56 protein-coding genes and 2 pseudogenes (2 of these 58 cut by a window edge) are annotated in these 56,295 nt (G+C 58.8%); 29 read left to right on the forward strand and 29 right to left on the reverse strand.

Going from position 1 to position 56,295, the window contains the following annotated elements:
- Positions 1-1,521: the 3' portion of a cps10C: Cps10C gene (locus USDA257_RS13915; protein ID WP_014763607.1), read on the forward strand. The gene continues 12 nt to the left of window position 1, outside the view; only the last 1,521 of its 1,533 coding nucleotides appear in the window; the start codon falls outside the window, past its left edge; its stop codon occupies positions 1,519-1,521.
- A gap of 55 nt (positions 1,522-1,576) precedes the next feature.
- Here the strand turns inward: USDA257_RS13915 and USDA257_RS33025 are convergent, their stop codons facing one another.
- Positions 1,577-2,422 (reverse strand): DUF1698 domain-containing protein, encoded by an 846-nt coding sequence (locus USDA257_RS33025; protein ID WP_048657389.1) that lies wholly within the window; start codon positions 2,420-2,422, stop codon positions 1,577-1,579.
- Positions 2,423-2,650: 228 nt separating this feature from the next.
- Between USDA257_RS33025 and USDA257_RS13925 the strand changes: the two genes are divergently transcribed.
- The 3 genes from USDA257_RS13925 to USDA257_RS13935 all read left to right on the forward strand — a co-directional run bounded on the left by USDA257_RS13925 (position 2,651) and on the right by USDA257_RS13935 (position 6,646).
- Positions 2,651-4,102: a phosphomannomutase gene (locus USDA257_RS13925; protein ID WP_014763608.1), complete on the forward strand. Its 1,452-nt coding sequence runs from the start codon at positions 2,651-2,653 to the stop codon at positions 4,100-4,102.
- Complete coding sequence (locus USDA257_RS13930; protein WP_014763609.1) at positions 4,103-5,530, forward strand: mannose-1-phosphate guanylyltransferase/mannose-6-phosphate isomerase; 1,428 nt, start codon at positions 4,103-4,105, stop codon at positions 5,528-5,530. It begins immediately after the preceding gene.
- A gap of 108 nt (positions 5,531-5,638) precedes the next feature.
- On the forward strand, positions 5,639-6,646 hold the full coding sequence (locus tag USDA257_RS13935; RefSeq protein ID WP_014763610.1) for a KpsF/GutQ family sugar-phosphate isomerase: 1,008 nt from the start codon (positions 5,639-5,641) through the stop codon (positions 6,644-6,646).
- Between the two features lie 82 nt (positions 6,647-6,728).
- On the opposite strand, the gene USDA257_RS13940 is transcribed toward USDA257_RS13935, so the two are convergent.
- The 5 genes from USDA257_RS13940 to USDA257_RS13960 form a co-directional block, all read right to left on the reverse strand.
- Complete coding sequence (locus tag USDA257_RS13940; RefSeq protein ID WP_014763611.1) at positions 6,729-8,069, reverse strand: capsule polysaccharide export inner-membrane protein KpsE; 1,341 nt, start codon at positions 8,067-8,069, stop codon at positions 6,729-6,731.
- Positions 8,070-8,729 (reverse strand): ABC transporter ATP-binding protein, encoded by a 660-nt coding sequence (locus USDA257_RS13945; protein ID WP_014763612.1) that lies wholly within the window; start codon positions 8,727-8,729, stop codon positions 8,070-8,072.
- The gene (locus USDA257_RS13950) at positions 8,726-9,496 is read right to left on the reverse strand and encodes an ABC transporter permease (protein WP_014763613.1); all 771 of its coding nucleotides are present in this window, start codon (positions 9,494-9,496) and stop codon (positions 8,726-8,728) included. Before USDA257_RS13950 ends, USDA257_RS13945 begins: the two co-directional genes overlap by 4 nt.
- 4 nt (positions 9,497-9,500) lie before the next feature.
- Entirely contained in the window at positions 9,501-10,802 is a 1,302-nt protein-coding gene (locus USDA257_RS13955; RefSeq protein WP_161623530.1) for a capsular polysaccharide biosynthesis protein, read from the reverse strand.
- A gap of 106 nt (positions 10,803-10,908) precedes the next feature.
- Positions 10,909-11,823 (reverse strand): nucleotidyltransferase and HEPN domain-containing protein, encoded by a 915-nt coding sequence (locus tag USDA257_RS13960; RefSeq protein ID WP_041415260.1) that lies wholly within the window; start codon positions 11,821-11,823, stop codon positions 10,909-10,911.
- A 503-nt stretch (positions 11,824-12,326) separates the two neighbouring features.
- Here USDA257_RS13960 and USDA257_RS33030 point away from each other — a divergent pair.
- Positions 12,327-13,955 (forward strand): calcium-binding protein, encoded by a 1,629-nt coding sequence (locus tag USDA257_RS33030; protein ID WP_048657390.1) that lies wholly within the window; start codon positions 12,327-12,329, stop codon positions 13,953-13,955.
- Between the two features lie 269 nt (positions 13,956-14,224).
- A complete protein-coding gene (locus USDA257_RS13970) occupies positions 14,225-15,517 on the forward strand; it encodes a calcium-binding protein (protein WP_014763617.1) in 1,293 nt (430 codons plus the stop codon).
- Positions 15,518-17,716: 2,199 nt separating this feature from the next.
- Here USDA257_RS13970 and USDA257_RS35500 read toward each other — a convergent pair.
- On the reverse strand, positions 17,717-19,294 hold the full coding sequence (locus USDA257_RS35500) for a calcium-binding protein (protein WP_014763620.1): 1,578 nt from the start codon (positions 19,292-19,294) through the stop codon (positions 17,717-17,719).
- A 187-nt stretch (positions 19,295-19,481) separates the two neighbouring features.
- Positions 19,482-20,642, reverse strand: a complete 1,161-nt coding sequence (locus USDA257_RS13985) for a helix-turn-helix transcriptional regulator (protein WP_014763621.1) — start codon at positions 20,640-20,642, stop codon at positions 19,482-19,484.
- A gap of 535 nt (positions 20,643-21,177) precedes the next feature.
- On the opposite strand from USDA257_RS13985, the gene USDA257_RS13990 reads away from it, so the two are divergent.
- Positions 21,178-21,786, forward strand: coding sequence for a UPF0149 family protein (locus tag USDA257_RS13990; protein WP_041415264.1), 609 nt, complete (start codon positions 21,178-21,180; stop codon positions 21,784-21,786).
- Positions 21,787-21,934: 148 nt separating this feature from the next.
- Here the strand turns inward: USDA257_RS13990 and USDA257_RS37835 are convergent, their stop codons facing one another.
- Genes USDA257_RS37835 through USDA257_RS14005 form a run of 3 tightly spaced genes read right to left on the reverse strand, consistent with a single transcriptional unit; the run spans position 21,935 to position 22,985 of the window.
- Positions 21,935-22,264 (reverse strand): AAA family ATPase, encoded by a 330-nt coding sequence (locus USDA257_RS37835; RefSeq protein WP_223843433.1) that lies wholly within the window; start codon positions 22,262-22,264, stop codon positions 21,935-21,937.
- Positions 22,265-22,275: 11 nt separating this feature from the next.
- On the reverse strand, positions 22,276-22,722 hold the full coding sequence (locus USDA257_RS14000; RefSeq protein WP_014763624.1) for a type II toxin-antitoxin system VapC family toxin: 447 nt from the start codon (positions 22,720-22,722) through the stop codon (positions 22,276-22,278).
- Positions 22,719-22,985 (reverse strand): type II toxin-antitoxin system Phd/YefM family antitoxin, encoded by a 267-nt coding sequence (locus USDA257_RS14005; RefSeq protein WP_041414216.1) that lies wholly within the window; start codon positions 22,983-22,985, stop codon positions 22,719-22,721. The genes USDA257_RS14000 and USDA257_RS14005 overlap by 4 nt, the downstream gene beginning before the upstream one ends.
- A 533-nt stretch (positions 22,986-23,518) precedes the next feature.
- Between USDA257_RS14005 and USDA257_RS14010 the strand changes: the two genes are divergently transcribed.
- Positions 23,519-24,607, forward strand: a complete 1,089-nt coding sequence (locus USDA257_RS14010; protein ID WP_014763626.1) for an IS630 family transposase — start codon at positions 23,519-23,521, stop codon at positions 24,605-24,607.
- Between the two features lie 22 nt (positions 24,608-24,629).
- Here USDA257_RS14010 and USDA257_RS14015 read toward each other — a convergent pair whose 3' ends face one another.
- The gene (locus tag USDA257_RS14015) at positions 24,630-25,436 is read right to left on the reverse strand and encodes a hypothetical protein (protein WP_014763627.1); all 807 of its coding nucleotides are present in this window, start codon (positions 25,434-25,436) and stop codon (positions 24,630-24,632) included.
- The gene (locus tag USDA257_RS14020; protein ID WP_014763628.1) at positions 25,437-25,775 is read right to left on the reverse strand and encodes a hypothetical protein; all 339 of its coding nucleotides are present in this window, start codon (positions 25,773-25,775) and stop codon (positions 25,437-25,439) included.
- A gap of 561 nt (positions 25,776-26,336) precedes the next feature.
- Between USDA257_RS14020 and USDA257_RS38800 the strand changes: the two genes are divergently transcribed.
- Positions 26,337-26,615 (forward strand): CPCC family cysteine-rich protein, encoded by a 279-nt coding sequence (locus USDA257_RS38800; RefSeq protein WP_080605594.1) that lies wholly within the window; start codon positions 26,337-26,339, stop codon positions 26,613-26,615.
- Between the two features lie 61 nt (positions 26,616-26,676).
- A pseudogene (locus USDA257_RS34090) lies at positions 26,677-26,919 on the forward strand (transposase); the annotation flags it as partial.
- Here USDA257_RS34090 and USDA257_RS14030 read toward each other — a convergent pair.
- From USDA257_RS14030 to USDA257_RS14060, 6 genes and pseudogenes are all read right to left on the reverse strand, one after another.
- Positions 26,913-27,234: pseudogene (locus USDA257_RS14030) on the reverse strand (IS66 family transposase); the annotation flags it as partial. The pseudogenes USDA257_RS34090 and USDA257_RS14030 overlap by 7 nt on opposite strands.
- A 177-nt stretch (positions 27,235-27,411) precedes the next feature.
- Positions 27,412-27,552: a hypothetical protein gene (locus USDA257_RS36615; RefSeq protein ID WP_153297029.1), complete on the reverse strand. Its 141-nt coding sequence runs from the start codon at positions 27,550-27,552 to the stop codon at positions 27,412-27,414.
- 252 nt (positions 27,553-27,804) lie between these two features.
- On the reverse strand, positions 27,805-28,170 hold the full coding sequence (locus USDA257_RS14040; RefSeq protein WP_332908276.1) for a type II toxin-antitoxin system RelE/ParE family toxin: 366 nt from the start codon (positions 28,168-28,170) through the stop codon (positions 27,805-27,807).
- The gene (locus USDA257_RS14045) at positions 28,121-28,366 is read right to left on the reverse strand and encodes a type II toxin-antitoxin system ParD family antitoxin (protein WP_014763632.1); all 246 of its coding nucleotides are present in this window, start codon (positions 28,364-28,366) and stop codon (positions 28,121-28,123) included. The genes USDA257_RS14040 and USDA257_RS14045 overlap by 50 nt, the downstream gene beginning before the upstream one ends.
- 501 nt (positions 28,367-28,867) lie before the next feature.
- Positions 28,868-29,380, reverse strand: coding sequence for a thermonuclease family protein (locus USDA257_RS14050; protein ID WP_014763634.1), 513 nt, complete (start codon positions 29,378-29,380; stop codon positions 28,868-28,870).
- A 728-nt stretch (positions 29,381-30,108) separates the two neighbouring features.
- Positions 30,109-30,339, reverse strand: coding sequence for a hypothetical protein (locus tag USDA257_RS14060; protein WP_014763635.1), 231 nt, complete (start codon positions 30,337-30,339; stop codon positions 30,109-30,111).
- A gap of 200 nt (positions 30,340-30,539) precedes the next feature.
- Here USDA257_RS14060 and USDA257_RS14065 point away from each other — a divergent pair, with 200 nt between their 5' ends.
- The gene (locus USDA257_RS14065; protein WP_041415268.1) at positions 30,540-30,854 is read left to right on the forward strand and encodes a sunset domain-containing protein; all 315 of its coding nucleotides are present in this window, start codon (positions 30,540-30,542) and stop codon (positions 30,852-30,854) included.
- 35 nt (positions 30,855-30,889) lie between these two features.
- Complete coding sequence (gene ligD, locus USDA257_RS14070; protein WP_014763636.1) at positions 30,890-31,864, forward strand: non-homologous end-joining DNA ligase; 975 nt, start codon at positions 30,890-30,892, stop codon at positions 31,862-31,864.
- 683 nt (positions 31,865-32,547) lie between these two features.
- Here the strand turns inward: ligD and USDA257_RS36930 are convergent.
- Positions 32,548-32,751: a hypothetical protein gene (locus tag USDA257_RS36930; protein WP_144051931.1), complete on the reverse strand. Its 204-nt coding sequence runs from the start codon at positions 32,749-32,751 to the stop codon at positions 32,548-32,550.
- 269 nt (positions 32,752-33,020) lie between these two features.
- On the opposite strand from USDA257_RS36930, the gene USDA257_RS14075 reads away from it, so the two are divergent.
- A complete protein-coding gene (locus USDA257_RS14075) occupies positions 33,021-33,254 on the forward strand; it encodes a DUF6429 family protein (RefSeq protein ID WP_014763638.1) in 234 nt (77 codons plus the stop codon).
- Here USDA257_RS14075 and tnpC read toward each other — a convergent pair.
- Genes tnpC through tnpA form a run of 3 tightly spaced genes read right to left on the reverse strand, consistent with a single transcriptional unit; the run spans position 33,235 to position 35,777 of the window.
- The gene (gene tnpC / locus USDA257_RS14080) at positions 33,235-34,935 is read right to left on the reverse strand and encodes an IS66 family transposase (RefSeq protein WP_014763639.1); all 1,701 of its coding nucleotides are present in this window, start codon (positions 34,933-34,935) and stop codon (positions 33,235-33,237) included. The two genes, USDA257_RS14075 and tnpC, sit on opposite strands and share 20 nt — an antisense overlap.
- A gap of 45 nt (positions 34,936-34,980) precedes the next feature.
- Complete coding sequence (tnpB, locus tag USDA257_RS14085; RefSeq protein WP_041414222.1) at positions 34,981-35,334, reverse strand: IS66 family insertion sequence element accessory protein TnpB; 354 nt, start codon at positions 35,332-35,334, stop codon at positions 34,981-34,983.
- The gene (gene tnpA, locus USDA257_RS14090; RefSeq protein WP_080579323.1) at positions 35,331-35,777 is read right to left on the reverse strand and encodes an IS66-like element accessory protein TnpA; all 447 of its coding nucleotides are present in this window, start codon (positions 35,775-35,777) and stop codon (positions 35,331-35,333) included. The genes tnpB and tnpA overlap by 4 nt, the downstream gene beginning before the upstream one ends.
- Positions 35,778-36,262: 485 nt before the next feature.
- Here tnpA and USDA257_RS14095 point away from each other — a divergent pair, with 485 nt between their 5' ends.
- Positions 36,263-36,466, forward strand: coding sequence for an ABC transporter ATP-binding protein (locus USDA257_RS14095; RefSeq protein ID WP_014763643.1), 204 nt, complete (start codon positions 36,263-36,265; stop codon positions 36,464-36,466).
- A 322-nt stretch (positions 36,467-36,788) separates the two neighbouring features.
- Here the strand turns inward: USDA257_RS14095 and USDA257_RS34105 are convergent, their stop codons facing one another.
- The 5 genes from USDA257_RS34105 to USDA257_RS14120 form a co-directional block, all read right to left on the reverse strand.
- Positions 36,789-37,052: a hypothetical protein gene (locus USDA257_RS34105; protein ID WP_014763644.1), complete on the reverse strand. Its 264-nt coding sequence runs from the start codon at positions 37,050-37,052 to the stop codon at positions 36,789-36,791.
- Positions 37,053-37,446: 394 nt separating this feature from the next.
- Positions 37,447-37,698 (reverse strand): hypothetical protein, encoded by a 252-nt coding sequence (locus tag USDA257_RS14105; RefSeq protein WP_041414224.1) that lies wholly within the window; start codon positions 37,696-37,698, stop codon positions 37,447-37,449.
- A gap of 232 nt (positions 37,699-37,930) precedes the next feature.
- The gene (locus USDA257_RS14110; RefSeq protein ID WP_223843434.1) at positions 37,931-38,290 is read right to left on the reverse strand and encodes a hypothetical protein; all 360 of its coding nucleotides are present in this window, start codon (positions 38,288-38,290) and stop codon (positions 37,931-37,933) included.
- Between the two features lie 821 nt (positions 38,291-39,111).
- Positions 39,112-40,218 carry a Fic family protein gene (locus USDA257_RS14115; RefSeq protein WP_014763648.1) on the reverse strand — a complete coding sequence of 369 codons (1,107 nt, stop codon included), beginning with the start codon at positions 40,216-40,218 and terminating at the stop codon, positions 39,112-39,114.
- Between the two features lie 302 nt (positions 40,219-40,520).
- A complete protein-coding gene (locus tag USDA257_RS14120; RefSeq protein ID WP_014763649.1) occupies positions 40,521-40,898 on the reverse strand; it encodes a MarR family transcriptional regulator in 378 nt (125 codons plus the stop codon).
- Positions 40,899-40,987: 89 nt separating this feature from the next.
- On the opposite strand from USDA257_RS14120, the gene USDA257_RS37840 reads away from it, so the two are divergent.
- From USDA257_RS37840 to USDA257_RS14190, 15 genes are all read left to right on the forward strand, one after another.
- Entirely contained in the window at positions 40,988-41,509 is a 522-nt protein-coding gene (locus USDA257_RS37840; RefSeq protein WP_080605596.1) for a hypothetical protein, read from the forward strand.
- A 2-nt stretch (positions 41,510-41,511) separates the two neighbouring features.
- A complete protein-coding gene (locus USDA257_RS14125; protein ID WP_014763650.1) occupies positions 41,512-42,183 on the forward strand; it encodes a lytic transglycosylase domain-containing protein in 672 nt (223 codons plus the stop codon).
- Positions 42,180-42,479 carry a TrbC/VirB2 family protein gene (locus USDA257_RS14130; protein ID WP_014763651.1) on the forward strand — a complete coding sequence of 100 codons (300 nt, stop codon included), beginning with the start codon at positions 42,180-42,182 and terminating at the stop codon, positions 42,477-42,479. The genes USDA257_RS14125 and USDA257_RS14130 overlap by 4 nt, the downstream gene beginning before the upstream one ends.
- A 4-nt stretch (positions 42,480-42,483) precedes the next feature.
- The gene (locus USDA257_RS14135) at positions 42,484-42,825 is read left to right on the forward strand and encodes a type IV secretion system protein VirB3 (RefSeq protein WP_014763652.1); all 342 of its coding nucleotides are present in this window, start codon (positions 42,484-42,486) and stop codon (positions 42,823-42,825) included.
- Positions 42,818-45,199, forward strand: a complete 2,382-nt coding sequence (locus USDA257_RS14140; protein WP_014763653.1) for a VirB4 family type IV secretion/conjugal transfer ATPase — start codon at positions 42,818-42,820, stop codon at positions 45,197-45,199. The genes USDA257_RS14135 and USDA257_RS14140 overlap by 8 nt, the downstream gene beginning before the upstream one ends.
- Positions 45,199-45,897, forward strand: a complete 699-nt coding sequence (gene virB5 / locus USDA257_RS14145) for a P-type DNA transfer protein VirB5 (RefSeq protein WP_014763654.1) — start codon at positions 45,199-45,201, stop codon at positions 45,895-45,897. The genes USDA257_RS14140 and virB5 overlap by 1 nt, the downstream gene beginning before the upstream one ends.
- Entirely contained in the window at positions 45,894-46,127 is a 234-nt protein-coding gene (locus USDA257_RS14150) for an EexN family lipoprotein (RefSeq protein ID WP_014763655.1), read from the forward strand. The genes virB5 and USDA257_RS14150 overlap by 4 nt, the downstream gene beginning before the upstream one ends.
- Before the next feature lie 5 nt (positions 46,128-46,132).
- The gene (locus USDA257_RS14155) at positions 46,133-47,065 is read left to right on the forward strand and encodes a type IV secretion system protein (RefSeq protein ID WP_014763656.1); all 933 of its coding nucleotides are present in this window, start codon (positions 46,133-46,135) and stop codon (positions 47,063-47,065) included.
- A 36-nt stretch (positions 47,066-47,101) separates the two neighbouring features.
- The gene (locus USDA257_RS14160) at positions 47,102-47,377 is read left to right on the forward strand and encodes a hypothetical protein (RefSeq protein WP_014763657.1); all 276 of its coding nucleotides are present in this window, start codon (positions 47,102-47,104) and stop codon (positions 47,375-47,377) included.
- A gap of 4 nt (positions 47,378-47,381) precedes the next feature.
- On the forward strand, positions 47,382-48,053 hold the full coding sequence (locus tag USDA257_RS14165; RefSeq protein ID WP_014763658.1) for a virB8 family protein: 672 nt from the start codon (positions 47,382-47,384) through the stop codon (positions 48,051-48,053).
- Entirely contained in the window at positions 48,053-48,907 is an 855-nt protein-coding gene (gene virB9, locus USDA257_RS14170) for a P-type conjugative transfer protein VirB9 (protein WP_014763659.1), read from the forward strand. Before USDA257_RS14165 ends, virB9 begins: the two co-directional genes overlap by 1 nt.
- Positions 48,908-48,915: 8 nt before the next feature.
- Positions 48,916-50,088 (forward strand): type IV secretion system protein VirB10, encoded by a 1,173-nt coding sequence (virB10, locus tag USDA257_RS14175; RefSeq protein ID WP_014763660.1) that lies wholly within the window; start codon positions 48,916-48,918, stop codon positions 50,086-50,088.
- Positions 50,089-50,097: 9 nt separating this feature from the next.
- Complete coding sequence (gene virB11 / locus USDA257_RS14180) at positions 50,098-51,090, forward strand: P-type DNA transfer ATPase VirB11 (protein ID WP_014763661.1); 993 nt, start codon at positions 50,098-50,100, stop codon at positions 51,088-51,090.
- A 560-nt stretch (positions 51,091-51,650) separates the two neighbouring features.
- A complete protein-coding gene (locus USDA257_RS14185; RefSeq protein ID WP_014763662.1) occupies positions 51,651-53,756 on the forward strand; it encodes a ParB/RepB/Spo0J family partition protein in 2,106 nt (701 codons plus the stop codon).
- 100 nt (positions 53,757-53,856) lie between these two features.
- Positions 53,857-55,047, forward strand: a complete 1,191-nt coding sequence (locus USDA257_RS14190; protein WP_014763663.1) for a hypothetical protein — start codon at positions 53,857-53,859, stop codon at positions 55,045-55,047.
- 250 nt (positions 55,048-55,297) lie between these two features.
- On the opposite strand, the gene USDA257_RS14195 is transcribed toward USDA257_RS14190, so the two are convergent.
- On the reverse strand, positions 55,298-56,295 hold the 3' portion of the coding sequence (locus USDA257_RS14195; protein WP_014763664.1) for a DUF1173 domain-containing protein. 193 nt of this gene lie beyond the right edge of the window; 998 of the gene's 1,191 nt are visible here — the last part of the coding sequence; its start codon lies beyond the right edge, outside the window; the stop codon is at positions 55,298-55,300.

Consider the following 56,295-nt stretch of genomic DNA (forward strand, 5'->3'; position numbering starts at 1 on the left):
ATTCAGTGCGGAGACTTGCTGGAGAACCAGCGCAGGATTCTTCCTTTGGCCGAATCCTTGAGAGCCTCGGGCGCAGACCCGATAATTTTGCACTACAAGCCCTCTGTGGGAGCGTTCTTTAAGGCCAGGGGGATAAGAATTTTGCATCTCGATGACTATAGAGCCCGAATGAAGAAGGGGGAAGTGTCCAAAGCCGCTATTGGCACAGCATTTTGGGATGAAAAGAAGTATTCCATCTACAACATCAAGCATGAGTTGTTACGCGCACTACCGGTGGACCGACGCCGCGATTTGTACATGCTACGGCGGGACGGTTTGGCCTTGACGCGCCTGGTGGAGGATCAGCGGATTGACTCGCTGATAGTCTGGAATGGCGTTACGGGCCATGTCGCCAACGCGATGAGAATCATTGGGGAACACAAGGGTATCACGGGCGGATTCCTTGAGCGAGGCTATCTCCGCGATAGTGTGTTCTTCGATCGCGATGGAACAAACGGAATCTCGTCGCTAGCTCGTGGCACCGCCACCATATACGATTCAGCCGACGTGGCGAACTCGGTGACGGCGCTCGGTGATTTTGTTGACTCAACGCTGCTCAGTTTTGCGGATACGCCGGCTTCTGGCCGGAAACAGATATTCGTTCCGCTGCAAGTGCAACAGGACAGTAATATTCTTCTTTATTCGCCCAGCATCAAGACTATGCGGCAGCTTGTTTTGGATGCGATCAACTTAGCGCAGGCATTGGGGCAAGAATGGAATGTGATTGTAAGAGATCACCCGGAGGAAACCCAATCTGGTCTCAACATCCCTTTTGGGGATCGAGTCTGGCGCGACAACACGTCTACACTAGAGGAGAGAATAAGTTCCAGTAGCATTGTCTTCACGGTGAACAGCACCGTGGGGCTGACGGCCGCCTTAGCCGGAAAGGTTGTCATTTGTAACGGCGAAGGGATTTATTGCAGAGAGTCATTCGTCATAAACAAATCTAATATGACGCGCGATCAGCTAGTGGATCGCGTCCGTGCGGCATTGCAGGATGGGCCAGATATTGAAGCCTTGAAGCGCTACATGTGCTTGTTGCTGGATCGTCACCAGCTTTTCGATACAGAACTGGTACTCGATGCCGGATACTCGACGCAGGCTCTTTCCCGGTTCGCTGGGGACAGTACAACACCGAGAACCGAATCGAGTCTGATAAAACGTTTACAACAACAGGTGAGCGCGGCCTATGAGCGTTATCCAAAAGGGATTGCTGTAGATTTTCAATTAGATCGCACCGATACCTTGTCGCTAACTTATCGCAAGAGTGCGGAACGGGTTACGGCGAGTTGGGTGATGCAGGCCCTGGAGAAGAATTTTCCAGGAATTACCTTTCGCCGGTCGTTGCCGGACGAACCCGTCAATCCTGCCTCGTCAGTTTGTGTGTGCTCTACGAATGTCACAACATTCGGCAAGCTACACAGCGACTATGTTGCCGTACTAGACCAATACGGAGAGCCTCATCTCCGATTTTACGATTGAATATAGGGCGAAATCGGCTGTGGCGGCTCCAGAACTCTGGAGCCGCCGTCTGTCCTCAGTATCGCCAAAGCCTGCCGGTTCGTATTCTGCTCTCGGTCTCGCGCCGAACCTCTGAGAAGTATGCATCGTCCAAGAGCTGGAAATTATCCTTATTTGCTTGAAAAAGCGGAGTCTCCGTGAAGCCAATAAATCGCTGTCGAGACTGAATTCTCGGCTTCTTCTCAGCGTATATTGTAGAGAACCCTGCGTCTCGCATCCATGACGCAACGCAAGACTCACTCGGGCCAGACCAGTTACTATCCGCTTTGTCGAGCACATCGTCTCGATAGAAGAGCGAAGATGGAACGAGAGGATCATAATTACAAATGTGCGTTTCCACGCAAATGGCCCCGCGGCATACCGCCCTTAGTCTATCGAAGGCTAGCAGTGGGTGCCTAAGATGGTAAAGGACGCCGTAAAAGAAAATAACGTCGAAAGGTCCGTCTGTTTTTGGGGAGAGTTCGTAGACCGTCAGCTTACGACGCTCTACGTTGCTATTGAAGAATTCTTTCAGCTTTGGGAAAACCCGGTTCTTTATATCGCCGTAACCGGAAAAACTCTTAGGAGGACCGGACCAACCCCAATCCTGAAGCGCTGGATCCTCGACATCGATCGCGAGTACAGATGACGCGCCCGCTTTCTCCGCATTAAATGCAGTTACGCCATCAAGAGCGCCGACATCCAGAACACTCCGTCCCGTAAGTTCGCCGGGCTTGATACCAATGTAGGAAAACTCTTGGTTGCGATCCACTCTGCCCGGTGTGCGCAAGCGGTCGTTCAACTGAACGATATGATAATGGGGCAGGTCCTGCTTTAGAAATGAACGGCAATCGTCGTCCGACCGGTCGTATCTCGATGTCAATGAACTACCCTCCTTCGATGTGAAGACCATCCCTGTAAGTATGCGCGAGCAAACCGTAAGGAAAGAACAAGCCTCAAGCAAGGTCAGAAGAGATTTGTTTTCGGGACCAAGGGGATGACTGGCGTCTCCGCGTTGAGATCATGGTAGAAGTGCCGGGCAGGCGGCGATTGCGCGAGAACGCACCGCAATGTATGAGAACCCCAATTTTGGTATGGACCGTCAAATCTTATGAAGTTTGGGACCAGCGGCCTGCGCGGCCTATCTGTTGATCTGCTTGCAGCCGGGGCTGCAATCTATGCGGATGCCTTCGGCCGGTACCTGATCGAGAGCGGCAGGTCCCAAGTGGGGGATCCCATTCTGATTGGCCGCGACTTTCGTGATTCCAGCCCTGCGATTGTTGCGATCTGCGCTCGCGCGCTCAGCGATCTTGGCTTCCGGCTCTGCGATTGCGGCACCCTCCCGACGCCAGCGCTCGCGCTTTATGGGATGAAAAGCGGTGCGGCCTGCCTAATGGTCACCGGCTCGCATATCCCGGCTGACCGGAACGGGATCAAGTTCTATACGCCGGATGGCGAGATCGACAAGGAAGATGAGGCTGCGATCACGCAATTGGCGGCGGACTGGCGGCCGGTGGATGTACGCATCGACACGCCCCCTGTCGTCGACGATCATTCGGAAAGGTGTATCGATCTCTTTTACCGACGCAGCACAGGTTTGCTCGCCGCTGATGCGCTGGCGGGCGTGAAGATCGGTGTTTACCAGCACAGCACGGTCGCTCGCGATCTCATCGGCGAGGTCCTTTCCCATTACGGCGCAGAGGTCGTGCCCCTCGGTCGTTCGATAACGTTCATACCCGTCGATACGGAAGCGATCGCCAGCCAGACGATCTCTCTCCTGGGTGATTGGACGAGTTTCCATGACCTGGACGCTATCGTCTCTGCTGATGGCGACGGCGACAGGCCGCTCGTTGCAGATGAGAGGGGCGTGCCGTTGCGCGGCGATCTTCTCGGGCTGATGGCCGCTGAGTTCCTGCGAGCCGATGCGATCGTCACGCCCGTCACGTCAAATTCCGGTATCGAGGCGCTCGGCCTCCCCGTAACGCGAACCAGGGTCGGCTCTCCCTTCGTCATCGCAGGTATGAAAAAAGCCATCGCGTCGGGCAAAGAGCGTGTCGTCGGCTTCGAGGCCAATGGAGGCTTGTTAATGGCAAGCGCCTGCAGCTTGAACGGACATGCGATCGATGCGTTGCCGACGCGAGATTGCATGCTGCCGATTTTGGTCGCCGTATCGCGGATCGCCGCCCTGAAAAGACCGCTCTCCGCGATTACTCGAACCTACAATTTACCGGTCGCCGCTTCCGATCGGTTGGAGAATTTTCCCACGGAAAAGAGTGCTGAGCTGCTGGACTATTTGCGAGCGTCGGAGAGCAATCTCACCTCCTTCCTGCAGCGGATGGGCGATGTCTCGTCGAGAGATGAAATCGATGGGCTCCGCGTGGCATTGACGGATCGGCGCGTCATTCATTTTCGTCCATCCGGCAACGCGCCGGAAATACGGTGCTATGTGGAGGCCGCGACGGAAACGGCCGCAGCGGAACTGCTCGAAGCCGGCCTCGATCAATTGAGGCTATGGGGAAAGACCGACAACGAAAGAAGCGACAGCCTCCAGAGGGGATTTTAAGTGATCAGGAAGATTGTTCCGGTGATCATGGCGGGCGGGAGAGGCACGCGGCTTTGGCCGCTTTCTCGTGCTGCAGCACCTAAGCAATTCATTCGCTTCATCGGTAACCGTACATTGTTCCAGAACACGCTCGAGAGGGTTTCCGATTCCAAGATTTACGAGCCGGCCATTGTCGTCACAAACGAGGAGTTCCGCTTCCTGGTGGCAGAACAGGCGCGAGAGCTCGGCAGCAATCTCAGCAGCATCGTGCTCGAACCGGTGGCGCGCAACACGGCCGCCGCAGTCGCAGCCGCGGCTGTGGTCGCGGCGGATTTGTTCGGTGAGAGCGCCACCGTCCAGGTGCTTGCTTCCGATCATGAGATCGGCGTCGACGAGGCCTATCTCAGCGCCAACGGGGCCGCACGGGCGGCGGCGGAAGGGGGCAAGCTCGTGACCTTCGGGATCACGCCGACAGAACCTGCAACTGGTTACGGGTATATCGAGGTCGGCGACATCCTTCCGAGCGGTGCCCATGCCGTCAAGCGCTTCGTTGAAAAGCCGGGATTGGAAGCTGCCGCCGAGATGCTGTCGGCGGGTGGGTACTATTGGAATTCCGGCATGTTCATGTTCGCCGTTCCGACGCTGCTTGCGGAGCTGGAGGCATTTGCCTCGGAGGTGCTGGAGGCCGCAAAACTAGCGGTTGCCAAGGCAGTCAAAGATCTCGATTTCCTTCGCCTTGACCGCGGGGCTTTCGAGAAGAGTCCAAATATCTCGATCGACTACGCTCTAATGGAAAAGACCGCGAAGGCGGCCGTAGTACCCTCGGCCTTCAAATGGTCTGACCTCGGAAGCTGGGACTCCGTCTGGAAAACCGGGTCTCAGGACGAGGACGACAATGTCAGTTCCGCAAACACGACGCTGGTTGGAACGAAAAGCTCACTCGTCATGTCGCACGGCCCGCACCTCGTCGTCAGCGGGCTCGAGAATGTCGTCGTCGTCGCCAGCGAGGATGCAGTTTATGTCGGCCGGATGGAGGACAGCCAGGATGTCGGCAAAGTCGTCAAGCGCCTCTTAGCTGCGCCCGCGACGTCGAAGCTCGCGGAAATACATCCGACGTGCTATCGCCCCTGGGGCGGATACACATCCGTGCTTGTCGGCGATCGGTTCCAGGTGAAGCGCATCTTCGTTTTGCCAGGAAGGAAACTGTCGCTTCAAAAGCACCATCATCGCTCGGAGCATTGGATCGTCGTCAAGGGAACTGCGGAGATCACCGTCGGAGAAAAGGTCGAGATCCTGCGGGAGAACGAATCTTCCTACATTCCGCTCGGTGAAATCCACCGGCTCGCCAATCCGGGCAAGATCATGCTCGAACTGATCGAGGTGCAGACCGGCTCCTATCTCGGCGAGGACGACATTATCCGCATCGCTGACGAATTTGGACGCAGCTGAGATACCATCCTTTGGTGGAACGGATGCGCGAGCGGATATTTGTATATATCAGGGGCACCTGCGAAACGACGGCCCTCAGGGGCAGTCGACGCTTAGGAGAGATATAAAGTGGCATTAACCAACGTAAGGCTTGCAAACTTCGATAACACTGCGCTCGATTCGATCAGTCGGACGATAAATACGGCGACCAACGGCATCGAGGCGCTCGCCGAACAACTGGCGACGGACACAACTTTCGCGCAGAGCCTCATCGATGCCGTCGAACTGATCGGCGACGGGCACGGCCGCGTCGTGGTTTCCGGCGTCGGCAAGAGCGGGCATATCGGCCGCAAGATCGCCGCGACCTTGGCTTCCACCGGCACCTCCGCCTATTTCGTTCACCCGACCGAGGCGAGCCACGGCGATCTCGGCATGGTCACTTCCGATGACGTGCTGATCCTGCTCTCCTGGTCCGGCGAGACGGCGGAACTCGCCAACATGCTGACCTACGCCAAGCGCTTCAAGGTGCCGATCGTGTCGATCTCATCGAACCGCGACAGCATCCTGGCGCGCAATTCCGAAATCGCCCTGGTGCTTCCGAAGGTACCGGAGGCCTGTCCGCACGGTCTGGCACCGACGACCTCGGCTATGCTGCAGCTCGCTGTCGGCGATGCGCTGGCGATCGCGCTTCTGGAACGGCGCGGTTTTTCCGCCGAGGACTTCAAGACTTTCCACCCCGGCGGCAAGCTTGGCGCGCAATTGCGCCTGGTACACGAACTCGCGCATCTGGACGACCAGATGCCGCTGCTCGCCGTCGGCCGGCCGATGAGCGAAGCTGTCATCGAAATGTCGGCGAAGGGCTTCGGCGTCATCGGTATCGTCGACGAAGCCGGTTTGCTCGTCGGCGTCATCACCGATGGCGACTTGCGCCGGCACATGGCCGGCGACCTGCTCAGCCAGCCGGTCGAAGAGGTCATGTCGCATCATCCGAAGGTGGTGCAAAAAGACCTGCTTGCAAGCGCCGCCATGGAGTTCATGGAGGAGCACAAGGTCACGGTGCTGTTCCTCGTCGATGAGGCGGGGATGCCAGAAGGCATCCTGCATATTCACGATCTGCTGCGCGCCGGCGTCGCTTGACCGTAAAAAAAGCTGCCCAAAATGTGCGAGCGGCGACGGGGAGCCTGTCGCCGCTCAAATGAACTGAATTCATGGGCGGGATCTAGGCACGATCCCGAATATTATAGTAGCTCATCACCCCGATCCCCCAGGTGAAGAGAAGCCCGAGGATCACAAGCAGGGAATTCAACAGCCGGGCCGGATACTGCGCCATTTCGGAGAGCGTCGGCTCGATGAAGAGCGCCAGATAGCGTTGGCGGTTGTTCGCTTCAACGCGTGCTTTCTCGAGAGCGCCCAAAGCCGCCGTATAGGCGCGCTCGGCAAATTCGCGCTCGGTTTCCAGCTCTTCGAACTCGGCAATGCGACCGGCGACGTCAGGAGCGTTGGGGTCCTCCGCGGCGGAAGTCTTCTCGCCCGTGCCTAGCCGCTGCCGCTCGACGGCGATTTGCTGCTCCAGGCTTTCGATGCGCGTTTTGATCACGCGGATTCGCGGCGTGTCATCGCCCATCTGGCTTTTTGCCGTGGCTAGATCTGCATTGAGTTGCGTCAGCTGCTGCTCCAGCGAGCCGATGAGTTGGACGGCGAGCTTTGCGCCTTCTTCGGGACTGATTTCCTGCGATTTGTCGCGATAGACCCGCAGCCCCGCGCGGGCCTTTGAGAGCCGCGCCTCGCCCGCCAGCACCTCGTCCTGCGCGGCGCGCAGCACGTCGTTGCGCGCCGAAAGCGAAAGGCTGTTCACGAGATTGTCGCTCTGGTCGACGATGAACTGGGCGATCTCCCGCGCCTGCTTCGGCTCGAATGCCTTGACGGTCACCTGCATAATGCCGGAGGCGTGGTCGAAGTTGACGTTCACCATGTCTCGCCAGTAGGCGAGCTTGTCCTCGATCGGCAGGTCGGAGCCGATGCTGTAGAAATAATCCAGCCCGCGCGTGGCGTAGACATCCTCAAGTTTGAACTTGCGATCGGCATCCGCAGCCATGCGCTCGCTGAGGATATAGTCCATGAGGATATAGCTGTCCGACACCGTGCTGCCGCCGGAGGCCTGGGTGAACATGCCGAGGATATCGCTCGACATGCCGCCCTCAATGCTGCGCACGGCGAAGGAGGTCGTGCTGTGATATTGGTCGGCGGCGATGAAGACCATGTAGAGGGAGGCGAGCGTCGCCGGCACCGCGACGAGTCCGAGGAAAGAGGCGCCGACTATGGCGTGGCGCCAGCGGAGTTTCTTCAACCACGATTTCTTGCCGACCTTTTTGGCGGGTTCCAGCTTGTTGCGCCCGGGGAGTGGAATGACGGGTGCGCTCTCCTTGCCGAGCAGGCCTTCGAGCACGGCGAGGCCCTTCCTTTTGGGATCGCCCTTGGCGGCTGGGGAGGTGATGGCTGGTTTATCGGCGGCCTGGACGGGGTCCGGCTTGTTCGCTGCCGCGTCTTTGCTAGCCGCCATTCAACTTTCCTTCATGTTTATGTCGTGCGCACGGATCGCGTCCTCGACATCTTCATAATAAGTCAGCTTGCCTTTTTCCAGCACGACTCCGCAATCGCAATAGGTGCGGATTGTACCGGTGCTGTGCGAAACCATGATCAAATCGGAATTCTGAAGCTTGGTCTCGAAGACAGCTTGGCACTTTTTCTTAAAATTTGAGTCACCAACCGCGGTGATTTCGTCGACGAGATAATAGTCGAAGTTGACGCCCATGCTCAAGCCGAAGGCGAGCCGCGCCTTCATGCCGGAGGAATAGGTGCCGACCGGTGCCTTGTAGAAAGGGCCGAGCTCGGCGAAATCCTCGACATAGGTGATGAGTTCTTCGGTGTTTACACCGTAGATGCGGGCGACAAAACGTACATTCTGTTCGCCCGTCAATGAACTCTGGAAGCTACCCTGGAATCCAAGCGGCCAGGAGATCTTGCCGCGGCGGATGATTCGCCCCTTGTCGAGCCTGATCGCGCCGGCGATTAGCCGGAGCAACGTCGACTTGCCGGCGCCGTTGCGGCCGAGCAGACCGACGCTCTTGCCACGATTGATCGTCAGCGATGCATCCTCGATGATCGGCTTCTTGATGCCCTTGGTGCGGGCGTATTTCGTCGCCTGCTCGAACCGGATCATTCGTTTCTCAGCGTTTTTCTGGAAAGGGTGAACACCAGCATCCCGGCAAACAATGTCAGAAATGCGATTCCATAGAGATAGGTCATGTCGAGGCCGATCGCTCGGTATTCGGGGTAGAAGCCCTTTCGAAAGCCCATGATGATGTGGACAAGCGGATTGATGAGCACGAGATCGCGGTAGGGCGCCGGGATAGAATCCGGCAGGAAGAACACGCCGGAAATCAGGAAGAGCGGCCGGTTGACGATGCTGAAGACCTGCTCGTAGAGCGGATATTTGAGAAACAGGACGGCATTGATCATTGCTATGCCGAGGCCGAACAGGCAGGCCATCGCGATGGCCTCCAGGATTGCCGGCCAGTGCAGATTGGTCTCGACCCGCATGGTCGCGACGATCGTGCCGAGCACGATGAAGGCCACCAGCGTCGTCGTGCAGACCTGAAGGACGAAACGCGCAACGATGGTATCGATGGGCGCGACGTTCGGATAGCTGAGCAACGCCTTGTTGGCGCGAACCGCGCTGTTCAGATAGCTGGTCATCGCCTGGTAGAACTGGAAGGCGATATAGCCGGTGGCGAAGAACAGCGCGAAACTGGTGCCGAGCGCCGGCGCGCGGGCGATCGCCTGGAAAATCATGGTCAACAGCAGGATATGGGCGGCCGGATCGAGCAGCGCCCAGATGTAGCCTCCCGGCTTCGAGCCGAAGCGCGTCGCCATCTCACGCACGAGGAGGGCGCCGACGACGCGGATATGGGTGGAGAGATAGCTCACAGGGTCACCCGAACGGATAGAGAATGCGCCCGACCAGCCGCAGCCGCCGGTCGGAGAGACCGCGGAAGAAGCCGATCGGATCGGCCCGGAAATCTTCGACGTCGCGGTCGTTGCCGGCACGGCGGATGGCAGGCGCTACGATCGCGGTCAGCAGATGTCGCCAGCCGAGAACGCCGTAGGGACCCCACGGTCGCCAGGTCGGACGGGAAAGGCGCCTCACATCCGGCTCTTCGAGTTGCCGCTTTATCGCGGCGACGGTCGCTTCGAATGATGTTTGTTCTCCGGTGACGGGATCGAAGTAGCGAGGATAGAGGAGATAGGCGCCGGCGAAAAGCGCTTCGAGCGAAAGCCTCCTGCCGCGGCGCGGGTGCGGCTGCCTGTCATCGGTCAGCCCCCAGCCGGAATAGAAGGGTGAACCTGCCGTCGTCACCCGGATGCCACGCAGGAGCGCCTCGATGCCGGCCAGCGACGTGATCGTATAGACATGATCGACCGTGCGCAGCGCCTCGGCGAGCGGCAAGCTCTCGGTGATCACCTCGCAGAGATGCGCAACTTTGGCCGGATCGGACCGCGCCGGTCGAACCCGGCTAAGTACATCCGGGTGGGGCTTATAGAGAATCTGTGCCTCCGGCTGCTCGGCCGCGGCAAGCCGCACGAGGTCATTGTTGGTCATCGGACTTGGGCAGCCGTATTGGATCGAGGCATCGTCCTCGACCTGGCCGACGACCAGTATGCGCTTGCGCGTCTTTGCCCCATACATCTCTTCCGCCGTCCGCTGAGGCCCGCCATTATATTTGCTGATGCCGCTGTCCAGGAGAAGCGCGATTCCGGCGCGAGCGCGCTCCATCAGCGCCGCATCCGCCTTAAAGTCATTGGTCGAAAACAGCACTTCGAGATCGGACGGCTGGCGGCAGTCGAAATAGGGCGTCCTGCTATCGAGCGCCAGGGAGAGGGGAGAGGTGCGGCTGGCGCTCGGGCGGGCCGAACGAAGGAAGCCGTCCTCGACGAACCAGACAGGGATGTCTTGCTTCGTCGCAATTGCGGCCAGTGCCGGCGACCACGCGGCGCCCCACACGAAGAACTCGCATGGTCCCGCAGCGAGAATGCGAGGTTTCCAGGTCCTCTCCAAATCCTTGGTGCTCAGGTTCTTCGGCAGAAAGTGAAAGCGCCTGTCGGGAAATGAGCGCTTCAGGAAAACCCTCTTCCACTCGGTCACATGGACGGCAAAAGTCGAAATCTGCCCTGCCGTTCCGACGCGAACGGTGTTGTGCGACTCGCTTTTGGCTTCTACCGTGTTCGTGTTCATCTCGTGCACAAGCTGCGTTAGTATGACGATCACGCTGGATGTACGTGTTTCGCCGCTTATCCGCCAGTCTCTAGTGACATCCAAGTGCTTTCTCTCACCCGTAGTCTCATCTGCCGTCGCGCGTCGCCCGCTCTAACTCTGACAATCGCTCCTTGCAGAGCAACGTGACCATTCGGTGGAGGTGTTCGGTGCGCTCGAGAAGCCACGCGAGCGCTTCCTCGGTGATCTCGAAGTGCTTGGAGTAGCGCGCCTTTACATAGGCCTCGTTGAGGATGTTATACCAGGCGGTGGAGCGATGCTGATCGCGCGGCCAGGCCTCGACTAGGCGCTGGTCCCTATCCTCAGCGAGCCCGCGGAGGAATTTGAGGTTGTGCGACGCGGGGCTGTAATTCGTCAGAACCAGCAGCAGTGCTGCATAGGCCTGCTCGATCGACTGATGCAGCAAAAACGCTGCTTCCTTGAGCCTCCCCCGACTGGCAAAAAACTGGGCGCCTTCAGCAAACGTCTTGGCCTGGGGAAGGCGATCCTCGAAGTAGCCCACTGCAATCCGGTAAGCATCCGCCGGTGTTCGCGCCCTCGGCTCCGCCAGCGGCCGGTCGTCGAGTTCGTAAAGGACAATGCCCTCGCGCAGGATGTCGACGAAGAAATACTGCCCATCGGCCAGGAAGTTGTTCACTTCCCGTGCCCCATGGACAATTAGTCCGACCGGCGTCGAGACTCCCTTGTCCCACATCAGCCGGTCGGTCGCCTTGTCCCAATATTCCGGTTCGGCAAGTTTCTTCGAATTGACTATAACAAGGATGTCGTAGTCGGAGCGGTAGCCCTTCATCGTGTGCGGCTCGTCGACGAAGGTGCCGCGGGCGTAAGAGCCGAACAGGATGATCTTCAGGATCCGGCCGCGCTTCTTGAAGGCGGCAGAGCTGCCCTCGAGCGCATCGGAAAACTCCTCATGGATGATCTCGACCACGCGGGCAAGCTCGCGCTGCTTTTTCTCCGGCAGATGTTCGAGGCTCGATCTCATATGCAATCGATAGGGCAAACATGACTCGTCGTCCACCGTCTGTTTCCATTGGGTTTTGAGCTGATGACGTGTGCGGGCCGGGGAGGCATGCATGGACGGATTTCTCGGTCGATCAGTCACAATTTCCGCATTGTCCAACAAGAACCCTCCACTTCGCAGGACCTCTTCATCAGTCGTGCTTCGTGCTCCTCGTGGCGCTTGCACGGCGCTAGTTTACTGACTTCACGCACCCCTTCCGAAACACCGGATTGCCCAGCTCAGCGCCCGCTGCTGGAACGAAGGCATTTGGAACGATCCGGCAGATGGCAACCGCGTGAAGTTCGTTCCATGACCGCAGCGGCGCTCGTTGACAGCGCCGGCGGTTAATTACGAAGGTGTCATCGCGTGCGGCATAGCCGCATGCGAGCTCACCCGGTGTAGCTACTCACACCCTAAATTTGTAGTTGATCCAGCGACGAGAAGCTTTTAACCCTGAAGCATACTAATCGCTTTTCGGTGGGGGTGTGGGCGTTACAGTTTCGGTTTCTGATGATTTTGGCCTAGACATGCGAGATTTTGATTTCAGCTCGCTTCTCTATGGTGATTCCTATTCTCGCAGCTCGACGTCGTTAACCGTCTATTACGGCAGCTGGGCCGATCAGTTCCGCGGCACTGGTTTCAAATACGATAGCAACGGCTTTCCGACGGCAGGGACGGTAACGAGCTATGCCATTCTCTACAACGGCATCCGCATGGCAATTGTCTCCGGCGCATCGATCGCCGCTACCAAGATTGCTGCAGCGGCCAAGACGAGTTCGCTTTCGGATGACATTGCTATCATCAGCACTGCCCTCGCAGGCGATGATGTGATCGACGGTGGAGAAGAAGGAAACTATCTCAGGGGCCATGCGGGTAATGATGTCATTTCCGGCGGAAGTTCTTCGGATGACTTGTATGGCGACGATGGTAGTGACACACTTTATGGGAAATCGAGCGTCGATTACCTCTACGGTGGAAATGGGAATGACAAGCTAAATGGCGGAGCGTCCTACGATTACGTGTATGGCGGTGCTGGCTCTGACACTGCCACTTACGCCGGTGCGTCTGCAGGTGTGACTGCTAGTCTAGCCGATCCGAGCTCCAACACGGCCGACGCCCAGTGGGATAGCTATTCCTCCATCGAGAATTTGGAAGGCTCCAGCTATGCGGATCGTCTCGAGGGAGACGCAAATGCAAATACTCTTACTGGCGGCGCGGGCAGTGACGAACTGGTAGGAGGGGCCGGCAACGACACCCTCATCGGAGGCATGGGCGCGGACGAGCTCTTTGGCGAGTCCGGATTTGATACTGCCTCCTATGCAACCGCGACTGTGGGCGTGACTGCAAGCCTAGCTAATGCATCAGCGAACACGAATGAAGCCGCTGGAGATGTCTACAGCTCCATCGAGGTCCTTGTCGGCTCGAAATTTAACGACACTCTGTTTGGCAATGCCGGTGCCAACAACCTCTTCGGCGGCGATGGGAATGACACCTTGATTGGTGGGGCAGGCGCCGACGTCCATTACGGAGCCAATGGCATCGATACCGTGTCATACGCCGGCGCGACCTTGGGTGTGATCGCCAATATGGGCGATATCAGCGTGAATACCAACGACGCCACCGGCGACAAATACGACTCAATTGAGAATCTCGTGGGGTCAAATTACGCCGACAAGCTCTACGGGACTACTGGAGCAAACAATATTACCGGCGGCAATGGCAATGACCTTCTGCATGGATATTCCGGAAACGACGTGATCTATGGCGGTGCTGGCGCCGACCAGCTCTATGGCGGCTATGGGGCAGACAAGTTCATCTTCCGAGCGCTCTCCGATTCCAGTGCGGTCTCGTCTGATACGGTCTTCGACTTCCTACTCAGCGAGCAGGACAGGATCGATCTCTCCGCGATCGACGCGAATTCGAGCGTGGCGGGCAACCAGGCATTCAGCTTCATCGGCGTGGCAGCGTTTAGCGGCTCCGCCGGACAGTTGCGTGTCGTGAAGCAGACCTCTGATACCTACATCTACGGCGACTTGAACGGGGACAAAGTTGCCGACCTGAAGATCCATTTGGACGATGCCGTGACGCTGACGAAGGACTATTTTATGGCGTAGTCGGTCCCTCGGCCATCGAAACGATTGAATTAAAGCCTGCGGAAACGCGGGCCTTTTTCTTTCGCTCGTGACTAACGCTGCCTCCCTCGCGTGCCGCTGAAATCGTCGACAAGAGTGTGCTTCCGCCGATTAGATACGCTCAGACGCTCAGACGCTCAGACCATCCTGCTGCAAAATAGAAAAAGTTGATTGTTCTTTTGCGGCTATCTCTGGCACTCTGCAGCCGCGGGTTGAATTGAGGGGGGATGGTACCACGCAAGGAGGTTAAGATGGCCATTTTAACTGGAACGAGTGGAAACGATTCTCTCACAGGCACCGAGAACGAGACGAACTACATATCTGCGTTGGAGGGCGACGATACAGTAAGCGGTAGAAGTCTCCGCGATCAAATCTTCGGTGGAGACGGAACTGATGGTCTGTACGGCTACGATGGTTCAGACGACCTTTGGGGCGAAGCCGGAGATGATTCCATTTTCGGCGGCGAGGGTGATGACCAGATCTTGTCGGGAACCGGCAGCGATTCGGTTTTCGGCGAGGAAGGCGACGATTCAATCTATCTCTATGAAGCGTTGACCGGCGATGTGAAAACCGTGACCGCGGGCGCCGGCGACGACTACATTTATGCTGGAGTAAGCGCGGACTCACTGGACGGTGGCCGTGGTCAGGACGCGCTGGACTACGGCTCATCTGCATCCGGAGTGACAGTAAATCTTCTGACGGGCCAAGGCTCAGGCGGCTGGGCCACAGGAGATACATACCGGTCAATAGAAGATGTTTCCGGAACCGGATCTGACGACACTCTTACCGGTAACGGTAACTACAATGAGCTTCTGGGAACTTTTGGCAATGACCTTATCGAGGGCGGCGCTGGAGGTGATTACCTCGATGGTGGCGAGGACGTTGATATTCTCTCCTACCGCGGCTCTGACTCGGGAGTATACGTTGATCTCACGACCCAAACAGCATCGGGCGGCGACGCGCAGGGCGACACGATTCTGAATTTCGAAACGATCAATGCCAGCGATTTCAATGACGTGCTAGTTGGAGGGGATGATAGCAGCACTGTCAGGGCCTCCGGCGGTAACGACTCGATCTCCGGACGTGGCGGCATTGATCACCTCTTCGGCGATGCTGGCAACGATAGTTTTTATGGTGGTGCCGACGTCGACTTGCTGGACGCTGGATCCGGGAACGACCTGCTCAGAGGGGACTTAGGAGCTGACCAGCTAACTGGTGGCGATGGTGCCGACAGCTTTATGTTTCGCTGGGTATCGGACACAACTGCCGACATCTCCGGGCAGGATATCATCAGGGATTTCAGCCGAGGGCAGGGCGACTTGATCGATCTGGCCTATATCGATCCCAGCATCTCGACACCCGCGAACCAAGGCTTCTCATTCGTTGGAACAGCGGCATTTAGTGGCGGCATCGGAGAGCTACGTTACGAGGTTAGCGGCAGCGACACCTACATCTACGCTGACATCGACGGAGATCTTAGCGCGGACATGTCGATCATGATCGACAGCGTCATCGCTCTGCAAAACAGCGATTTCGTCCTTTAGCTGTGCCGTAGATCGCACCTCCGGCCCGCACTCTGCGGGCCATTTTTTTTTCCAAAGGGCAGAGACTTTCAGACTTTCCCAACAGCAACAAGGTGAACCGTGAACCAATGGGCAAACCGTGCCTTCCGGCGCGGCGAACCTCCTTAACTTGATCCGTGATGACAGAAGTCGGGCGCCTTTAGCCTTTAGTGTTTATGCCGGCGTCCGATGAAGATAGGTGGCGAGGGGCGGCATAAGAAATACGTGATTTTATCGCAAGGCGGCAGGGATCGACCTGCGCATGTGATGCGCCCCAACCATCAATCGGACCAATTTTTTCTTTGGAAAGCCGTCGCTTTTCTTGGCATGGCCCAATCAAGGCAGATATAGACGCACCCATGATCAGCTGCGAGTGGTGTGAATTCAGGCGGTGGAATGGCTACTTCAATTTTCAGAAAACTCAAAATTAATCTCGGATTTCGTCGAAGGCCACCAAAGAAAGCAGGATCTACAATTTGCCTATTTGGCACATCAAACGGCGTGGTAAAGAACGGATACGCTGATGTATTCAGCAAATCGCGGTATGATGTGCGACACTTTAAGAATTTTTCGCTTGGAGCGTGCACTAGCTCGTACGTTTTCTATTACGCGGATAAAGTAGACTTTTCGAAGATTGATTTCTGTATCCTTGATTTATGTGTCAATGACGGCCGATGGATCGAGAACAAGCAAGTATCCCCAGACACTTGGACAAAGGTCTTACGAGACTTTTGTAGCCGCGTAATGTCGGCTGGGTGCCTCCCGATCATTCTCATACTTCCTTCTCCTGATTTTGTGGCGAGTTCGCCAACCATCAGATCACTAGCTACCGACGTGTCTCGTGAACTACAGGTTCCTTTCTTTGACGGATATGACGTGCTCGCCAAGTCCCTTGACATAGGCGGCACCAAGCACGAGCGTTTCTTCCGCGATTCGATCCACGTCCATGAATGGTTCGGCCAGGAAATAGCGAAATTGATTGTTGCCGACCTTCCGCGAATTCGACGCGAGCGCCTTTCTCCTGGCCGCACACAACAAATCAGCGTCTCAAGGCATGAGCTTGTCACGATTGCCAGCCCACAGGGTGGGGAATCCGTGGAGCGGGGCACGTCCCTTATCAAAGAAAGATTCGTCCCGATACGCTCAGAGGATGCCGAAACAAACATCCCCGTTCCAACTGGTTCTCAGGCAGTATCGGTTTGCATCGATCTGATGTCTAGCAACGGTTATCTAGAATTGGTGGGCGACATTGCTGCACTTCAGAAGGTGACTAGCAGTTATTACTCGCCTCAGTGGAGCGAGTCTCCCAGGGCGCTCTTAGCATTTCGGCCGGTCGAAAAGGAAATACAAGCGTTGGGTAGGTGCAATAATAATCCGCGCAATTCCTGGCAAAGCCGGGAAGCCACTTGCCGGCGAAAATGCTTCTCAAGTAATGATGCACGCACTCGTGGTAAGAAAGCCAGAAACCAAAATAGACGTGCCGATAATGTATTCGGGGGATCTCGACATGGTGTCACTGATTCCATACAGTGATTTCGAAAGACTATGCGAAATGTCTTCGTCCGATCTTTCTGCGCGAACGGAAACGCGGATCATGGAGCACTGATGCCAAGCGCGGAGCAATGCGGTGTGAGCAATTGTTTAAGAAGGCAGACGCCATGAGGGGCAGATCTCGTAAGAGAGCGGAGGCTACTGTGCCGAGGATGCTAGCGCATCCAGCGATCAGCCTTGATCAAGTGTCACGGCTGCGGTCACATCGACGAGTGCATGGCAAGGTTGTCGAATTGGAACTTCTTGGAATTGATCGCGCTTGGCTCTAAACCGCCGAGGCGATACTCCGAGCGTGGGAAGGCTTGGCGCACGACGCAGCCGAGCGGGAGCAATGGCTAGAGGACTGCCCTCGAAGTTTAAGACGTGTCTATCGATTCTACTGGCGGATCACAGGACGCGAAGACGGAATATCATGCTTGAAAAGCGCCTGCGGCTTGGCGCATTTCATCTGGCGGCCTTGACCATTTCAAGGCCAATGCCTGATCTTCTCAGGCCACTTTGATATCGATCCGACATACATGCACAACGTGTGCGCCAATAGAGGCTTCGCGGAGTGCCTCCGATGGCGCACACGCATAGCGCATAAAGGCCCTCTCCACAGTGGAAAGGGCCTCGCTCAGACGATGCTCGTTAAACGACAAAGAAATCCGCTGCGGTGACCCCGAGGTCTGTGCTGACCGTCGCGAAATGAACTGAACCGCCGGCGGCATTTCCGTTGCTGTCGTAGAACAGTTTGCCGGTGTCACTCTCATAGATGATCCGGTCGCTGGCATCGGCCGCCAGGCCGGTGGTGTTCTTGACGAACTGCGCCGCAGTTAATGTCGCCGTACCGACAATCGCCGTGAAGACAGCGTTCTCCAGCCGAATCGTGTCATTGGCCACATTGAAGTCTGTGATGCTGTCCACGTTGGTCGTGGCGCTCAGTGTCGTATTGAAGAAGAAGCTGTCGTTTCCAAGCCCACCCGTCAGCTTATCCTTTCCCGCCCCTCCGTTCAGAATATTGTTCCCGCTGTTGCCGATCAGAGTGTTTGCGAGGCCGTTTCCGGTCGCGTTGGTGTTTCCCGTTCCAAGCAAGGTCAGGTTTTCGACGGCTCCTACGACTTTAGCGCTGGCGACGAGGCTGAAGGAAATTGAAGATCTGACAGTGTCGCTCCCGCTGCCGCCCTGGGCGGCTTCATCGATCACATCGCCGGTTTCATTCACGACATAGGTATCGTTGCCGCTGCCACCGTTCATCGTGTCGGCGCCGAGGCCGCCATCGATATAGTCATTACCAGCCTCGGCCCGGAAAGAGTTGTTCCCTGCGTTGCCGGTCAGCTTATCGGCGAACTTCGTGGAGTGAATCGCCTCGATGTTCACAAATTTATCGGTCTTTCCGAAGCCGTCGATGGCTACGCCGGTGGCAAGATTGACTGTGACACCCAGCGATCCACCAACATCCGCATCGCGATGAAAGCGGATCACATCGAAGCCTCCCCGGCCGTCGATATAGTCTCTTCCCCCAAAGCCCATGAATTGCTCATCCGTGCTCGAGCCGCGGATAGTGTCCGCGAACTGTGTTCCAGCGAACGACTCGACACTCGTAAACGTCTCGGCATTGCCGTAGGGGTCGGTTACCGTCCCCGCTGCTGCGTCCAGAACGATGCCTTGGATTGCGGCCGGGTCATCGTGAGTGACGCGGAAATTCAGGTAGTCAGTGCCCGCCCCGCCATCATAGGTGTCTTTGCCCTGTCCTCCGGACATCAAATCGTCGCCTGCTCCTCCGGAGAAAGTGTCGTTGCCGCCCCAACCGAACATGTCATCGTGGCCGGCGGAACCAACAAGCGTATCGTCGCGATTCATCAGCCATTGTTCGAGCCTGCCCGGATCATAAACTTCGGCTGCGTTTTCAAAGGCGACAAGGGATAGATTGAGGCCCTCCAGCCGCTGGACCAGCGTCGTCCCGTCGTTCAGCAGCAGGTCGATCCGGGCAATCGTGCCGCCCGTTGCGCCATCTGAACCGAAGGCGAAACCAGTTCCAACGATTTTGAGCTTGAGGCCGTTGTCGAGCTGAAAGGTGATCGTGGTCGAGCTCGGTGTTCCAATCCGCGTCGCTGTCTCCAGATTTACTAAATCTCTGAGCGGCGGATTGTAATCGAAACCATCAATAGGTGGCGTGTAATCCATCGGATACTTGCCGCCTGGAAAGAAATACGTCTGTTTTGCCATGGCCACCTCGACTACATGGGACGGAGTCAATACAGATTAAACTACCGTGCCCGGGAATGATTAGGTTGTGGGTTGTAGGACTATGAGAATGCGCTGGGGGTAACAACTCCCATATGGGGGCGAGGGAGAGCCCTTGGCAATGAAATGGGCACTATATTTCGCTCGCACCGCTGCGAAGCCGTTCCGACTATTGCAGCCTTGAGAGAAGCAGCATCAACTGTCCTTGCCTCGAAGTCCCTGTCTTCTGGAGGATGGACTTCAATCTGGTTCTCGCAGTCTCTACCGTGATACCGAGCTGCTCCGCAGCATCGGCGACCGACTCGCCATTAACCAGCCGTCGGCAAAACATAATCTCCGAAGGGGTCAACGTGAATATTGCGCTGAGCGTTGAGAGATCGGCTGTGTCCGGGATCGCAGGGTTGAGCTCGGTCACAAGCACCAGTATGAGCTGGCGAGGCGGAAGTAGCGATATGTTGGTTCTCGCCGGCTCAGCCGGAGGGAGTGCCGCCATTGTTATCTGCCACGCTCCAGCGGATGTCCGAAAGGATATGCGCTCCCCGTCTGTGGGAATTCCTTGCGAAAGTTTGGCCAGGACTGAGCCGAAGCGGGCGTCCGCATCCGTGTTCGCTATGAAACAGCGGTCGCTTCGAACAATCAGCGCCTGCCCCGACGAGACGATTTGCAGTGCCATCTGGTTTGCTTCGCGAACCAGACGGTCGCCCTCGACTACGAACGCCGCACATCGATTGCGCTCCACAAGTGCGGCTGCGGCCATAGTCTGCTCAACGCCCGTTCGCATGAGACGAGCGAGGCTGATAGACCGTTCCAGGTTCCCGCGCACTCTTGTCAGGACTTCAACCGCGGCTTTGCCGTAAGTTTCGGACAGCGAGAGTGGGAAGTTCATGATGAACTGGATGGTCTCTCCGCGGTCGCCGAGGATCTTCATGCCCGCCCCAGCCTCGACGTCTTTCTGCGGGCGCAGCCAGTCGTTGTAGAATTCGGTGTCGGCAAAGGTTCGCGCCGGGAAAACCTCCTCGGAAAGGGCAGTGATCCCGCTTCTGGCCCCAGACCAATAGGGTATCCAAGGGTTGATATATGCGAAGTGATCACTGAAGGATTTGGCGAAAGCGGGATCGATGTTCCGCACCGCCAGGAAATTGAGCCGGCTCTCGGCGAAATTCATATTCCAAAGGCCGCCGAAGGAACCCGGAAATGCGTGACTGAGAACGCCAGGCACTTCGTCCCATGAACCGGCTCCAAACGCGGCCGCGTCGATCGAGGCAGCAAGGTCCGCGCTGATGGCTGCTACATGCTTCTCGCTGTAAGTACCGACGCGACTTTGCCCCATACCCCACAGCCGCCCCCGCGGCCGCCCCCGAATAAGTACGGGACCTTCCCCATGTCGATCCCGCAGCAAAGATAGCGTGTACAACTGCCCTTGGGAACAGCCTGGGTTTCATTAGTAAGACCGTATGTCCGCCTCCTTGACTGATGTTGCTTGTCCGGCGCGGCATGTCCAGGGTTGCTCGGGTTGCCAGACCCGAGAAACGTGGCACTCATGCAAACGCCCGGTGCTACCGGTGAGAAAGCTCGCGAGTTTCGTCGGCATTCCAATACGGTGGACCATGCGTCTATTGGCATCGCACGCCGCAACTCGCTGTTTGCTGGCAGTTGAGGGAGAGCAGAAATCTGGGCGGTCCTCGCGTCTCTTCTTCAAATAGCCCGGCTCAACGGATTTGATCAATTGATCCCTATACTTGGGTGGTTGACGTCCTTGAAAAGATCGTATCCAAGCAGGTGAAAAGCCATGAGCTTGACCAGCTTTTGGCCTGGAATTGGAAAAAGCAACGAGAGGCGGAGGGGAAACTCTTGTCGAGAGCAGCGTGAAACGGCCCCGACCCGCACCGATAATGTCACTTGACGAGCTGGAGGTCTGGTTCGACACGGCCAAGCCAGCACCGCATTGCGGGGGTGTATCGATGTTGAACGGCTTTCTGACGGCGCTGGCCGCCGGGCCGGCCTTCCTGCTGCCCAATGACTGGATGTGGCATGTTATCGGCGAACACGAGCAGCGAGCATTCATCGGCAACAAAATACAGGCTGTCATCGATACAATCGTTGATCACTACAACCTGGTAGCCCACCAGCTCACCAGACCTGGTGCTTATGCGCCGATCTACATGCGTACGGATGACGAGGAGGTTCTCGCTGCCGATTGGGCGGATGGGTTCTTCGGCGCGATGAACCTCAGCCTTGAGCAATGGGCACCGCTGTTTGCGGATAAGAAAGCCGGCGAGCCGCTCCTGGCCATCTTGCCGCAAACCACCGATCCGCAACTGGCTGAGATCATTACGTCGATTTACCCGACGCCACCGGACGCCCAACCGCTGTTTAAAGAAGCCTGGCGAGCGTTACCCAAAGCCGTCGAGGCCATCTACGCCTATAGCAAGCCCTTGCGCTTCAACCCCGCCGCACCTGCAAGCCAAGCTTAGTAGTTATCATCTGGCGCGAGTGGATGCATGAGGTGGCGAACCAACCGAGCAGAACTATTGTGTACCCCCATAACCGGACGCGAGCAGCGTCTCCTTGATCGGCAACCGCTTGAATCGATCGCGGATTCCTCCTTCCATCGCGCTTGAATTACGGAGAATCCCGTATATTCCGCAAAAAAAGTTTGTCCGCGTGTTGCTCGAGGTAGAGCCCCGGTTCGCTGAGCTTGGCGCGATCAGCATCGGACTCGAGATCGAGGTAGATCGATGGACGCCGCTCAGCGATAGCGAGTGCAAGCGTCGTTTTTCCTACCTGCCGTGGGCCGATAAGCGCGAGGGCGGGGTTTGTATCGACGAGTTCTGTCAGCGTGGTGGTAATATGGCGCTCAATTATCCTTACATTTATGGAGTTTGATTCCAGAATTGCTAGGTTCAAATGCTTTGTCGCCGGTGCATGGCGTGAAATTGCATCGAGTCTCACGGCATAATATATTAGGGGATCACTTGAGCCGGGGATTTCACTTTGATCCCGAAAGGACGAAAGTGTTTCAGGTTGGACGTGATGACCGTCAGCTGGTGAAAGCTGGCGGTTCCCGCGATCATGGCATCGGACGCTCCGGGATTGTGACCGGCTGCAATGGCCCGGGCTTCCAACTTGCCGCCTTCGCGTGCAACGTCCGCGTCAACAGGCAGAATCCTGTCACTGTAACCGGCGATCAACCCTTGCAAGAATAGTTCGATCCCTGCCGCCTTGGCCTTCGCGCCCTTAGCTTCCAGAAGCCGCACGCCCTTTTCAATTTCGTGGACGGTAACGGCTGACAGGTAGACCCCGCTAAGCTGCTCCTTCTCTTCCAGCCAGTCCGAAAATCCAGGCGTGGCCGTGGCCTTGGAGGGCGAAAACATGGAAATTGCGTTCGTATCGAGAAGGTAGCCGGTCACAGATCGACCTTACGCGAGGGAGCGGGATTTCGGGCGAAAACAGCATCGTCAAGATCGATGTCGGCCGGGAACGATGTTAGGTAATGGACTAGGCTAGGGCGCTCTTTATGAAGCGCCTTCTTTGCCGCTTCCGCGGCTCCAACAGAGACGAGGACTGCAGCTGCCCGGCCGTGGCGAGTGATCGTGACAAACTCACCAGCGGCAGCTTGATCCACGATATTCGAGAAACCAGCTTTGGCGTCCTTCAGGCTGATGGTTGACATCATGGCCTCCTAAGAGTGGTCATATGTGACCCTTTTAGACGCTGCGGCCGGTGAAATCAAGGGCAAACTGGTGCGGATCAATCCCCATTGAGGACACTAAGCGTAATCTCTGCCCCAGCATTGTTATCATATGAACAAACTTCGCGTCTGCTATCTCGGTCGCGACTACTCCGCTGCACTCGAGGCGGCATGCAGTTCGCCCGAGGGCCGGTGACAAGGCTTTCGAGGCGTTCAGCCCTGGTTGAAGTTTGGCGATGCGCGCTTTCCGCCTCAGCGATCGCCGTCTCGATTAAGGTGCAACTAGCCGAGGTCGAGCGCGCTGGTAACTCGTCGCACGACGTTGAATTCCTCTGGTGACGAAAGCCGCGGCGATCCTTCGCTCCATCGGCGAAGAGGGACGGCCCAGTCCTCCGGAGTGTTCCAAATACTCGCAACTCGAACGACGACCACCGACAGTTCCTCACCGGTTTCTAGTCACCTGGAACTAAAATTCACTACATTGTATGCTTGGCCTCTTCATTGGAGGTTGAGGCATGGCAAATGCGACTGGCCGACCAACGGCCCCATTGGTTTTGAGTGAGGCGGAGCGGGAATATCTGGAGCGACAGGTGCGCAAGCATCGCGTTGCACGCTCCATGTCGGAGCGGTGCCGGATCATTCTTCGCTGTGGCGAGGGAGTTCCGAGCAAGGTCGTTGCGGGCGAGCTCGGCGTGCATGAACATACGGTTGGCAAATGGCGACGGCGCTTCCTTAAAGACCGGCTCGATGGTCTGCTCGACGAAGTTCGCCCTGGTCGGCCCCGGACAATCGACGACGATCAGATTGCGGCTGTGATCGAGCGCACGCTGCGTTCAACGCCAAGCGATGCGACCCATTGGTCGATCCGATCGATGGCAGGGGCCACAGGCTTTTCGCACACGACGATCCGCCGAATATGGAACGCTTTCGGCCTGCAGCCGCATCGCACAGAGACGTTCAAGCTTTCCAGCGATCCTTTGTTCGTCGATAAGGTCCGCGACATCGTCGGTCTTTATCTGTCACCTCCCAATCGGGCGCTGGTTCTCAGCGTGGACGAGAAGAGCCAAATCCAGGCCCTCGACCGCGAGCAGCCAGTGCTGCCGATGATGCCTGGCGTGCCGGAACGGCGCACGCATTCTTATGTCCGACACGGCACAACCACGTTGTTTGCCGCTCTGGACGTCGCCTCCGGCTTTGTCATCGGCAAATGCTACAAGCGGCACCGTGCCACCGAATTCCTGGATTTCCTGAAGCAGATCGATGCGAGCGTACCGTCCGATTTGGACGTTCATATCGTGATGGACAACTATGCGACCCACAAAACTGCATCGATCAAAAACTGGCTGATGCGACGGCCGCGCTACCACGTCCACTTCACCCCGACCTCGGCGTCATGGATCAATCAGGTCGAACGCTGGTTTGCGGAACTGACCCGCAAGCAGCTCCGTCGCGGCGTCCATACTTCGACAATGCAGCTCGAAGCCGACATCCGAAGCTTCATCGAACGCCACAACGAGAACCCGAAGCCTTACAGGTGGACGAAATCCGCAGACGACATCCTGGCCTCCGTCAAACGTTTCTGCCAGAAAGTCCGGGGCTTATGACACGAATTTCGGATTCAGGTGACTAGCTCCAATCAGCAGGTGTTTCGGGAAGATCTGGGACTACTTCATGCTCTGTCGTAGACCTTCGGTATTCGATGCCATCGGTGGAAAGGTCGTAAACTTCGACTGGGACGCCGTGGGCATTCAGGGCAAGGATTCCGACTAAGTCCGGAGGGGCGTTACGCACGTAGCTTTCCGCGCGATCAAGGGTCCTGACAAGTTCGTCCCTTATGATCTCGGCCGTCCAGTCTTCTGGCAGCCCGCGTACAGTCGTATACTCGTCTGCTCTTACGGAAAGACCTCGCCTGCGAATTTCGTCGATAGAGCGCAAAGGCGAGTAATTCGGCGGCTTGCCGGACGCGGCCATAACTAGAGGCCCGAGCCGACACATGTGAGCATCTATCATCAGGAGATCGACGAAATCACGAGGCTTTGTCCGCGTCGAAGCGGCTAGAACCTTGTTTACAGCAAGATCCGCGCGATGGAGGCGTGCACCCCATTCTTCATCCCGAATCAGGGGAAAGAAGCGAGTGCGGGTTTCACTCATCCACTGTACGAGAGTTCTGTCCCCGCCACGCATCACAGTCGCTTCCACGCAGCCATAGACATCGATGTCCTTCACTACCACGAAGCTATCCGCCTTCAGTGTTTCGATGTCTTTGTCTGCAGCCGATCCAATCTCTTCATCGGTGTCGTGGAAAATATCTATGTCATCCGAGATACGCGGCCAGTTTGCGTTCAGAACCAGACCGCCAGCGATGTAGCTTGTGTCGGATCTGTTCTTGGCTATGGACGCCATTATCTCCTGTTGGATTTGGGTGAGGGCCATCTAGACAAGCTCTCCCAGTTCAGTCGCCATCTTACGACCCATAGAAAAAGCTCTTGCATCGCCGCGTTCCATCAACGCGTTAGCTACGACGCGTGCTTTCCTCGTCAGATCGTCCAGCTTGCTGATGTCGATATTATCAAAGACCCGCAAGCCATACCTTTCAGTTGCGACCTGGATAAAGTCGGCCAGGCGCTTTTCGAGGCGATGTCTCTCGCGCAAGTCTGCTGCTTGATTCACGATCTCATCGCGCTTCGCCTTCGGAACGAGAACCTCCACTCTCACGAGGTCTGCTGCTCCGCCGCTTTCTCGATATTTCTTGATCCGATCCTTAGCGGCCATGTCTGCACTCCTATACACCCTAATCTAAGATATGGCGTATCCGGGATACGGGTCAAGGGGACGCAGAGAACGGTCTCAGACCGCGAAGTAAGCGCTGAATACACGCTGAGAGATTGTGACCGCAAACATTCCGCTCCTGTTATCCCCGATGGTGCCCGGATGCGGTCGATAGAAGCTAGCAATAATGCCCTTTTTGAAACTTAACGCGGGAGCCGCTTGCCCTGTTACATCCGCTCCGGCAGCCACAAGGAGGCTCTCTGCAGGTCATGCTTTGCCGCACCACCGGCAGCAAGCGGCTCGCATTTCCCAGAAACCTGCGACGTGGCGTTCCGCTGGGCGGAAAACCACGCGGTCCTTTCCTGCAGTTGCGAGATCTGCTGCCGCAGTGTACCCCTCCGGTGACGGCCGCCTTGCTGAGGTAGGCTGAAGGCTGCAAGTCCTAGGGCAAGCACTTCTCTATTCGGCGGTTGCCCTTGTCAGTAAAAGCCTATGGCTCACGAAACTATTCAAGTTCACCCAGGTCCTGTTGACAAAGTTGCTCTGGGACATTCATCCTGGGTAATGGAGTTTGACAACGTTAGAAAACCTCTCTCAAACATTCCTGCCAATCGGTGTCCGTGCTGCCATTTCCGCACGCTGCATGAACGGGGCGGGTATGAAATATGCGCGGTATGTTTCTGGGAAGATGACGGACAGGACGTCCACGATGCTGGCGACGTTCGAGGCGGTCCTAATGGGACGCTGTCGCTCACGCAGGCACAATTCAATTTCCAGCAGTGGGGTGCTTCTGATCCGGCGGCGCGCGGGCACGTTCGGCCACCCACGGACGCTGAGCATTGAAAACACAGGGATTCCCTTTTGGGCCAATCTTTGATTCATAGCTGCTTTTGCGGAGGCGGCTTTGGCACGAGGCGATTTGAGTGATGCGGCATGGCGGATCATCGCGCCATTCTTACCAAGAGAACGCGGGCGCAAATCGCGCCCATCACTTGATAATCGCCGATTTCTTAGGATGCTCCACGTCCTGCGCGTCGGCTGCCCCTGGCGCGATATGCATGAGCGATATGGGAAATGGAAGTCGGTCTATGTGCGATTTCGGCGTTGGGCCGAGCAAGGTGTATGGGATGCCTTGCTCGAAACGCTCGCCATGAAGGCGGCGCGATAAGCACCTCGATCGGAACCGGCGAAGAGCCATGCCTTCCTGCCGAGAACGAAGCCGCGCGGCGCCCGTTCGGCGGCGTTATTCGTCAGGCAGACGCGGCCGTCACTAAGGAAGGCCGTAAACCCGTCCCAGCGCTTCAGCATGTAATCGATCGACTCGCCGACCGGTGAACTGCGCGACAGCGTTGCTCGTTCGGCCCGCAGCCATTCGTGGAGTTCGGTGCCAAGCGGATGTTTCGCGGCGACGCCGCTCCAGGCGCTCAGCGGCGGCAAGACCGTTGATCTCGCGCTCGATGTCTTCTCCTCCCGAGACCAGCGCCGACGCCGCTCGACCGACGTTATGACCTCAATCTGATGCTTCGTCATCGGACTATCCCCAGTGCTTGCAGTAGGACTTGCAGTCTTCAGCCTACCTCGGCAAGGCGGCCGCCACCGGAGGGATACAGCTGTACGGTCCTGATTGCGAGATCGGCGCTCAGCAGCGTGCCGTAGAGCCGGATGAGGAGGTGCGTTGCTCGAGGGGGTCGCCTTCCTTCACCAGAATTTCCGCCACGTAACCGCCATCGACGTGCTGGACGCGCTTGACGTTCGTCTCGACCAAAAAGCGCCCGGGCACGACAACCGCACCGTGAATGTTGGCGTGAGTGACCCAATAACCAGACCTTGTTCTAGCTGGTTTAAAGCCTCGAGATTTCGGGTTGCGGAGTTCCCTGCCATTCAAGCCGCCATATTGCGCCCTGCCTCAGATTCTGAATAAGAGTGGGATGGAAGGCGACAAAGGCAGGTGCCACCCGTTGCCCTCACGGAAGGATAAATCAGCCCCGGGCTGTCTTCTTCCTTTAATTTCGAACGTGACTACCGGCTTTGCTCAGAGAAGACCATTGTCGAGGATCTCCAAGGCCGCGCGCCAATCTTGCCGCGCGCCGAGGACGCGGATGATCAGGAGGTAGTCGGGCTCGATCCGGTAGATGATGACATGCTGGCCGCTGGGGTGAATGCGAACGGGTACGGCAAATTCGCTTCGCTCCCGCGCCATTTCCGGCATCGCAAGAACGGCCTCAAATGTGCCTGATAAGCCTTCGACGTAGAGATCCGCTTGCTCCACAGACCAGGTTTCCGCAGTATACTGCCAAATGTCCTCAAGATCAGCGCGTGCACGCGGTGTCAGTCGGAGTTCCCATGGACTACTTCGCGCCATGCTGCTCCCGCATGCGTGCATTGAAGCTTGCGGCATCAAATGGTTCAGGCTCCCCACTGGAGAGCCCCTCGTCTATCGCCTGCTGAATTGTCGCGATCGCGGCCTCCCGCTGCTGATCACGGCGAATCAAGTGGCGCACATAGTCACTTGTGTTGCTGAATTCGCCTTGCTTCAGTCGTGTCTCGATCCAGGTCTTCATTGGATCAGGGAGAGAGATGTTCATCGTCGCCATGGGTCGCCTCCGTTCACAGGCCAAACCTTAACACTCGACGCCAAAGCTGCCAAGGAGATTGGCAAAGTTTGCCAAGCCTTCAAATTGGTGCGGCCTTGGTGGAAGACGGGAATGATATCGCGCGTCGCAAGGGGCAAGGAATGCCTAGACGGCGGAATTCGTGAGGGTCTCGGACTTCGTCAGGTTGTCTCTGCCGGCTATTAGCAGGCGGGCAAATGTTCAGGCGGAGTGCGCCCCTTGGGGTGGACATGGATCAGGCTGCTGATTTGCCAGTCTGCCGGATGTGTTGATCCTCGAACTGTTGGGGGCTCAAGTAGGCGAGCGCTGAATGGAGCCGTCGTTTGTTGTAGACCTCCTCGGTGAAGTTGTTGGCACGCGTCGAAGCCGGCGAGGAGGTGATCATTATACGCGCCCTCATACTGGCTGCACGCTAGAGACGAGAGCGCCCGAAACCGAGCCGACGTTTTCGTTTTTCCCGTAATGCGAGTTTGCAGGCCGCGTTCAGCATGACGGCCCTCGCTTTGCCCGTTCCGCGCGTGCCTGGCAAGGCAACTGGAATTGTCCACGCCAGATGCCAGCGCCCCGTGACCGTGCGAACTCCTGAGCATCGGCATAGGCTCCTTTGCTGTACGCTTCCCAATCCACCGCATTCCCGCTTTCGACGAGCCAGTGATTGATCTCGCGGCCGTCAGCGCGAAAGCAGATTCCGACGAAGCGTCCGTATCGGTCGCGCTCGAGCACGTCGCAGCGGGTAGGACGAGAAGCCGTCAGGAATCTGTTCAGTGCGAAGGCAGCATCTTTGCCACATCGATAGGCGCCGCCGTCGCCATCCCCGCATCTTTGCCAGCTCTCCGGCGCATCGACGCCGTGCAAGCGAATTCGCTCTCCTCTGATTTCGATCGTGTCTCCATCGATCACGGTTGCGCGCCCGATGATCGGACCGGCGCCGCCCAGGGCCGGCGAAATTGCAAGAAGCGAGATCTGGGCGGCAGCCAGAAAGTAGCGAAGCATCATTGAGCTGGTCCAATCTGATAAAATCACTGAGGCAGTTGGCACATTGGAATGCTGCCGTTAAGGACGGCGGCTTCATCGGCTGATTCGACCAATCTTGACGACATTCCGATCCTTGTTTCCGCACTTCGAGCAGTGCAGGTGCCTCGCGATGGAGAGTATCGGCCGCTTTGCCCCGAACCGCCGCGCCAGCGCGCGCCTATCAATCCGGCGTTCCCGCCCACACCTGCGGCAGTGACAGAACAGGTCATACCATTCCGGAAGGTTCGCGAAGGTGATCTCGTCGGGAGGGCCGGCCGGCGCCGCACCGTCGGCCGGTTCCATCGGGAGAGCTTGTCATCCTGGTCGGGCAGTGTCTCTCGATAGACCAGCCGACAACGGTCATAGAACTTGTTGCCCGTTTTCACGCATCCGTTCGCAATCGCCAATTCCGTCAACAGAGCGGGCATGGTGCGGTCCCCGGTCCGCTTGAGCATGGCCCTCGCGTCGTAGCATCTTTTTACCCCGCATTCACATTCGATCCGGATCTTGCGTCCGACAAGCTCGGACAGCCACCAGGCACCAGCTCTAGGCATTGCGTGGCTTCCAATCTGGCCGGTGTTCGAGACAGAACCAGTTCGGCTCCGATTTCCCGACGGCGAACCCAAAGGCACCCCATCTTTTGCAGTCGGGATGCTCGCAATAGTGCACGTACAGCGTTGTATCGTGCTTGGCCGCGCCTTGCTCGTCGCTCACGTCGTCACCTCATCCTGGCGCTCCGGGCAGGGCGACCAGCCGCGAGTGAAGCCCAGAGCCATCGCAATCTGAGCCAGTGCCAGTTGTTCTCGCAGATGCTTGCAGTCGGCGAGGAGCGTCCGGATGGTAGCTTCTGCGTCGCCGCCATGCCAGGCAAGTGCTGACGCGACCGCATCCATCCAGGTGTCGAATTCCTCGATGTCGGAAGTATGCTTCTCGGCAGACATAACGACTCCTTCTCCGCGCACGCACGGAGACTTTTGCCCCACGGGTTTTCAGATTGGCGGCCGCAACGCCGATGAACGTTCCTATTATGTTCCGGTGGTGCTGAGAGTCAATGCGGCCCGCAGCCGTTGATACTCCCTTTGTGCAGCTTTTGCTAATTTGTGCCTTCTTCTACCATCGTCAGGCGAAATGGGGGGGTGGCATGATTTATCGACAAGGCGCCCGAAAGCAGCAACAGCGTTCTGCGCTTTTTGCAGCGCCGGGATTATTGGGCGCGGCGCTCGCGGTCGGCGCAGCCGGCGGCATCACCTTCAGCGACCTTCTTGGTTTGTGGAACGGCTCAGGTGGCGAATCTTGCCACATCAAGGGTAATGTCAGCGTCACGGGAGAGAGAATTTTCCACGTGCCCGGGCAAGAGTATTACTCGCAAACCCGGATAAGTCCGGCATATGGGGAACGCTGGTTCTGTTCGGAATTTGAGGCGTGGGCCGCAGGTTGGCGGAAATCGTATCGCTGAGGCTTTTTTGCGGCGCCGCCCGTTTTAATCTTGCGATGGCCATATCTTCATCAAAAAAGCCGCATGGCACGCCTCCGCCAGACCCTATGCCGGCGCGCGTCGACCCGTGCATTGCGATGCTCGTCGACAAGCCGCCAAAAGGTCCGGAATGGGCCTTCGAGGTGAAATGGGATGGCTATCGGTTGGCGCTTCATATCGAACCTGACAGAATCCGCATCATAACGCGGGGTGGGTACGACTGGACGCACCGCTTTCCGTCGATCACCGCCGAGACGCGGCAGCTCCGGCTCAAGACTGCCATACTTGATGGCGAGGCGGTCGTTCTCGACGAGCAGGGCCGATCCGATTTCGGCATGTTACAGCGCGCCCTCGGCCGCCGTCCCTCCGCGCATGAGCCCGGCGAAATCATCCTCTTTGCTTTTGATCTCCTCTATCTCAATGGCCGCGACCTGCGCCGACTGCCGCAGCGGGAGCGCCGACGCATGTTGGAGCCACTTGTTGCAGGCCACGAGGGCGCCATTCGCTTGTCTGAAGAGGTTCAGGCAGACGGCGACGAGTTTCTCCGGGTCGTCTGCGAGCTCGGGCTCGAAGGTATTATCGCGAAGCACCGCGAGGGGCCATATCGCTCAGGCCGAAACGATGCGTGGCGCAAGATCACCTGCACCCGCCGCGACAGTTTCGTCATCATCGGCTTCGAGCCATCGACCGTTACCGACGCAATCGGGCGTCTGCTGTTAGCGGCGCGCAGAGGCGGCGAACTCGTCTATGTCGGAGGCTGCGGAACCGGCTGGACGCGTGAAGAGTCGGTGAAGCTTCGGGAGTTGCTAGGGGAGATCGAGACGGATTCGCCGGCGGTGAACCTGAAGCGGAAGGGCGCGGTCTTCACGGAGCCTTTCCTCGTCGCGGAAATAGCGTATCGCGCCTGGACGGAAGACGGCAAGCTGCGGCATCCGTCGTTCAAGGGGATCAGGGAGAGGGCGGATGATTTGACGATATACGAACTGAAGTAGCTCGGCTTCCGTGCGGTTTATGCGTGCGGCGAGAGTGCCAGACCAGCAGGAGCGATCGGCGGCGTGACGAGAGCCTACGGGTATTTGTAAAAGACGTGACCTTTTGCCCAGGTCACTGTTCCGTCCTCTGCTCGCTCCCAAGCTATCTTCGCATTCATCGGGTACGGACAACCCTCTTGGTGAAACTGACCCAGACGCACTCTCGGAGCATGATCACCGCAAGGTGAGGAAATCTGGAACCCTTCTCCCTGCAGGTGACGTTCCAAAGCCGCAGCATCACCGGGGGCCGGGAACCGCATCCGCAATCGCCTTGTGAGCTCCGGTGAAACGCCTTCTGGCCCGCGGCTACGAAGAAAATTTTCGGGAGGGGGGCACCCGTTGGTCCACCAGCCTCCCGACGCTTCCAAATTGCGGAGCAGCGGAGGCAGAGGCGGATGGCACTCCCCTAGCCCGCATCCCGAAAGGAAGGCGCAAAGGCTCACTAACAATGCGCTCTTACGGAAACGGGTATTCAGAGGCAGATGTCGCACAAAGGACTTTCGGGATTGGTGCCCTCCCACGAGCTCATCGGGCTGTCTGGCTGCCCCACGAACGACGCCAAGCTGCGTCTCTGGCGTTTCTCAGTTTAATCGCATCGTCGCGGCGCTTCCGGTCGGCCGCTCTCTCTTCGTCAGTAAAGCCGCTCACGCACTCCCCTTCGTCTCGCTACCATCGTCCAGATCATAGATGGGCAGAAAGCCGTATTCCTCCAGCCATTCGCGAATGATGAGGCGGATTATCCCTTCTTGCGCCATCTCGAGCAATTCGCAGGCGACGCCAAGCGCCGACTCGACGTCGCCGTCGGACATCTGTGTACCCACCTTCTCAGCGTGAACTGTTGTCGCCATGCCTGCCCCCAACTCATTACAACCTCACAGATTGAAGGGTCTCACAGCACACGTTCCAGTCAAGGATTACAGCCCCCTTCAAAGGGGTAAAACAACCGGCTAAATGACTGGAAAAATTGGGCTAAGACCTTTGTCGCGAGTCTCCTAAGACCAAGGTCTTAAAGTCCCTTGCCCCGAGCGAATTCCTCACCTCGGCGGAAACTTTGTGATGCGTATCCATCCGAGCAGGGCCGCAGGATTCTGGGCGCCGCGCGTGGTAACGTCGGTTCATGGAGATCGATGAGGACAAGATCGACGATGCCGTTTTGGCGCTGTTATGGCTGACGCTGCATAACGAGCGTTGTGCCTGGAAAGGCTTCGACTGGGCAACGACGGATCGGCTTCACAAGAAGGGCATGATCGCCGACCCAGTCAACAAGTCGAAGTCATTGATCCTGACCGATGAAGGCCTGGAGCGTTCAGAAGCGTTGTTCCGGAAGCTGTTTACCCGGCCGCCGCGATAGCGGTCCCTTGCTGTGCCTTCCATTGCCAAGGCAGCAGTTCGTGCAGGCGGGAGACGGGAAGATCGGCGATGCGGGCGAACACATCGGCGAGCCACGCCTTTGGGTCGACGTCGTTGAGACGGCAGGTCGTGATGACGGAGAGCATGATGGCGGCACGATCGGCCCCACGCTGGGAGCCGGCGAAGGTCCAGTTTCGACGCCCGAGTGCAATTCCTCTCAGAGCGCGCTCGGCCGTATTGTTCGTGAGACAAATCCGGCCATCTTCGAGGAAACGGGCAAAACCATCCCATCGCTTCAGCATGTAATCGATCGGCTCGATCACCTCGGACGATTTGCTGAGCGTGGCGCGCTCCCGTTTCAGCCACTCGTGCATGTCATCGAACAGCGGCTTGCTCTTTTCCTGCCGTCCGGCCAACCGTTCTGCGGCGCTCAATCCATTGATCTCGCGTTCGATCTCAAACAGCGCATCGTACCGTTGGACGGCCTCCAGGGCGATCGGCGAGATCGGCTTGCCCTTGCGTTTGCGGTCGCGGGCATTTTTCTGGATGTCGGCCAGTTCAAAGAATTTGCGCCGCGCATGCGCATGGCAAAAGGCGAAGGTGATCGGTACCGCTTTCTTTTCGGCGACACTGAGCGGCTCGAAGCCATTGTAGCAATCACTCTGCAGAATGCCGCCATACCCGGCCAGGTGCTTCTGCGGATGCTCGCCGCGGCGGTCGCTCGACGCATAGTATATGGCCGCCGGCGCTGCCGCGCCGCCGTAGGACCGGTCATCGCGCACGTAGGTCCATATTCGCCCGGTCGTGCATTTGTCTTTGGCCTGAATGGGGATGGTGGTGTCATCGCCAAAAAGGCGCTCGGCCGCGAAGACATGCGTCTCGATCAGATCAAAGATCGGCAGGAGCGCGGCCGTTCCATACCCGACCTGGTCGGCCAGCGTCGAGGTCGAAAGCTCGATGCCCTCGCATTTGAACCGGGTGCTCTGGCGGTTGAGAGGGCTATGCATGCCAAACTTGTCAAAGAGGATCGTCGCCAGCAGATGAGGACCGATGAAGCCGCGCGGCGTGGCATGGAACGGCGCCGGCGGCTGGCTGATCGCCTCGCAGTCTCGGCAGGTAAATTTCTCCCGCACCGTCTCGATCACTTTGAACCGACGCGGAATCTCTTCCAGCGTCTCGGTGACGTCTTCGCCCAGCTTTGAAAGCCGTGATCCACCGCAGCATGCGCAAGTGGCCGGGGGATCGATGACCACGCGCTCGCGCTCGATATCCTCCGGCCACGGCTTTCGTACCGGTCGTTTGCGCGTGAACGAACGCACGCTCGAGGTCTTGGCGGCAGCCGCCTGCGCTGCGGCTTCATCCTCCGTCGCCGCCATCACCAGTTCTTCGAGCTGCAATTCCATCTGGTCGATCAGGCGCGCCGTGCGCTCAGATCGCTTTCCGCGCAGTTCGCGCTTCAGCTTTTCGATCGCCAGCTCCAGACTGGCAATCACGGCCTCGCTGTCGGACAGCATGGCCTGCGCATTGGCGGCTTGCGCCACCGCAATGTCCCGCTCGGCGACGACGGTATCGCGCTCGGCAACAACGACATCACGTTCAGCCTGCAACATCTCACGCTCGGAAAGCAGCGCCAGATAGGCGCTCGCAAGGTCCGCAGGAAGATCCACAGGCTTCGAGGTCATGAAGCCATTCGATCAGATTCCCTCAATATTTTCAATGCAATAATGCTATCCGACCCGTGTCGGACGCCAGGTTTCCTGCGGATTGCGCCAATCGATCCCGGACAACAAATAAGACAATTGCGCCGCTGAGATCGCTACCGCGCCGCCCTCCATATTCGGCCAGATAAACCGGCCCTTCTCCAGCCGCCGGGTAAAAAGGCAGGCGCCCAGACCATCATGCCAGATGATCTTCAAAATATCCGATCTGCGCCCCCTGAAGACGAAGAGGTGCCCTGACAACGGATCATGCTTCAGAACCTCCTGCACCCGAAGCGCCAGGGAGGGAAAGCCACAGCGCATGTCCGTATAGCCCGTCGAGAGCCAGACCTTGACCCCTGTTCCCATCGGAAACGGATTCACCGCAGCGCCTCCAGTCCGCGCAGGATCCGAAGCAGCGCTTCAACGTCGACATCGCGTCCCACGATCACACGGCGACCATTGGCGCTGACAACCTCCATAAGCCCACTTTGTGCCGTCGAAGAATTGGTCGGCGCAACAACCGGCATGCCTGGCTCCGGGACCAACAGTGCAGGAATAAACCCTTCACTCCCCCGGCCATTGCCGAGCCGTCCCTCGCGAGCTGCTTTACGCCAATCGTTCAACTGAAAGCGTGTGATCCCATGGCGACGTGCTGTTGCCGTGACCTGACGCGGGGCGGAATAACTCTCCGCCACGATCGCAAGTTTGGCCTCGTTGCTGAAACGGCGACGCCGCCCGCTATCGACAATCTCCATACGGCTGACTTGCGGCCGCTTCTCTATCGTTAAATCCACGGTTCTCACACTGTCTATATTGACGTCCATATAGACAGAACATCCAGTTCGCCTCACTTCCCAGCAAGGCGGCTCTCCTCGGATGCGTACTGTGATGCCACAACGCGTTACCTGCAATCGCTCCTCGCAGTGTGCCCCATGCGGAATCCCCAAGGAGCGAAGAGTCCCAGAGACGACTCGGCGCCCGTCCAATCAGCGGGCGCTTTGGATGAGGGGAGAACGAAAATGCGGCCCGGCGAAGGGCATCATCAGCTTTTCCCGCGGCTCAGGTTTCTAGCCGCGCTCGCCGGTCCCGCAATTATCCTCGCGCTTGCAATCGCCGCTTCCGAGTGGCTGACCATCGAGGTAAACCCACCCTTGGCACCACATACGATCGCTGTGGTATCGCACTGACGACCCGGAAAAAAAATGCCGGGGCGAACCCGACCTTCCGTGATCGGCTCCCGCCGCTGCCAGTATATCTGTGGCGTATTGAAGAAAGCCGGCTCGCCCACAAGCAATAAAAAACCCCGCGCATGGCGAGGCAAGTCGCGCATACAGTTTGGCTCAGCCTGGACCTCGCTGTCGTCCGCCAGATCGCTGATCGCATTTATGTCCTCTATTTTGGCGAGGTCGTCGAGGAGGGGCCGCCGGAGACGGTCATCGGCAATCCGCAGCACCCGTATACACGTCGCCTCGTTGAATCGATCCCCCGCTCGGCTATCCGACTCGCCCCCTGACGCAACTCACCTGCATGGCATTCGATGCATCCTTACTCGCGCCCGCGCCGAGGGATCGGGGCCTTTACGAATTTGCCCGGCTGGAGGCGATCAGGCGGCTTTTCTTCGCCCGGCCTCCGACTGAGGGGGTGCGCGAAAATCTGCCCATGGATCGGCGCTCAATGTTTGAAGTCGCGTTAGGTGTGTTCTCCACAATGCAAGGCGGATGCCCGTCGCAAAGGGCGATAGGAAAAGCTCGTTCCTAAAGAAGGCAACAAGACTGTCGCGGGCGCTTGGTGGGCAGGAACTGAAAGCCATTGGCGCGAGATAATCTGGTCAAGCGTCAATGTAGCCTTTGCACCGGTGCATCTACGAAGCATCGTATACCATCGCGCTGAACAGTGGCCAGGAATTCTTGGAACGCATCTCGATCGGTGTCAAAGGTGTTATCCCAGACGGTCGTGTTCCCTTCCTGGTCGAATACCTCAAGCACCCAATCGAGATTGGTGTCGGCAGGACGGTAAATACGCAAGATGACGGTTACATCGTCATCGATGAATTCGCCGGAGAATTCTGAGAACTCGTACTGCTGTTCGCTTTCGGTCATCGGCCTTTATAGCATGAGGCGGACGGCATCGCCCTACACTTTCAGCACCCGCGCGTGATCTTTGCTTGCTGCTGCCGGGGGCAGTCGCGCCGCGATTACCCCATGTGTAGCTGGGCGGTAGCGAAGCCGCTCGCGAGCGCGCGGCGCAGCGGTGGTCAGCCCTTTCGTTCAGAATACGTGCCCCACGAGCGGGTTCCTTCAAGCGGAGCAGCTTGCCCGGGGGCAGTCGGTCCCGGTTTCCGCCCGTCGGGCGGCGCTAACGCTAAAACCTCCTGCGGCTGCCCTGTCACCGGTCACGCGGCGCGCGAACGGGCTTCGGCGCTAAAGCGCCTGCGCCTGGTACGCCCTTTTTTGGTAGGCACTCGGAAGCCAATCGGTCCGGCACCGCCTTGACTTACGCGCTTCTGCGAAACTGACGCGCCGGTCGAATGGAGTCCGGATTGAGAGTACTGAAGACATGCAGCCAGAACGTGAACTCGCCCTCGCGCTTTTCCACCCAGGCTTCGATCGCGCGATGCGCCGCGGCGGTTTTCGCGTCGCAGCCAAAGACCTCCATCGCAAGTTTCACAGCCGCCGCCACCGCGACATCATCTTTCGCGCGCGTCTCGTTCGACGGGCGAGGGCTATGCTTTAATTGTTTCGACATGACGACTCTCCTTCAAGAGTCCGGCGCAAGACGATGTGGCCGGACGCTCTCATAGCGATAATCTTGATCGCATCGTCCGGAAGCACAGGCTCCGCTCATGTCGGCTGAGTTGAACGCTAATTGATTTCCCGCAAAAGGGGAAGGTCGTTTTTTTGCGCGAGGTTGCGGCGCGGGCTCGTGCGCCTCACCCGGTGAATGCGCTGGCCATGTGTCTTGCGACGACCAGACGGGATCAGGCCCCACCCGGGCGATCAGCATGAACAGGCTCAAAACAGTCAGTCAGAGCTTTTGACACGACCCTGGCAATGAAGCCCGTTGCGGCCGCACGTGGCGCAGCCTCTTCCTGGGCGAAATCGCCAAGTACCCTCTCCGGAACAGTCAGGATGGCATCAACGATCCCATCGACGACTTCCTCGAGAGCTACATCTTCCGAGTTCCTCCGAAACAGGACCTGGGGCGGCATACGCAGCAAAAGGTGGATCGCAATCGCCCTTGTTGTCCTCTCCCGGTCGACAAGAAGCATGCCTCGCAGCTCGTCGTCGATGTCCATCGGCGGAGCGTGAAACACAGCGGCGCTCAGATCATTGCCCAATATTCTCCTCCAACGTCTTTTCGTTTGACCGCAGTGGTCCTGTCAACGCGCTGATCGGCATCACGACCTGCCGGGGGTGAGCCTCAAGACGCCCCTCGTGGGCACGGCCTGCTGACGCACTGCACACAGCGACGGCGGCTGGTTCTGTCGGGCAAACTTAACATCTCTGCGCCGAGGCAGTTATCGTCGTCTTGCTATCCGGGGGCCGTCGCCGCGACTGCTTTGATCGTGATGTCGGCGGCTATGTGACGGTCACCTTGAGCGGTCAGGCTAGCCGCATAAGCCCTTCGGGCGCCCCCGCGTAGCTGCGGCGGCTTATAGTGGAATTGTTTATTTGGGAGTAAAATCGGTACTTGGCAGGGAGTGACCCGAAGGCTGCGGGAAGACGAGCCGGAGAAGGCACAAATGCATCGCTCTGACCGAGAGAAGAACCACTACGACCACGATATGCTTGTGATCTGGGCATCAACCGTTTCCGCGCTGCTGATTGTCGGCGCGACATTGTTGATGTTGATGATTTAGTCTTCATTAAGGAGGGTTTGTACAGCGCCGTGCGTCTTGTGACGCACAAAGATCGCTGTAGAACTTTGAATGACGGCGTGTTTTCTCGTTTTACCGGCGTCGATGGAAGTCCTGCAGTCGTGGAAGGAGCATTCCGGCTGACCTTCAGGCGGCCGCACCTGCTCAGAAAACCGATCGCGAGTGAGCCTTCTGTGGCTAGGATCAACGTCCAGGAGTTTCTTCCTCCCTGCAACTTCACCTGTCGCTGAATGCCGCCACCCGTAATCCCGTTCGCGCGACCTCTTCCACGCCTGATCAGCTCAGTTCGGGAGTTTTAGATGATACCGCGTGTGCCTCAGTTCACCGGTTCGAAGGAACGCCCCCTTGGCAACAAGGCCCTGCAAGTCTCTCGTTGCCGTGGCGCGGGAGGCCTGCGTAATACTGATGTAGTTCTCTGCGCTGAGACCGCCCTTGAACCCCTCGATGCCCTCGCGGAACATCCGCGCGATAACTTTCTCTTGTCGTGGATTTAGCTGGCCACGCAACGAGTCGTACAGCCGCGTTTTCGATATATGGAATTCCACGCGCTTGAGAGTCGTCTGCTGAGCCTCAAGAATAGTTTGCCCGAAATAGATCAGCCAGTCCGTGATCGCATTGTTCTTGTTGCTTTTCTCCAGCATGTCGTAATAGCTCTTGCGGCCCCGCTCGATCGTATAGGCAAGCGCGATCAGGCTTGGCTGGCCCAAGTCCTGGGCGATCGATTTTTCAGAGAGAGCGCGGCCTATGCGGCCGTTCCCGTCCTCGAAGGGGTGAATGCTTTCGAAGTAGAGGTGCACCATGCCCGCCCGGGTGAGCGCGGGCAGTGGCTTTGCACCGTCGGGTGCAGTTGCGTTGAACCAGTTGACGAACGCATCCATTTCGCGCGGCACCTGTTCGGACGGGGGTGCCTCGAAGTGGATCTTCGGATGCCCGATCGCTCCCGAGACGACCTGCATTGGATCGGAATGCGTTCTGTAGCCGCCGACAACCTGAAGTCGATTCGCGCTTGCCATGACCATTCGGTGCCATACAAACATCGTCTCGTGCGACAGGGGAAGACCAAAGCTTCGGTAGAGATCGACCATCATTTCAGCGATACCACGCTCGGCAGGTCCGATGCGTCTGCTGTCCGTGTCCATGCCGAATTGGCAGCGCAAAGACGATTGAAGACTGGCACGGTCGAGCGTTTCTCCCTCGATTTCGGAGGTCTTCAAAGCCTCGTCGCTGATCAGCTCGATCTTGAGTGTGTCCCTACCCTCCGGACTGACATGACGATATGCGCCCAGAAATTCACCCGCGTGCAGCAGGAAACTCTTTTCGAGAGGCTCCAGCGCCGCGTGGTCGTACGAGAAGTCCGGCCAGTCGTTTCGTTGCCAGTTCCAGCGCATGAGTTATAGCCATCCTTCCTATAACTCACATTATGCCGATAGTATGAGGTTTAGCTAGCCTGCCTATCCCTCATTGAAAGAACCTTCCTGGCGGGCTTACGGCCGGGCTGTTGGCCGTCAGATCGAAGGTGCGGTGCCTCTCGTTCAGCGTGCCAAGCCTGGCATAAGGGCTTATTCTGCGACCTTGGTTGCGTTTTTTGACGCCAACGATTCCTTCGGATCCATCTGGCGCTTCGTGAAAAACAGGCCCCATGCCGCTCTCAGGCAACAAAAGTCACTTATAACATTGACTTTGACCGGTTTCAGGGCGCAATGGGTTCGCTGTCAGCGTCTTGCTGAAAGCTCCGCAGCTTCTCCAGGATCTGCGGCGCGATGTCGAATTGCCGCGCCTTGCCGCGGCCCATCGAATTCTTCACGAACTTCTCCGTCAACAATCCACGCCGCACCAGCGGGTCGATCGTTTCCGTCACGCCGGTGCGGGTAAGGCCCGTGATTTCGACGACATTTGAAAGGGTTAGCTGCTGGTGTCCCTGGTGCATGATATAGAGCACGCTCATCATGCCGATCTGCTTCAGTCGCGACTGGGGCGTCTCGTCCTCAATCGGATTGTCGACAATTTCGTGAAAAATGAAAGCCGAGAAGGCGAGGCTGTGCCACTGCGAATTGAGAGCTCTTGTCATTTGTTTAACTGCGTTATATAAGGCGGTATATCGGTTGCGGTAATCAACGGCGCTGGGATTTGGTGCAGCGCTTGCGGGGGTCTCTCTCCATGAAGAACTTACTGGTCAGCGGCTTCCTTTCGACGATTGGCGCTTCACAAGCATACCTCGTTTCAGACAGTGTTGCGCGGGCAGATGATTGGGGATGCCAGGTTATCCTGTGTCTTTCAAACCCGGGCGGCCCGACACAGTATGCGCCATGCCAGCCTCCGATCAAAAGACTTTGGCGGGAGCTTGCCAGGGGACACGCGTTTCCAAGCTGCAGCGGCGTCGGCTTCAGGGCTTCGCGGCCGCGATATGAACCCTACGCCTGCGATGAAGGTTTCAGGCTGACGACGCGAAGCAGTGATCGCGGCCACGAGGCAAGCTGTGTCTCTACCGCACCCCGAGCTGTCTCAGACAGTGAATGCCGTTACGATAGGGCCGGCAGTGCCATTTCGTCCCGGTGGGACCACCTGGGCGGCGAGCGACAATGCCGGCGTTACGTGACCAGACGGCCCAAGGTCCGCTCGAAGCCTCACTTTGTCGACGTGACGATCGACGGGATCGGACGCCAAAGGGTGTGGTACTGAGCATGCCCGTTGCCTTCGTGGATCTCGCGCAGACCTGTGCACCTATGGTCGCGGCCGAAACTCTTGCTGGCGTCGTCAGCCTCGAAAGTCGTTTCGAGCCCTTCGCGATCCGGATCAAGAGCGGACCGCCGCTCTCTGAACAGCCCACGACCAAGGCGGAGGCGATCGAAATCGCCACGTCACGGGCGGCCGAACGGCAGGACATCCAGCTCGGCCTTGGCGGCATTGGCATGGAAGAGCTTCGAAAGATGAGCTTCTCGATTTCTGACGCTTTCGATCCATGCCTTAACCTCCAGGCCACCGCCACACTGCTCGACGGATACTACCGGCTCGCACTCAGGGCCGGCGCCGATCCGAGGCGCGCCGAGCGGGACATGCTGCGATCCTACTACGGGCGGGACGATCCGTCCGCCGGCGCCATCGTCGAATATGACGAACAAGTTCGCAAAGAAATCGAAAGGCTCGGCCAAACCCTCGCAATGCTGACGATCGGCGATGGTGGGGAGGACAGGGGGCCGAGCGGGGGGACGGCTGTCGATGACGCCGTCGAAGCCGAAAGCGATGCTACCCCGAACGATCAGACGGCGTCCGCGCCGGCCTGGGATGTCTTCAATTCGCGGCGGCGGTCCTCCGTCCTCGTTTTTCGGAACAATAAAATGGAGCAGAGTGAATGACCTTCAGTTCCCGTATCCGGCCGATCGCCGCCTCCACCCTGATGGCCGTCGCCATCGTAGCCACCATGGTCGAGCCGGCTTTCGCGCAGGCCGCCGGCATCGAGACCGTCCTGCAGAATATCGTCGACATGCTGACCGGCAATATCGCCAAGCTGCTCGCCGTCATTGCAGTGATCGTGATCTGCATCGCCTGGATGTTCGGCTACATGGATCTGAGACGAGCAGGGTTCTGGATCATCGGCATCGGCGGCATCTTCGGCGCCACCGAACTCGTGAACACCATTGTCGGGAGCTGACAGCATGGCGACCGCGCGGCCGACGCTCGAGGAAGACACGCTGTTCATCGCCTGCACCAGGCCGGCGATGATCGCCGGCGTAACAATGGAAGCCATGGGCGTGAACATCATGCTCACCACCATTCTCTACATCGTCGCCGGTTCGATCGCTTACGCGCTCGTCGGCGTCGTCTTCCACCTGGTGTTCCGCGCGCTCGTCAAACACGACCACAACATGTTTCGCATCTTACTGGCCTGGGTGGAGACACGCGGCCGCTCCCGCAACAGCGCCTATTGGGGCGGGGCAACGCTTGCACCGCTGAAGCTCGCCCGCAAATACGACGAAAGGGACCTCGGACTTGCCTAGCCTGACCACACTCAGATCTCGCGAACTCGCTCCGGAGACCTTCATCCCCTATGTCCGCCACGTCGACGAGTCGACGATCGCGCTCGATTCCCGGGCGCTGATGGTGATGATCGCGCTCGAAGGCGTCGCGTTCGAGACCGCGGATGTTCTCGACCTGAATGCCCTCCATCGCGACCTCAACACGCTCTACCGCAACATCGCCGACGAGCGGCTCGCCTTGTGGACGCATCTTATTCGCCGCCGGGACAGCGACTATCCCGAGGGCACCTTCGCGACTGCCTTCTCGGCCGCGTTGAACGACAAATACCGCGCGCGCATGGTGGGCGAGGACCTGTTTCGCAACGACCTCTATCTGACCATCCTCTGGTCACCGGCACGCGATCCGGCAGACAAGGCGGCAAAGCTGCTGTCGCGCCTGCGCCGAGCCCGTCGCGCAGGGGCGGAACTCGACGAGGAGGCCCTCAAGCACCTTCGCGACAAGGTCGTCGATGTCACGGCGGCTTTGAAACGCTTCGAGCCCCGCGTGCTGTCCCTCTACGAACACGACGGCCTGTTGTTCTCGGAGCCGAGCGAACTGCTGCATCAGTTCGTCGGCGGACGACGCGAGCCGATCCCCCTGACCGAGGGCCGCATTGCGTCGGCGATCTACTCGGATCGTGTCATCGTCGGCCGCGAGACGGTCGAGATCCGCCCCGAAGCAGAAAGCCGCTATGCCGGCATGCTGAGTTTCAAGGAATATCCGGCCCGCACCAGGACCGGCATGCTCGACGGCGTGCTTACCAGTCCTTTCGAACTGATCCTGGCGCAATCCTTCTCCTTCGTCTCGAAAGCCGACGCGCGCACCATCATGGGCCGCAAGCAGAACCAGATGGTCAGCAGCGGCGACAAGGCGGCATCGCAGATCGACGAACTCGACGAGGCCATGGACGATCTGGAGTCCAACCGGTTCGTACTCGGCGAGCATCATCTCTCGCTTTGCGTCTTTGCTTCCTCGGTGAAGGAACTGACCGACAATCTCGCCAAGGCGCGCGCCAGCTTGACGAGCGGCGGCGCCGTCGTTGCGCGCGAGGACCTTGGTCTCGAGGCGGCCTGGTGGGCGCAGTTGCCCGGCAATTTCCGCTATCGCGCCCGGTCCGGAGCGATCTCGTCGCGAAACTACGCGGCGCTGTCGCCCTTCCACTCCTATCCGATCGGCCAGAAGGACGGCAATGAATGGGGCCCCGCCGTCGCGCTGCTCAAGACCGCGTCCGGCTCGCCATATTACTTCAATTTCCATTACGGCGATCTCGGAAACACGTTCGTCTGCGGCCCGTCGGGCGCCGGCAAGACGGTGCTACTCAACTTCATGCTGTCGCAGCTCGAAAAGCACGATCCGCATGTGGTGTTCTTCGACAAGGACAGGGGAGCCGATCTCTACATACGCGCCGCCGGCGGCACCTATCTGCCGCTGAAGAACGGTATCCCGACCGGCTGCGCTCCCTTGAAGGCCCTCGAATTGACGCCGGAGAACAAGGTGTTCCTGACGCGCTGGGTCGGCAAGCTTGCCGGTTCGCCCACGCGGGAACTGACCGTGACCGAACTTCGCGACATTGCCTCCGCCATCGAAGGCCTCGCCGACCTGCCGGTGGAGCGCCGGACGATCGGCGCGCTCAGGACTTTTTTGGACAACACGAACCCGGAAGGGATCGCTGCTCGGCTGCGTCGCTGGGAGACGGGAGGGCCGCTCGGCTGGGTCTTCGATAATGTAATCGAGGACATCGGCTTCGGTGAATTTGGCGATGGTGGCACGTTTGTCGGCTACGACATGACCGATTTCCTCGATAACGAGGAAATCCGTGCCCCCCTGATGGCCTATCTCTTCTATCGCGTCGAGCAACTGATCGATGGTCGCAGGATCATCATTGTGATCGACGAGTTCTGGAAAGCGCTCCAGGACGAAGGCTTCCGCGATCTTGCCCAGAACAAGCTCAAGACGATCCGAAAGCAGAACGGCCTCATGCTGTTTGCCACGCAGAGCCCGCGCGACGCGATCGTCTCGCCGATCGCCCACACCATCATCGAACAATGCCCGACGCAGATCTTCCTGCCGAACGCGCGCGGCAACCGCGCCGACTATGTCGACGGCTTCAAGCTCACGGAGCGCGAATACGAGCTGATCGCACGCGAGCTCTCCGTCGAGAGTCGGCGGTTCGTGTTGAAGCAGGGACACAACAGCGTCGTCGCCGAACTGAACCTCAGCGGTTTCGGCGACGAACTCGCCATTCTCTCCGGCCGGACTGCCAATGTGGAGCTTGCCGACGCGGTCCGCGCCGAAGTCGGCAACCGGCGAGAGGACTGGCTTCCCGTTTTCCAGCAAAGAAGGAGTGCGAGCTGATGACCTCATTTAGATTTCATGGCGCGGCGATCGCCGCGGCGCTCATGCTTTCCGCCGGCACAGCGGCAGGGCAGGGGATTCCGGTGATCGACCAGACGGCGATCGGCAAGCATATCGAAACCATCGCCGAGCTCAAGTCGCAGCTCGACGCCCTCAATCAGCAGATCGAACAGGCGCAGCAGCTCTATGGCTCGCTTAACAAGCTCACCGACATGGCGGATGTCGCCAGCGTCCTCAACGATCCTGCCATCCGCAGGGTGCTGCCGGCAGACTTCAACGCCATCGAAGGCCTGTTCAAGGGCAAGGGCACGGGCGTCCTCGGTGATGCGGCTTCGGAATTCCTTGAGGGCAATTCGACGTATCGGACCAGCGCCGACGACTTTTATGCCCAGGAGCTTTCCCGCATCCAGAACAGGAATGCCGGCCAAATGAGCCTCGGCCAGCAGATCTATGACAAGGCGACAAAGCGCATCGACGGCATCGACCAGTTGCGCGAGAAGATATCGACGGCCAGCGATGCCAAGGATATCGCCGACCTTCAGGCGCGGCTTCTGGCGGAAACGGCTTTTCTTCAGACCGACATGCTGCGCATGGAAGGCTTGCGGATGGTGCAGCAGGCGCAGGCGCAGGTCGACGAGCAGCGCAAGGCCGAGGACTGGCGCCAGCGCATGGACGCGATGAAGGCAGCACTGCAATGAGGAAATTTTCCCTTCTCCTCGCGATTCTTGGCCTGACGGCCTGCTCGGAGCAGCCGGAGCGGACCTACACTGTCGACGAGTTGGTCGCGGACGAAGCGCTACTTGCCGACCTCGTCACCAAGTGCCGCAACAATCCGGGCGAGCTTCGCGACACCCCAAACTGCAGGAACGCGGAAAGTGCCGATATTAAGCGGCGGTTCCAGCGCATGCGGCAGTCGCTCGGAGGCTGACGCCCATGTATGAGGTGTTCGCCTTCGTCGACGAGCAATTCAAGACGCCGTTGGAAGACTTCGTCTCCACCGGAACGTCGAATATCGCCGAGTGGGTCTCAGGCCCACTGACGGCGGCGATCACGCTCTATATCGTGCTCTTTGGCTATCTCGTTCTTCGTGGCTCGGTCCAGGAGCCGATCCTCGACTTCGCTTACCGGGCAATCAGGCTCGCCATCATCGTGATGCTGGTGAAGAACGCCAGCGAATACCAGACCTACGTCACCAACATCTTCTTCGAGACCTTGCCGCGCGAGATCTCGCAGGCGCTGAACACCGGGTCGACACCGAGCGCCTCGACGTTCGACAGTCTGCTCGACAAGGGGCAGGACGCGGCCACCGATATCTGGTCACGCGCCTCCTGGCCGGGCGATATCGCCACCGGCGTCGGCGGCATGATGGTTATCTTCGCAAGTTTCGTCGTCGCATCGATCGGCTACATCGTCTCGCTCTACGCCCGGCTGGCGCTCGCCATCGTGCTGGCCATCGGCCCGATCTTCGTGGCGCTCGCCATGTTCCAGCCGACGCGGCGCTTCACCGAGGCCTGGATCGGGCAGCTTGCGAACTTCGTGATCTTGCAGGTCCTCGTCGTTGCCGTCGGCTCGCTGCTGATCACCTGCATCGACACGACCTTCACGGAGATCGAGGGGTATAGCGATGTGCTGATGCGGCCGATTGCGCTGTGCGCCATCTGCCTCGCTGCTCTCTATGTCTTCTATCAGCTTCCCAACATCGCTTCGGCGCTCGCAGCTGGCGGTGCTTCGTTGACCTACGGTTACGGCGCTGCGCGTGACGCCCATGAAGGCACGCTCGCCTCGGCGGCATCACATACCGCCCGTGCCGCCGGCCGCGGGTTCCGAGCCGTCGGACGGACCTTCACCTCTAACGGCGCCAGTTGATGATGCCCGCACCAACTAGAAAAAGGTCTTCTCGGAATGATCAGAACATTTCCGCTGCTGTGCATGGCGGCTGCCTTAAGCGGCTGTGCATCAATGACCTATCCGGTCCCTAAATGCGACGGCTATTCGCGCCGGCCACTCAATCGCTCCATGTGGCAGTGGGAGGACAACAGCAACCTCAAGCAGAAACATTCGGATGCGCGGCCGGTAACCTCGTCGAGCGTGGTTGCGGCCTATGCCGAAGAGAAAAAGGAGCCGCCAGCCTTTGCACATTTCGACGCCGCTGCATCCTATCGTCGTTGTGAGGGATAACGCGATGGTCTCGAGCGACGAACTCAAGTCATACTTCGAGAAGGCGCGACGCTTCGATCAGGACCGTATGATCCAGGTCGAGCGCTCGGCGCGCATCGCCTGGTCGATCGCAATCGTGGCCGGCGTCCTTGCCGGCGCCTCGATCTTCGCGGTTGCCGGTCTGACGCCGCTGAAGACGGTCGAGCCGTTTGTCGTGCGGGTCGACAATTCGACCGGCATAGTCGACGTCGTCTCGGCATTGACGTCGACGGCGGGAACTTACGATGAGGCCGTCACCAAATACTTCGCGGCAAAATATGTGCGCGCTCGCGAAGGCTATGTCTGGAGCGAGGCGGAGGAGAATTTCCGCACCGTCGCCTTGCTGTCGACGCAGCCGGAGCAAGCGCGATTCTCGACCTTCTATCGCGGCAGCAACCCGGAATCGCCGCAAAACACCTATGGGCGGAGTGCCACGGCGCGCATCAGCATCGCCTCGATCTCGCTGATCAACCCGAACGTCGTATCCGTCCGCTACATGCGCACGATCACGCGCGGGGAAGAAATCCGAACGACCCATTGGGTCGCAACGCTCACCTTCGCTTACGTGAACGCGCCGATGTCGTCGACCGACCGGCTTGTCAACCCGCTCGGTTTTGCCGTCAGTGAATATCGGGCCGATCCGGAGGCGATCAACTGATGCGTACCGCAGCCATCTTCGCTCTTCTTCTTGCCGGCTCGGCGTTTTCGGCCCTTGCCCTCGAGATTCCGCGCGGCGCAGCGCAGGACAGCCGTGTGCGTTTCGTCGACTACCAGCCCTACAACGTTACCCGAATCATCGGCTCTCTGAGGTCCTCTGTGCAGGTCGAGTTCGGGCCCGACGAGGAGATCGCCCACGTCGCGCTCGGCAACAGCGTCGCCTGGGAGGTCGCGCCGGCAGGCAGTATCCTGTTCCTGAAACCGCGCGAGAACCAGCCGGTCACCAATATCTCTGTCGTAACCACCCGGCGCGACGGATCGACCCGAAGCTACCAGATGGAGCTGATGGTGCGGGATGGAAAGGTGGAGGTGGGTCAAAGCACTTACTTTTACGTCAAGTACCGGTATCCCGCCGACGAAGCCGAACGGCGTCGCCAGGTCGCAGCCGCGCGAGCAATCGCTGCGCAGGCGAAGGAGGCCGACAGCGTATTGGCGATTCATGAGGCCTATGGACCGCGGAACTGGCGTTACTCTGCACAAGGCGCGCAGGCGCTGGAGCCGCAATCGGTCTACGACAATGGCAAGGTCACGACCTTTGCCTTCGTCGGAAACCAGGAAATGCCGGCCATTTACATCGAGAATTCGGACGGTAGCGAGAGCCTGGTACCCAAGTCCGTCGACGGCAACCTGGTCCTCGTCCACGCGATCAGCCGGAAGTTCATCCTGCGGAGCGGTGCGGACGTGCTTTGCGTCTTCAACGAGGCTTATGACCGGATCGGCATCAACCCTGACACCAACACGACCTCGCCGTCGGTGGAGCGGGTCGTTCGGACCGACATCGGCACGGCGCAGTAGGAGCTGTCATGGTCCAGGAAGACGCGGGCCGGATACCGGGCGAGCGCGCCGAAACGGTTGCGGGCAGGCGGGTCGACAACAATCCCGTCTTGAAGCGGGGCGCTGTGGCGCTGGCCATCGTTGCCTTTGTCGCCTTCGCGCTCTGGTCGGTGAGCGGCGAGAAGCCGCCTTCGGACACCACAAGGCCGGAGCGGGTCGTCATCCGGCAGACGACGAATTTCGAACCGGTCAAGGAAAAGATCGAGCCGGTCCAGCCAGAGCCGGAAGTGAAGCTGCCGACGCCGGTTGTGGCCGAGCAGGTGAAGGAGGAAGATCCGTTGCTCGATTCCGCCCGCCGCGCACCCGTCATGGCCTATAGCGCTGGACAGAAAAACGCGACAGCGCATGGGAATCGCGAAGAGTCTGCGGTCTCTCCGGACGGAAATTTCCTGCCGCTCGATGGCAATACGATGGGTCAAAACACCGCCAGCAGCAATGAGGAGCAGTTCAAGACAATGCTGCGGCCGACCCGGCTCGAGGGCTCGCGCGCCGGCACGCTAGGCAACCGCGACTTCATCGTCGCCATGGGCACCTCGATCCCGTGCGTGCTGGAAACGGCCATGGCGTCGGACCAGCCGGGGTTCACGAGCTGCGTCATCAACCGGGATGTTCTCTCGGACAACGGCCGCGTCGTGCTGATGGAGAGGGGAACTCAGATTGTCGGCGAGTACCGAGGCGGCCTCCAGCGGGGGCAGAAACGCCTCTTTGTGCTTTGGAACCGCGCGAAGACCCCGAACGGCGTCATCGTCACGCTGGCTTCGCCCGCGACCGATGCACTCGGCCGGGCTGGCATGGACGGATATGTCGATACCCACTGGTGGGAGCGCTTCGGAAGTGCGCTTCTCCTCTCTGTCGTCGGTGATGCTGCAGGCTACGCCAACAGCCGTCTGAAGGACAGCGACGTCGACGCGCAGGGTACCACAAGCGCCGGCCAGCAGGCCGCGGCGATTGCCGTCGAGCAATCGATCAATATCCCTCCGACGCTCATGAAGCATCAGGGCGAGCTTGTTTCGATCTTCGTCGCGCGCGATCTCGACTTCTCCGGGGTCTACAGGCTTCGCGTGATTGGGCCAAAGAACCGCATTCTCGACCGGGCGGTACTGGGCGACTTCAGCCCGCAGTCGACGCTCGTGACAAAATAGGGTGAGGACATGACCGACGACCCTGACGCTGCAGTCGTCCGCGAACTGCTCGCTCCGTTTTCGCCATTCCTGAAGGACAAGTCCCTCTATGAAGTGATCGTAAATCGGCCTGGGCAGGTGCTGACAGAGGGCGCCGGTGGTTGGCGGACCCATAATCTGCCAGAGCTTACCTTCGAAAAGCTGATGCGCCTTGTTCGGGCCGTGGCCAGTTTTTCCAATCAATCCATTGATGAAACGCGACCAATCTTGTCGGCGACACTGCCAGGCGATGAGCGGATCCAGATCGTCATTCCTCCTGCGACCAACAGGAACACTCTCAGCATCACCGTCCGAAAGCCGTCATCGGTGACGTTCACGCTCGATGATTTGGAGCAGAGAAGGTTTTTTTCCGAGACGCGAGGAGACAACGAAAGTATCTCGACGGGGGAACAGGATCTGGTGGCGCTCTACCGAGCGGGCCGTTTCAAGGATTTTTTGCGCGAGGCCGTTATCGCGCGGAAGAACATCATCATCTCAGGCGCAACGGGATCGGCCAAGACGACGCTCTCGAAAGCGTTGATCAAGCATATTCCTCAGCATGAGCGGATAATTTCGATCGAGGACACACCTGAACTGGTTATTCCGCAGCCCAACCACGTGCGCCTGTTCTATTCGAAAGGCGCCCAGGGACTTTCGGGTGCCGGCCCAAAAGAACTGCTGGAGTCATGCCTGCGCATGCGGCCGGACCGAATTCTGCTGCAGGAGCTGCGCGATGGCACAGCATTCTACTACGTGCGCAACGTCAACTCCGGTCACCCCGGATCGATCACCACCGTGCATGCCAATTCCGCCAAGCTGGCCTTCCAACAGTTGACGCTTCTTGTGAAGGAATCCGAAGGGGGACGTAATCTGGAGCCCGAGGACATCGACAGATTGTTGAAACTCTCTATCGACGTCATCGTTCAATGCAAGCGAATGGATGGTCGGTTTGGCGCAACAGAAATCTACTTTCGCGCTCGATAAATCACGTGGATCCGTCGTCACCGACTACAGCCCATCGTCAGCTACGCCTGCGTAGACGGCGAGGTACGGCATAGGTTCGTCCGGCCAACCGCTTGAGGATTGCAAAGTCTTCGCATCCTGTCACTCGTTCTCCGGTCAGCAAGCCTGTCGCGTTTTCTCCGGTTCTTTTTCGGATACTCGACAATCGAGTGAGCTCACCGCTGACCATGGATTGAGCGAACCTGAATTACACGAAAAAACGGGCCGCCGGAAGATCCGAGGCCCGTTGAGGCGTGAAGGTGTCTAACCTCCAGAGGGGAACAGCTGACGCGATGGCACTGGGAGAAGCCATCAAACTGCATCAGCTATAGGCACTATGCCCATCAGTTGTGCGATCGGCAATCACTCATTGTGCAGGGCAGCTGTGCGTTTCCTCGGGCCAACCGCTGGCAGACGCCACGGCGGCCGGTCGCCGGGGGATGCCAAGTGGTGGATCGCGAGAGGGAGAGGGGGAAGGGGATTCTGTGGCGGGTTGAGATGGTCGGAGAGAGGCTCGGGCCGGCCCGCTACGGAGAAACGACATGGCACAGGCCATTCAGAAAGTGACGCTCAATGCCGGGCGCGATATTCCCTTCAACAAGCTTGTTCTCAGCCACCAGAACGTCCGCAAGACCAGGGCAGGTGTATCGATCGAGGATCTCGCCGAGGACATCGCCCGCCGTGGGCTGCTGACCAGCCTTAATGTGCGGGCGGAGGTCGATGCTGAAGGCAACGAGACCGGTATTTATCGCATCCCCGCCGGCGGTCGCCGCTACCGTGCGCTGGAACTGTTGGTCAGCCAGAAGCGGCTGTCGGAGACCGTCGGCGTACCCTGCATCGTCAGCAAGGGTGGGACGCCGGAAGTCGAGGACTCGCTTGCGGAAAACGTTCGGCGCCTCGACCTGCACCCGCTGGACCAGTTTCGCGCTATCATGACGCTCTGCGGGCAGGGCATCGGCGAGGAGGAGATCGCCGCTCGCTTCTTCATCTCGGTCGCGGTCGTGCGGCAGCGCCTGCGGTTGGCTGCCGTCTCACCGCGTCTGCTCGAACTCTATGCCAATGACGAACTGAAGCTCGAACACGTCATGGCCTTTTCGATCACCAATGATCATGTCCGCCAGGAACAGGTCTGGGATACGGTTTCGCGTCAACACTCACGCGAGCCGTACTATATCCGCCGGCTGCTCACCGAGACCGCGATCCGGGCGACTGACCGCCGCGCCGTCTATGTCGGCATCGAAGCCTATGAGGCGGCCGGCGGTGTGGTGATGCGTGACCTCTTCGATGACGACAATGGCGGATGGCTGCAGGATCCGGCGCTGCTCGAACAGCTCGCGATCGAGAAGCTGACGGCCGACGCCGAAGCACTGAAGGCGAACGAAGGCTGGAAATGGGTCGAGGCTGCTTTTGATTTTCCCTACGGTCATAGCTCGGGTCTTCGCCGCTTCTACGGCGAGCGGGCGGAGTTCACGGAAGATGAACTCGCGCGCTATGACCGGCTGAAGGCGGAATTCGAAATGCTCGATGCCAAATATGCCGAAGCGACCGAATATTGCGCCGAGACCGAGCAGCGACTTGAGGAACTCGGAAACGAGCTCGACCGGCTGAACGACCGGCCCTATGTCTTCGACCAGGAAGAAGTTGCCCGCGGCGGCGCCTTCATCTCGCTCGGCGCTGGTGGTGAACTCAAGATCGAGCGCGGTCTTGTCCGTTCTGAAGATGAGACGCAGGTCGAGACTGAGGGTGATGGTGCGACGGATTCCGATGGTGAAGTCGACCAGGTGGTGTCGGAATCGTCGTCCAACGCCGGCATGTCCGTGAATGGCAAGCCTAATGGCCAGATTGGGGAAGAGGACGACGATGGCAAACTCCCGCCTCTCTCAGACCGTCTTGTCGAGGAATTGACAGCAACGCGCACGGTGGCGCTCAGGAATGCGCTGGCAAACGATCCGGTTACGGCCTTCATCGCCGCCCTGCATCTGTTCGTGCTCAAGATCTTCTATGTTTATGGATCGGATTCATGCCTGGACGTGACGCTGCAGAGTGTAAAGTTCGGCCAGACGCAGGGGCTCGGCGACACCGTCTGGGCAAAGGAGGTCGAGCAGCGGCAAGAGGCCTGGGGTCAGGACCTTCCGAAAAACCCGAATGAGCTTTGGGATTTCCTGATTGCGCTCGATGACGTCAGCCGCCACGCGCTGTTTGCGCATTGCGTTTCGCTTTCCGTCAATGCAGTTGTTCAGCCATGGAACCGGCGGCCGGCGGCGATCGTCCATGCCGACCAGCTCGCTCGCTCGCTCGGCTTCGACATGGTGGAGGCAGGCTGGGCGCCAACTGTCGACAACTACCTCGGCCGCGTGACGAAGGCGCATATCCTGCAGGCGGTCCGCGAGGCGAAGGGCGAGCAGTCGGCCCAGCTCATCGATCATTTGAAGAAGCAGGACATGGCACGTGAAGCCGCACGGCTCTTGGAAGGCAGTGGATGGCTCCCCGAACCGCTGCGGCTCGCTGTCGATGATGCCGCCACCGTCCTCGAGAATGAGGACGCCTCGGTCGAACCTCCGGCATTCCTGACCGAAGGCGATGATGCCGAGGAGGAGTCCCCCGACGCCACAGAAGACGAGCAGCAGCGCTTCGCCGCTGCCCCGTAACCTGCTCTCACAATCCATCCTCTGGCCCGGCCTCGCACAACCGGGCCTTTTCATTTTCCACCGGCCCCCGTGCCAGGGCTTTCGGTTCAGGAGACTGCACATGAATACCACGATTTCCAGCACTCGACCGGCGTCGTCCGGTTTCAAGGTCGATGTCTCGCGCGGCGAGCGTATCGGTCGCGTGTCGTCGGAATGGTTTTCACGCCCGGACGACGAACGCTATCTCTCGCTCGGTGAGCTCTACGATAGGGTGAGATCGCGGGCCGACCGCGCCCGTGCCCGCACGGTCGAAAGCTCCGCCATCCGCGTCGAGGCTAGCCGCACCAATGCCGAGCGGCTCGAACTGATCGTTCCCGGCGAGAGCCGCCCCATCGCGCCGACGCACTGGAGCTACGGGCAGCTTTGCAGCCTGGTCGGGGCGCCCGCAACCTACATGCGCCAACTGCCGGCGCCGCTGGCCGGCATCAACCTGCAGCACGGTCTCATCAATCACAGCGCCGAACTGGTCAAGACTCTGGAGGGCAATGATGGGCGGATCGAGCTCAGGGCGATCACCGGCCCGGAATACGGCAGGGTCTGGGACCATGAACTGGTATCAGCGGTCATGAGCATCGCTGGCAATGGAACGGGTGATAGGATGTGGAAGGTGCCGGGAGTGCTCGACTGGTCGACGATGACCCACAATCCCTTCGTCGACGTCAGCAAGGAGACCACCACGCTCTATGCCAGCGATCGCGACGTCTTCCTGTTCCTCGTCGACGACACCCATCCCATCGAGGCCGGCCGCCTGTCGAACGGCGAGCCCGATCTCTATTTCCGCGGCTTTTATTGCTGGAACAGCGAGGTAGGCTCGAAGACACTCGGCATCGCTTCCTTCTATCTCCGTGCCGTCTGCTGCAACCGGAATCTTTGGGGCGTCGAGGATTTCGAGGAGATCGTCATTCGCCATTCGAAGTTCGCCGGCCATCGTTTCGCTCATGAGGCTGCTCCGGCTTTGGCCAAGTTTGCCAATTCATCTCCGGCCCCCTTTGTTGCGGGCGTCAGGGCAGCGCGCGAGCGCATCGTGGCCCGCAGCGACGAGGACCGCCATGGCTTTTTGCGCAAGCGCGGCTTCTCGAAGGGAGAAACCGCCAGGATCATCGACACCGTCCTGCAGGAAGAGGGCCGGCCGCCGGAATCGATCTTCGATTTCGTGCAGGGGATAACGGCGCTCGCCCGAACGAAGTCTCATCAGGACGCACGCCTCGAACTGGAAGGCAAGGCGAAGAAGCTGCTCGAACAGGCATGCTGACCGCACGTGCGCCGAGGCTACCATCCCCCTTGTCGCCCGGCGTCGCGCCGGGCCTTCACATTCGGCAAGGGCTTTGCCATCACCGTGGGGCGGGCGGGTGACCGCGCGCAAGGGGGAGGGTGGCTGGTCCGAGGGCGGGCCGGTCGGAGGTGGAAGCGCGTGCTCCGGCGCGGGCTGGTCCATTCTCGCGCGCTGGAGAAACGCGTTCTGAGGGCAAAACAAGAGAGCCATCCTGCCGCCGACCGCCGATTTACGGCAATCTCGGCATTTCGCCCTCGGCTACGCGCCAGACCCATGGGGTCATCTCGGGTCTTGATTCGATCATTTCCGCGAGAGCGCGCTCATAATCTTCACTAGCGCCTGGCGGGACGATGAACAACGCCACCGGGGAGGGCCCCTGCTCCGGCAAGGTCACCGATACGATCGGTTGATCGCGCGAGAGATTGAATCGCAGCCCTTTGACGCTCTTGCGCCGCAGCCTTGCCAGTCTCTCCAGTAGATGCCGCTCATGGACACTTTCGAACGGGATCCAGTCCTCGTTCACCACCATCATCGCGACCTCTTCGACCGCAGCGACACCGGATACCGAAATCCCGAATGTCGCGATCAGGATCAGGTGGCATTCTTTGTTCGAGCGCCAAAGCTCGAGTTCCGTTTCGTATCTGGCGTTCAACCGCTTCCATGGCCCCTCCTCGATCATGAAGGGAAAGGGGAGATGGCGGAGGGTGATCCGGTGTCCCTCGCGGGCGGCTGTGCACTCCTTCACTTCCGCTACGGCGATCATCAGCGTGCGCGGTCCTGTCCCGGAGGCTTGCGCGCCAGCGAGTGCGGCCGACCGGCGCGCGGCAATTGCCTCCTTATCCTCCTGGTGAAAAACCTCAGGCACGAACAACATATCGCTAAGATGCGCGCCTCGCGCCGTCGTTTGCGACGCTGCGTTCATGAGGCTCGTGCGCACCCGGCCCCAACCGCGCTTGCCGGCCCAGGAGGAGCGCCATTCGGTCAGTTCCCCCATTTCCCACAGGTAGTGCAGCATGGCCCGCAACGAGAGCTTCTTCGTCTCGTTGCGAATGGCGGGCTCCGACGACTCCGTCGGCAGAGACGACGCCGCACGCGGACTTCTCTTCGTCATCGAAAAGTCCAGCTTCACGGCCGTCCGGCCGGTGGCATCGATCTGAATCGCGTTGCCAACCAAAGGTCCGAGACCGGACAACTCGTACGGAGGCTCATAGGACGAGCAGGCCGGGT

This window comes from Sinorhizobium fredii USDA 257, assembly GCF_000265205.3.
GTDB classification, from domain to species: Bacteria; Pseudomonadota; Alphaproteobacteria; order Rhizobiales; family Rhizobiaceae; genus Sinorhizobium; species Sinorhizobium fredii_B.

Bases quoted from the DNA above. Each gene is read 5' to 3' on its own strand.
- USDA257_RS13925 (WP_014763608.1), top strand. From the start codon at position 2,651: ATGAAGTTTGGGACCAGCGGCCTGCGCGGCCTATCTGTTGATCTGCTT.
- USDA257_RS13940 (WP_014763611.1), bottom strand. From the start codon at position 8,069: ATGGCGGCTAGCAAAGACGCGGCAGCGAACAAGCCGGACCCCGTCCAG.
- USDA257_RS13945 (WP_014763612.1), bottom strand. From the start codon at position 8,729: ATGATCCGGTTCGAGCAGGCGACGAAATACGCCCGCACCAAGGGCATC.
- USDA257_RS13955 (WP_161623530.1), bottom strand. From the start codon at position 10,802: ATGAACACGAACACGGTAGAAGCCAAAAGCGAGTCGCACAACACCGTT.
- USDA257_RS13960 (WP_041415260.1), bottom strand. From the start codon at position 11,823: ATGAGATCGAGCCTCGAACATCTGCCGGAGAAAAAGCAGCGCGAGCTT.
- USDA257_RS13970 (WP_014763617.1), top strand. From the start codon at position 14,225: ATGGCCATTTTAACTGGAACGAGTGGAAACGATTCTCTCACAGGCACC.
- USDA257_RS35500 (WP_014763620.1), bottom strand. From the start codon at position 19,294: ATGGCAAAACAGACGTATTTCTTTCCAGGCGGCAAGTATCCGATGGAT.
- USDA257_RS13985 (WP_014763621.1), bottom strand. From the start codon at position 20,642: ATGGGGCAAAGTCGCGTCGGTACTTACAGCGAGAAGCATGTAGCAGCC.
- USDA257_RS14005 (WP_041414216.1), bottom strand. From the start codon at position 22,985: ATGTCAACCATCAGCCTGAAGGACGCCAAAGCTGGTTTCTCGAATATC.
- USDA257_RS14010 (WP_014763626.1), top strand. From the start codon at position 23,519: ATGGCAAATGCGACTGGCCGACCAACGGCCCCATTGGTTTTGAGTGAG.
- USDA257_RS14015 (WP_014763627.1), bottom strand. From the start codon at position 25,436: ATGGCCCTCACCCAAATCCAACAGGAGATAATGGCGTCCATAGCCAAG.
- USDA257_RS14020 (WP_014763628.1), bottom strand. From the start codon at position 25,775: ATGGCCGCTAAGGATCGGATCAAGAAATATCGAGAAAGCGGCGGAGCA.
- USDA257_RS38800 (WP_080605594.1), top strand. From the start codon at position 26,337: ATGGAGTTTGACAACGTTAGAAAACCTCTCTCAAACATTCCTGCCAAT.
- USDA257_RS14040 (WP_332908276.1), bottom strand. From the start codon at position 28,170: ATGCCGCAAGCTTCAATGCACGCATGCGGGAGCAGCATGGCGCGAAGT.
- USDA257_RS14045 (WP_014763632.1), bottom strand. From the start codon at position 28,366: ATGGCGACGATGAACATCTCTCTCCCTGATCCAATGAAGACCTGGATC.
- USDA257_RS14050 (WP_014763634.1), bottom strand. From the start codon at position 29,380: ATGATGCTTCGCTACTTTCTGGCTGCCGCCCAGATCTCGCTTCTTGCA.
- USDA257_RS14060 (WP_014763635.1), bottom strand. From the start codon at position 30,339: ATGTCTGCCGAGAAGCATACTTCCGACATCGAGGAATTCGACACCTGG.
- USDA257_RS14065 (WP_041415268.1), top strand. From the start codon at position 30,540: ATGATTTATCGACAAGGCGCCCGAAAGCAGCAACAGCGTTCTGCGCTT.
- ligD (WP_014763636.1), top strand. From the start codon at position 30,890: ATGGCCATATCTTCATCAAAAAAGCCGCATGGCACGCCTCCGCCAGAC.
- USDA257_RS36930 (WP_144051931.1), bottom strand. From the start codon at position 32,751: ATGGCGACAACAGTTCACGCTGAGAAGGTGGGTACACAGATGTCCGAC.
- USDA257_RS14075 (WP_014763638.1), top strand. From the start codon at position 33,021: ATGGAGATCGATGAGGACAAGATCGACGATGCCGTTTTGGCGCTGTTA.
- tnpC (WP_014763639.1), bottom strand. From the start codon at position 34,935: ATGACCTCGAAGCCTGTGGATCTTCCTGCGGACCTTGCGAGCGCCTAT.
- tnpA (WP_080579323.1), bottom strand. From the start codon at position 35,777: ATGGACGTCAATATAGACAGTGTGAGAACCGTGGATTTAACGATAGAG.
- USDA257_RS14095 (WP_014763643.1), top strand. From the start codon at position 36,263: ATGGCGAGGCAAGTCGCGCATACAGTTTGGCTCAGCCTGGACCTCGCT.
- USDA257_RS34105 (WP_014763644.1), bottom strand. From the start codon at position 37,052: ATGACCGAAAGCGAACAGCAGTACGAGTTCTCAGAATTCTCCGGCGAA.
- USDA257_RS14105 (WP_041414224.1), bottom strand. From the start codon at position 37,698: ATGTCGAAACAATTAAAGCATAGCCCTCGCCCGTCGAACGAGACGCGC.
- USDA257_RS14115 (WP_014763648.1), bottom strand. From the start codon at position 40,218: ATGCGCTGGAACTGGCAACGAAACGACTGGCCGGACTTCTCGTACGAC.
- USDA257_RS14120 (WP_014763649.1), bottom strand. From the start codon at position 40,898: ATGACAAGAGCTCTCAATTCGCAGTGGCACAGCCTCGCCTTCTCGGCT.
- USDA257_RS37840 (WP_080605596.1), top strand. From the start codon at position 40,988: ATGAAGAACTTACTGGTCAGCGGCTTCCTTTCGACGATTGGCGCTTCA.
- USDA257_RS14125 (WP_014763650.1), top strand. From the start codon at position 41,512: ATGCCCGTTGCCTTCGTGGATCTCGCGCAGACCTGTGCACCTATGGTC.
- USDA257_RS14130 (WP_014763651.1), top strand. From the start codon at position 42,180: ATGACCTTCAGTTCCCGTATCCGGCCGATCGCCGCCTCCACCCTGATG.
- USDA257_RS14135 (WP_014763652.1), top strand. From the start codon at position 42,484: ATGGCGACCGCGCGGCCGACGCTCGAGGAAGACACGCTGTTCATCGCC.
- virB5 (WP_014763654.1), top strand. From the start codon at position 45,199: ATGACCTCATTTAGATTTCATGGCGCGGCGATCGCCGCGGCGCTCATG.
- USDA257_RS14150 (WP_014763655.1), top strand. From the start codon at position 45,894: ATGAGGAAATTTTCCCTTCTCCTCGCGATTCTTGGCCTGACGGCCTGC.
- USDA257_RS14155 (WP_014763656.1), top strand. From the start codon at position 46,133: ATGTATGAGGTGTTCGCCTTCGTCGACGAGCAATTCAAGACGCCGTTG.
- USDA257_RS14160 (WP_014763657.1), top strand. From the start codon at position 47,102: ATGATCAGAACATTTCCGCTGCTGTGCATGGCGGCTGCCTTAAGCGGC.
- USDA257_RS14165 (WP_014763658.1), top strand. From the start codon at position 47,382: ATGGTCTCGAGCGACGAACTCAAGTCATACTTCGAGAAGGCGCGACGC.
- virB9 (WP_014763659.1), top strand. From the start codon at position 48,053: ATGCGTACCGCAGCCATCTTCGCTCTTCTTCTTGCCGGCTCGGCGTTT.
- virB10 (WP_014763660.1), top strand. From the start codon at position 48,916: ATGGTCCAGGAAGACGCGGGCCGGATACCGGGCGAGCGCGCCGAAACG.
- virB11 (WP_014763661.1), top strand. From the start codon at position 50,098: ATGACCGACGACCCTGACGCTGCAGTCGTCCGCGAACTGCTCGCTCCG.
- USDA257_RS14185 (WP_014763662.1), top strand. From the start codon at position 51,651: ATGGCACAGGCCATTCAGAAAGTGACGCTCAATGCCGGGCGCGATATT.
- USDA257_RS14190 (WP_014763663.1), top strand. From the start codon at position 53,857: ATGAATACCACGATTTCCAGCACTCGACCGGCGTCGTCCGGTTTCAAG.